The 57,671-nt window shown below is 42.6% G+C and carries 51 protein-coding genes, 2 tRNA genes and 1 riboswitch (2 of these 54 only partly in view); of the genes, 18 read left to right on the top strand and 35 right to left on the bottom strand.

From position 1 onward, the window contains the following. Nucleotides 1–213, bottom strand: the 5' end (the start) of a protein-coding gene (locus HMPREF9064_RS03225; protein WP_006718857.1) for a Dps family protein. 270 nt of this gene lie to the left of the window's left edge; the window shows 213 of its 483 coding nt (coding positions 1–213); it begins with the start codon at nucleotides 211–213; the stop codon falls past the left edge of the window. 190 nt (nucleotides 214–403) lie between these two features. Between HMPREF9064_RS03225 and HMPREF9064_RS03220 the strand changes: the two genes are divergently transcribed. The 5 genes from HMPREF9064_RS03220 (at nucleotide 404) to HMPREF9064_RS03200 (ending at nucleotide 6,110) form a co-directional block, all read left to right on the top strand. Then, a complete protein-coding gene (locus HMPREF9064_RS03220) occupies nucleotides 404–1,564 on the top strand; it encodes an EmrA/EmrK family multidrug efflux transporter periplasmic adaptor subunit (protein WP_006718859.1) in 1,161 nt (386 codons plus the stop codon). A 9-nt stretch (nucleotides 1,565–1,573) separates the two neighbouring features. Beyond that, on the top strand, nucleotides 1,574–3,091 hold the full coding sequence (locus HMPREF9064_RS03215) for a DHA2 family efflux MFS transporter permease subunit (protein WP_032998176.1): 1,518 nt from the start codon (nucleotides 1,574–1,576) through the stop codon (nucleotides 3,089–3,091). 67 nt (nucleotides 3,092–3,158) lie between these two features. Then, nucleotides 3,159–3,261: riboswitch (TPP riboswitch) on the top strand. 82 nt (nucleotides 3,262–3,343) lie between these two features. After that, nucleotides 3,344–4,399 (top strand): ABC transporter substrate-binding protein, encoded by a 1,056-nt coding sequence (locus HMPREF9064_RS03210; protein ID WP_006718863.1) that lies wholly within the window; start codon nucleotides 3,344–3,346, stop codon nucleotides 4,397–4,399. Between the two features lie 152 nt (nucleotides 4,400–4,551). Continuing rightward, nucleotides 4,552–4,830: a helix-turn-helix domain-containing protein gene (locus HMPREF9064_RS03205; protein WP_006718865.1), complete on the top strand. Its 279-nt coding sequence runs from the start codon at nucleotides 4,552–4,554 to the stop codon at nucleotides 4,828–4,830. Further along, the gene (locus tag HMPREF9064_RS03200; protein WP_081456144.1) at nucleotides 4,830–6,110 is read left to right on the top strand and encodes a type II toxin-antitoxin system HipA family toxin; all 1,281 of its coding nucleotides are present in this window, start codon (nucleotides 4,830–4,832) and stop codon (nucleotides 6,108–6,110) included. The genes HMPREF9064_RS03205 and HMPREF9064_RS03200 overlap by 1 nt, the downstream gene beginning before the upstream one ends. A 78-nt stretch (nucleotides 6,111–6,188) precedes the next feature. Here the strand turns inward: HMPREF9064_RS03200 and HMPREF9064_RS03195 are convergent, their stop codons facing one another. The 6 genes from HMPREF9064_RS03195 to HMPREF9064_RS03170 all read right to left on the bottom strand — a co-directional run bounded on the left by HMPREF9064_RS03195 (nucleotide 6,189) and on the right by HMPREF9064_RS03170 (nucleotide 11,855). Beyond that, nucleotides 6,189–6,584, bottom strand: coding sequence for an HNH endonuclease (locus HMPREF9064_RS03195; protein ID WP_006718869.1), 396 nt, complete (start codon nucleotides 6,582–6,584; stop codon nucleotides 6,189–6,191). After that, complete coding sequence (locus HMPREF9064_RS03190) at nucleotides 6,571–6,978, bottom strand: (deoxy)nucleoside triphosphate pyrophosphohydrolase (RefSeq protein ID WP_006718872.1); 408 nt, start codon at nucleotides 6,976–6,978, stop codon at nucleotides 6,571–6,573. Before HMPREF9064_RS03190 ends, HMPREF9064_RS03195 begins: the two co-directional genes overlap by 14 nt. A gap of 47 nt (nucleotides 6,979–7,025) precedes the next feature. Continuing rightward, nucleotides 7,026–9,935, bottom strand: coding sequence for a valine--tRNA ligase (locus tag HMPREF9064_RS03185; RefSeq protein ID WP_407641381.1), 2,910 nt, complete (start codon nucleotides 9,933–9,935; stop codon nucleotides 7,026–7,028). 74 nt (nucleotides 9,936–10,009) lie between these two features. Beyond that, nucleotides 10,010–10,927, bottom strand: coding sequence for a restriction endonuclease (locus HMPREF9064_RS03180; RefSeq protein ID WP_006718876.1), 918 nt, complete (start codon nucleotides 10,925–10,927; stop codon nucleotides 10,010–10,012). Continuing rightward, nucleotides 10,911–11,240, bottom strand: coding sequence for a N(4)-acetylcytidine aminohydrolase (gene yqfB, locus HMPREF9064_RS03175; RefSeq protein WP_006718878.1), 330 nt, complete (start codon nucleotides 11,238–11,240; stop codon nucleotides 10,911–10,913). The genes HMPREF9064_RS03180 and yqfB overlap by 17 nt, the downstream gene beginning before the upstream one ends. Nucleotides 11,241–11,408: 168 nt before the next feature. Beyond that, a complete protein-coding gene (locus HMPREF9064_RS03170; RefSeq protein ID WP_006718880.1) occupies nucleotides 11,409–11,855 on the bottom strand; it encodes a DNA polymerase III subunit chi in 447 nt (148 codons plus the stop codon). A gap of 221 nt (nucleotides 11,856–12,076) precedes the next feature. Here HMPREF9064_RS03170 and fumC point away from each other — a divergent pair, with 221 nt between their 5' ends. Together fumC and HMPREF9064_RS03160 are read left to right on the top strand one after the other, a co-directional pair. Beyond that, nucleotides 12,077–13,471: a class II fumarate hydratase gene (gene fumC / locus HMPREF9064_RS03165; RefSeq protein WP_006718885.1), complete on the top strand. Its 1,395-nt coding sequence runs from the start codon at nucleotides 12,077–12,079 to the stop codon at nucleotides 13,469–13,471. 98 nt (nucleotides 13,472–13,569) lie between these two features. Continuing rightward, complete coding sequence (locus HMPREF9064_RS03160; protein WP_006718887.1) at nucleotides 13,570–14,175, top strand: hypothetical protein; 606 nt, start codon at nucleotides 13,570–13,572, stop codon at nucleotides 14,173–14,175. A 53-nt stretch (nucleotides 14,176–14,228) separates the two neighbouring features. On the opposite strand, the gene ycfP is transcribed toward HMPREF9064_RS03160, so the two are convergent. The 3 genes from ycfP to nfsA are packed head-to-tail and all read right to left on the bottom strand — an operon-like array spanning nucleotide 14,229 to nucleotide 16,423. Further along, nucleotides 14,229–14,768 (bottom strand): alpha/beta hydrolase YcfP, encoded by a 540-nt coding sequence (gene ycfP / locus HMPREF9064_RS03155; RefSeq protein ID WP_006718888.1) that lies wholly within the window; start codon nucleotides 14,766–14,768, stop codon nucleotides 14,229–14,231. Beyond that, the gene (locus HMPREF9064_RS03150; RefSeq protein WP_006718891.1) at nucleotides 14,765–15,682 is read right to left on the bottom strand and encodes an ATP-grasp domain-containing protein; all 918 of its coding nucleotides are present in this window, start codon (nucleotides 15,680–15,682) and stop codon (nucleotides 14,765–14,767) included. The genes ycfP and HMPREF9064_RS03150 overlap by 4 nt, the downstream gene beginning before the upstream one ends. A 6-nt stretch (nucleotides 15,683–15,688) precedes the next feature. Continuing rightward, nucleotides 15,689–16,423 (bottom strand): oxygen-insensitive NADPH nitroreductase, encoded by a 735-nt coding sequence (nfsA, locus tag HMPREF9064_RS03145; RefSeq protein WP_006718893.1) that lies wholly within the window; start codon nucleotides 16,421–16,423, stop codon nucleotides 15,689–15,691. A gap of 135 nt (nucleotides 16,424–16,558) precedes the next feature. Between nfsA and HMPREF9064_RS03140 the strand changes: the two genes are divergently transcribed. Beyond that, a complete protein-coding gene (locus tag HMPREF9064_RS03140) occupies nucleotides 16,559–16,819 on the top strand; it encodes a GrxA family glutaredoxin (RefSeq protein ID WP_006718895.1) in 261 nt (86 codons plus the stop codon). Nucleotides 16,820–16,895: 76 nt separating this feature from the next. On the opposite strand, the gene HMPREF9064_RS03135 is transcribed toward HMPREF9064_RS03140, so the two are convergent. The 15 genes from HMPREF9064_RS03135 to HMPREF9064_RS03070 form a co-directional block, all read right to left on the bottom strand. Beyond that, nucleotides 16,896–17,192, bottom strand: a complete 297-nt coding sequence (locus HMPREF9064_RS03135) for a hypothetical protein (protein WP_032997940.1) — start codon at nucleotides 17,190–17,192, stop codon at nucleotides 16,896–16,898. A gap of 6 nt (nucleotides 17,193–17,198) precedes the next feature. Beyond that, nucleotides 17,199–18,125: a hypothetical protein gene (locus HMPREF9064_RS09695; protein WP_006718899.1), complete on the bottom strand. Its 927-nt coding sequence runs from the start codon at nucleotides 18,123–18,125 to the stop codon at nucleotides 17,199–17,201. A gap of 50 nt (nucleotides 18,126–18,175) precedes the next feature. After that, nucleotides 18,176–19,675: a VWA domain-containing protein gene (locus HMPREF9064_RS03130; RefSeq protein ID WP_006718900.1), complete on the bottom strand. Its 1,500-nt coding sequence runs from the start codon at nucleotides 19,673–19,675 to the stop codon at nucleotides 18,176–18,178. A gap of 50 nt (nucleotides 19,676–19,725) precedes the next feature. Next, entirely contained in the window at nucleotides 19,726–21,222 is a 1,497-nt protein-coding gene (locus HMPREF9064_RS03125; RefSeq protein ID WP_006718901.1) for a VWA domain-containing protein, read from the bottom strand. Nucleotides 21,223–21,264: 42 nt separating this feature from the next. Further along, nucleotides 21,265–22,548 (bottom strand): vWA domain-containing protein, encoded by a 1,284-nt coding sequence (locus HMPREF9064_RS03120; protein ID WP_006718902.1) that lies wholly within the window; start codon nucleotides 22,546–22,548, stop codon nucleotides 21,265–21,267. A 100-nt stretch (nucleotides 22,549–22,648) separates the two neighbouring features. Then, nucleotides 22,649–23,134 (bottom strand): hypothetical protein, encoded by a 486-nt coding sequence (locus HMPREF9064_RS03115; protein WP_006718903.1) that lies wholly within the window; start codon nucleotides 23,132–23,134, stop codon nucleotides 22,649–22,651. Nucleotides 23,135–23,143: 9 nt separating this feature from the next. Then, nucleotides 23,144–23,857, bottom strand: a complete 714-nt coding sequence (locus HMPREF9064_RS03110; RefSeq protein ID WP_006718904.1) for a coiled-coil domain-containing protein — start codon at nucleotides 23,855–23,857, stop codon at nucleotides 23,144–23,146. A 33-nt stretch (nucleotides 23,858–23,890) separates the two neighbouring features. Further along, nucleotides 23,891–25,501 carry an SUMF1/EgtB/PvdO family nonheme iron enzyme gene (locus tag HMPREF9064_RS03105; RefSeq protein ID WP_006718905.1) on the bottom strand — a complete coding sequence of 537 codons (1,611 nt, stop codon included), beginning with the start codon at nucleotides 25,499–25,501 and terminating at the stop codon, nucleotides 23,891–23,893. After that, the gene (locus HMPREF9064_RS03100) at nucleotides 25,494–26,720 is read right to left on the bottom strand and encodes an ABC transporter permease (protein WP_006718906.1); all 1,227 of its coding nucleotides are present in this window, start codon (nucleotides 26,718–26,720) and stop codon (nucleotides 25,494–25,496) included. The genes HMPREF9064_RS03105 and HMPREF9064_RS03100 overlap by 8 nt, the downstream gene beginning before the upstream one ends. Beyond that, the gene (locus tag HMPREF9064_RS03095; RefSeq protein ID WP_006718907.1) at nucleotides 26,707–27,432 is read right to left on the bottom strand and encodes an ABC transporter ATP-binding protein; all 726 of its coding nucleotides are present in this window, start codon (nucleotides 27,430–27,432) and stop codon (nucleotides 26,707–26,709) included. The genes HMPREF9064_RS03100 and HMPREF9064_RS03095 overlap by 14 nt, the downstream gene beginning before the upstream one ends. A 30-nt stretch (nucleotides 27,433–27,462) precedes the next feature. Continuing rightward, nucleotides 27,463–29,397, bottom strand: coding sequence for a vWA domain-containing protein (locus tag HMPREF9064_RS03090; protein ID WP_375712769.1), 1,935 nt, complete (start codon nucleotides 29,395–29,397; stop codon nucleotides 27,463–27,465). Nucleotides 29,398–29,432: 35 nt separating this feature from the next. Further along, the gene (locus HMPREF9064_RS03085) at nucleotides 29,433–30,425 is read right to left on the bottom strand and encodes a hypothetical protein (protein ID WP_006718909.1); all 993 of its coding nucleotides are present in this window, start codon (nucleotides 30,423–30,425) and stop codon (nucleotides 29,433–29,435) included. A 15-nt stretch (nucleotides 30,426–30,440) separates the two neighbouring features. Beyond that, nucleotides 30,441–33,122: a putative virulence factor gene (locus HMPREF9064_RS03080; RefSeq protein WP_032998187.1), complete on the bottom strand. Its 2,682-nt coding sequence runs from the start codon at nucleotides 33,120–33,122 to the stop codon at nucleotides 30,441–30,443. Further along, entirely contained in the window at nucleotides 33,119–36,166 is a 3,048-nt protein-coding gene (locus HMPREF9064_RS03075) for a virulence factor SrfB (protein ID WP_006718913.1), read from the bottom strand. The genes HMPREF9064_RS03080 and HMPREF9064_RS03075 overlap by 4 nt, the downstream gene beginning before the upstream one ends. 29 nt (nucleotides 36,167–36,195) lie before the next feature. After that, on the bottom strand, nucleotides 36,196–37,845 hold the full coding sequence (locus HMPREF9064_RS03070) for an SrfA family protein (RefSeq protein WP_006718915.1): 1,650 nt from the start codon (nucleotides 37,843–37,845) through the stop codon (nucleotides 36,196–36,198). 882 nt (nucleotides 37,846–38,727) lie between these two features. Here HMPREF9064_RS03070 and HMPREF9064_RS03065 point away from each other — a divergent pair. After that, nucleotides 38,728–39,942 carry an aromatic amino acid transporter gene (locus tag HMPREF9064_RS03065; RefSeq protein ID WP_006718918.1) on the top strand — a complete coding sequence of 405 codons (1,215 nt, stop codon included), beginning with the start codon at nucleotides 38,728–38,730 and terminating at the stop codon, nucleotides 39,940–39,942. Nucleotides 39,943–40,074: 132 nt separating this feature from the next. On the opposite strand, the gene HMPREF9064_RS03060 is transcribed toward HMPREF9064_RS03065, so the two are convergent. After that, nucleotides 40,075–40,410, bottom strand: a complete 336-nt coding sequence (locus HMPREF9064_RS03060; RefSeq protein WP_006718920.1) for a DUF496 family protein — start codon at nucleotides 40,408–40,410, stop codon at nucleotides 40,075–40,077. 197 nt (nucleotides 40,411–40,607) lie between these two features. On the opposite strand from HMPREF9064_RS03060, the gene serC reads away from it, so the two are divergent. The 3 genes from serC (at nucleotide 40,608) to aroA (ending at nucleotide 44,189) form a co-directional block, all read left to right on the top strand. Then, entirely contained in the window at nucleotides 40,608–41,690 is a 1,083-nt protein-coding gene (gene serC / locus HMPREF9064_RS03055; protein ID WP_006718923.1) for a 3-phosphoserine/phosphohydroxythreonine transaminase, read from the top strand. Between the two features lie 80 nt (nucleotides 41,691–41,770). Further along, complete coding sequence (gene hisC, locus HMPREF9064_RS03050; protein ID WP_006718924.1) at nucleotides 41,771–42,868, top strand: histidinol-phosphate transaminase; 1,098 nt, start codon at nucleotides 41,771–41,773, stop codon at nucleotides 42,866–42,868. 10 nt (nucleotides 42,869–42,878) lie between these two features. After that, nucleotides 42,879–44,189, top strand: coding sequence for a 3-phosphoshikimate 1-carboxyvinyltransferase (gene aroA / locus HMPREF9064_RS03045; protein ID WP_006718926.1), 1,311 nt, complete (start codon nucleotides 42,879–42,881; stop codon nucleotides 44,187–44,189). A gap of 95 nt (nucleotides 44,190–44,284) precedes the next feature. Here aroA and rnhA read toward each other — a convergent pair whose 3' ends face one another. After that, nucleotides 44,285–44,752 carry a ribonuclease HI gene (gene rnhA / locus HMPREF9064_RS03040; RefSeq protein ID WP_006718927.1) on the bottom strand — a complete coding sequence of 156 codons (468 nt, stop codon included), beginning with the start codon at nucleotides 44,750–44,752 and terminating at the stop codon, nucleotides 44,285–44,287. 67 nt (nucleotides 44,753–44,819) lie between these two features. Here rnhA and dnaQ point away from each other — a divergent pair, with 67 nt between their 5' ends. From dnaQ to HMPREF9064_RS03025, 3 genes are all read left to right on the top strand, one after another. Continuing rightward, a complete protein-coding gene (gene dnaQ, locus HMPREF9064_RS03035; protein ID WP_006718929.1) occupies nucleotides 44,820–45,581 on the top strand; it encodes a DNA polymerase III subunit epsilon in 762 nt (253 codons plus the stop codon). Nucleotides 45,582–45,674: 93 nt separating this feature from the next. Next, a tRNA-Asp gene (locus HMPREF9064_RS03030) sits at nucleotides 45,675–45,751 on the top strand. Between the two features lie 19 nt (nucleotides 45,752–45,770). After that, nucleotides 45,771–45,847, top strand: a tRNA-Asp gene (locus tag HMPREF9064_RS03025). 264 nt (nucleotides 45,848–46,111) lie between these two features. Here HMPREF9064_RS03025 and HMPREF9064_RS03020 read toward each other — a convergent pair. The 3 genes from HMPREF9064_RS03020 to HMPREF9064_RS03010 form a co-directional block, all read right to left on the bottom strand. Continuing rightward, nucleotides 46,112–46,450 (bottom strand): cupin domain-containing protein, encoded by a 339-nt coding sequence (locus tag HMPREF9064_RS03020; RefSeq protein ID WP_006718932.1) that lies wholly within the window; start codon nucleotides 46,448–46,450, stop codon nucleotides 46,112–46,114. 103 nt (nucleotides 46,451–46,553) lie between these two features. Next, entirely contained in the window at nucleotides 46,554–46,853 is a 300-nt protein-coding gene (locus tag HMPREF9064_RS03015; RefSeq protein ID WP_032998189.1) for a chaperone modulator CbpM, read from the bottom strand. 22 nt (nucleotides 46,854–46,875) lie between these two features. Then, nucleotides 46,876–47,835 carry a DnaJ C-terminal domain-containing protein gene (locus tag HMPREF9064_RS03010; protein ID WP_006718935.1) on the bottom strand — a complete coding sequence of 320 codons (960 nt, stop codon included), beginning with the start codon at nucleotides 47,833–47,835 and terminating at the stop codon, nucleotides 46,876–46,878. Nucleotides 47,836–48,120: 285 nt separating this feature from the next. On the opposite strand from HMPREF9064_RS03010, the gene der reads away from it, so the two are divergent. Further along, entirely contained in the window at nucleotides 48,121–49,659 is a 1,539-nt protein-coding gene (der, locus tag HMPREF9064_RS03005) for a ribosome biogenesis GTPase Der (RefSeq protein ID WP_006718937.1), read from the top strand. Nucleotides 49,660–49,699: 40 nt separating this feature from the next. On the opposite strand, the gene HMPREF9064_RS03000 is transcribed toward der, so the two are convergent. The 5 genes from HMPREF9064_RS03000 to udk are packed head-to-tail and all read right to left on the bottom strand — an operon-like array spanning nucleotide 49,700 to nucleotide 55,220. Then, nucleotides 49,700–51,523: a DUF4153 domain-containing protein gene (locus tag HMPREF9064_RS03000; protein ID WP_006718939.1), complete on the bottom strand. Its 1,824-nt coding sequence runs from the start codon at nucleotides 51,521–51,523 to the stop codon at nucleotides 49,700–49,702. 56 nt (nucleotides 51,524–51,579) lie between these two features. After that, nucleotides 51,580–52,770, bottom strand: a complete 1,191-nt coding sequence (locus HMPREF9064_RS02995; protein ID WP_006718941.1) for a sugar transporter — start codon at nucleotides 52,768–52,770, stop codon at nucleotides 51,580–51,582. Between the two features lie 2 nt (nucleotides 52,771–52,772). After that, nucleotides 52,773–53,975 (bottom strand): AsmA-like C-terminal region-containing protein, encoded by a 1,203-nt coding sequence (locus HMPREF9064_RS02990; protein ID WP_006718943.1) that lies wholly within the window; start codon nucleotides 53,973–53,975, stop codon nucleotides 52,773–52,775. Continuing rightward, nucleotides 53,976–54,560 carry a dCTP deaminase gene (dcd, locus tag HMPREF9064_RS02985; protein ID WP_006718945.1) on the bottom strand — a complete coding sequence of 195 codons (585 nt, stop codon included), beginning with the start codon at nucleotides 54,558–54,560 and terminating at the stop codon, nucleotides 53,976–53,978. Nucleotides 54,561–54,569: 9 nt separating this feature from the next. Continuing rightward, nucleotides 54,570–55,220 carry a uridine kinase gene (udk, locus tag HMPREF9064_RS02980; protein ID WP_006718946.1) on the bottom strand — a complete coding sequence of 217 codons (651 nt, stop codon included), beginning with the start codon at nucleotides 55,218–55,220 and terminating at the stop codon, nucleotides 54,570–54,572. 263 nt (nucleotides 55,221–55,483) lie between these two features. Between udk and HMPREF9064_RS02975 the strand changes: the two genes are divergently transcribed. Both HMPREF9064_RS02975 and HMPREF9064_RS02970 read left to right on the top strand, forming a co-directional pair. Continuing rightward, complete coding sequence (locus HMPREF9064_RS02975) at nucleotides 55,484–56,524, top strand: ABC transporter substrate-binding protein (protein ID WP_006718948.1); 1,041 nt, start codon at nucleotides 55,484–55,486, stop codon at nucleotides 56,522–56,524. A 155-nt stretch (nucleotides 56,525–56,679) separates the two neighbouring features. Next, nucleotides 56,680–57,671 carry the 5' portion of an ABC transporter substrate-binding protein gene (locus HMPREF9064_RS02970; RefSeq protein ID WP_006718951.1) on the top strand. The gene runs 43 nt beyond the window's last position, so 992 of the gene's 1,035 nt are visible here — the first part of the coding sequence; it begins with the start codon at nucleotides 56,680–56,682; the stop codon falls past the right edge of the window.

Consider the following 57,671-nt stretch of genomic DNA (forward strand, 5'->3'; position numbering starts at 1 on the left):
AATACGTTCTGCGACTTCATCCACTTTTTCCACAAGATCAGTATAAATTTCTTCAAATTTTGCATGTAATTCAAAGAAATTCACGTCTTTGATATTCCAGTGATATCCACGTACGTTGGTATAAAACACTTGGTAAGTGGCCAATAATTCATTTAATTTTGTCGCTAAGACTTCAGATTTTGCAGTATCTAAACCAATCATTGTTTTTGACATAATGTGTTCTCCTATACTTTGTTAATTTATAAAAGATGAACGATTTAAACCTCAAACCGTTCGTTTTTGTTGGCGTAAGTATAGAAAAAAGCACATAATAGCGCCAATTGTTACACCGAATAGAATTGATAGATAATAAAAATTAAAAAATCAAAAAACAATTTTTAAAAGCTATCAAAAAGGAATATAAATGACAGACACAACTCAAGAAACAATTTCCACGCAAAAAAACACACGGAAAAAAGCCCTAAGTATTTTCTTCGTTATCCTCATTCTTATCACCGTTCTCACCGGATTATATTGGTTCTTTTTTATTAAAAATTACCAAACCACCGAAGACGCTTACGTGAGTGGCAATCAAGTCATGATTTCCTCGCAAATTGCTGGAAATGTGCGACAAATTAATGCAGAAAACATGGATTTTGTGCACGCGGGAGATGTATTACTTGAGTTGGATGACACTGATTATCAACTGAGTTTCAATCAAGCGCAAAGTACCTTAGCAAGTGCAGTACGCCAAATTTCCCAGCTGGGCTATACCGTTAAACAACTGGAAGCAACGGTTCAAGCCAACCAAACGGCGTTGACGAAAGCACAAGGCGATTTAGCGCGCCGTGAACTGTTAGGGAAAAGCGGAGCGATTGATAAAGAATCGCTACAACACGCGAGAGAAGCAGTAATGACAGCGGAAGCTAACTTAAAAGCCGTGAAAAACCAACTTGCTGCCAATAAATCTTTATTAATGAATGTGCCGCTGAAAGAACAGCCGGAAATTCAAAAAGCCATCAGTTCGGTCAAACAGGCATGGCTCAATTTACAACGCACCAAAATCACCAGCCCGGTCGATGGCTATGTGGCGCGCCGAAGCGCGCAAGTGGGACAAAAAGTTGCCGTGGGTAGCGCGCTAATGGCGATTGTTTCCAACGAACAAATGTGGGTAGATGCCAATTTCAAGGAAACGCAATTAAAAGACATGCGCATCGGTCAACCGGTGAAATTATCCTTTGATTTATACGGTCATGACGTGAAATTTGACGGCAAAGTAGAAGGTATCGAAATGGGTACCGGCAGCGCATTTTCTTTGCTCCCTGCCCAAAATGCCACCGGTAACTGGATCAAAGTGGTGCAACGCGTGCCAGTTCGTATTAGCCTAGATGCACAACAAATTGCTAACTACCCTTTGCGTATGGGCTTATCTACCTTGGTTGAAGTGAATATTTCAGATACCCGTGGTGAAATGTTGTCGCAACAAAAACGTACTGCGCCGCTCTATTCCACCAATACGTTGAATTATGATCAAAGTGCGGTGGAAAATCTCATCGAAAAAATTATTCGCGATAACACAAACTAAGGCTTGCCCATCATGCAAAAACCCATTGAAGGTGCTGCCCTTGGCATCATTACGTTAGCGCTGTCTCTTGCCACGTTCATGCAAGTATTGGATTCCACCATTGCAAACGTGGCGATCCCCACGATTTCGGGCGATCTCGGCTCATCGTTCAGCCAAGGCACTTGGGTGATTACCTCTTTCGGCGTCGCCAATGCCATTTCTATTCCCATTACCGGCTGGCTTGCCAAACGTTTCGGGGAAGTAAAATTATTCCTCATTTCCACCGCACTTTTTGTTTTAGCCTCTTGGCTATGCGGCATTTCTCATAGTTTGGAAATGTTAATTTTATGCCGTATTTTCCAAGGCTTGGCGGCAGGTCCGATTATTCCGCTGTCTCAGAGTTTGCTACTCAATAACTATCCTCTGGAAAAACGGGGCATGGCATTGGCATTTTGGGCAATGACCATAGTAGTTGCACCGATTTTCGGTCCCATTCTCGGCGGTTGGATCAGTGATAATTTACATTGGGGGTGGATCTTCTTTATTAATGTGCCCGTTGGACTGTTCATTATCAGTACCAGTTGGAAAATATTAATGCCACGAGAAAGTAAAATTCAGCACCAACCGATTGATACGGTGGGATTAGTCTTATTGGTTTTGGGTGTAGGCTGCTTGCAATTAATGCTAGATCAAGGGCGTGAGCAGGATTGGTTCAACTCCACTGAAATCATCATTCTTGCCGTTATTTCCGCGGTAACCTTAACCGCACTTGTCATTTGGGAACTGACGGATGACAACCCGGTAGTAGATATTTCCCTATTCAAGCAACGCAATTTCACTGTGGGCTGTTTGTCCACCAGCTTGGCATTTTTAATTTACCTCGGCTCAGTGGTGTTAATTCCCTTGTTGCTGCAACAGGTTTTTGGCTACACCGCCACTTGGGCAGGTTTAGCATCCGCCCCCGTAGGACTATTCCCGATTTTGTTATCCCCTCTTATCGGTAAGTTTGGACATAAAATCGATATGCGTATTTTGGTCACCGTCAGCTTTGTGGTCTATGCCATTACCTTTTATTGGCGTGCCGTTACCTTTGAGCCGGGAATGAGTTTTGCCGATGTAGCACTGCCGCAAATGGTGCAAGGGTTAGCCGTCGCCTGTTTTTTCATGCCACTTACGACTATTACGCTGTCCGATTTACCGGCACACAAAATGGCATCCGCCTCAAGCTTGTTTAACTTTTTGCGTACCCTTGCCGGATCCATCGGTACTTCCCTTACTACATTCTTGTGGTATAACCGTGAAGCCGTTCACCACTCACAGCTGACTGAAGCCATTACGCCGTATAACCCTACTGCACAACAGTATTACCAGATGATGGAGCGTTTCGGTCTGGGTGAAGAACAAACTTCTTCCCTGCTTGCCCGCAACATTACATCGCAAGGTTTTATCATCGGCGCCAACGAGATTTTTTGGTTATCCGCCGTGCTGTTTTTGGCATTATTTATTTTGGTCTGGTTTGCCAAACCGCCTTTTGGGAGCCGCCGCTAAAGTGCGGTCCAAAAAAGAAATATTTTTCACTTTTATTTACAAATCAATAACAAACACCTATAGTAATGCGCGTTAGTCGGGGTGCTCCGTTGGCTTAAATAACGGAGCTGAGAAATACCCGTGAACCTGATACAGTTAGCACTGACGTAGGAAACTAATGCACTTCACTCTGCTTCCATGGCTTCTTTCAGCCTATTTCCCCGTTTAGTTGTTAGCTGGTTTTGTTTTTCAATCTCACCAAGGATTAAATCAATGACCAAGCTTTCTAAAAATTATTCACCACTAAAAACATCCTTAAAAACAACCGCACTTTGCTTACTTCCAATGCTGTTTTATACACAAAACGCCCAAGCGGAAGGCAAACTGACCATTTATTGCAGCGTACAAAATGTCACCTGCGAAAAAGTTACGAAACGCTTTGCCGAAAAATACAACGTCGATGCCCAATTTGTACGAAACAGTACTGGCACCGTACTCGGTAAAATCAAAGCAGAAAAAGAAAATCCACAAGCAGATGTGTGGTTTGGTGGCACATTTGAACCGCACTTACAAGCCGCCGATCAAGGTTTGCTCGCGACATACCGCTCACCATTACAAAAAAATATCATGCCGCAATTTAAGAAATTAATGGATGAACGAGGTGATTACACATCGATCATTTATTTAATGGAAGTCGCCATTGGCGTGAATACGGAAAAATTAAAACAGCTCAATATTCCGGAACCAAAATGCTTTGCCGATTTGCTCAAACCGGAATTCAAAAATCAAATTCAATATGCCGATCCCCGCGTATCCGGCACGGGCTATTCTTTTCTGACGACATTAGTGCAGCTTTGGGGCGAAGAAAAAGCATTTGATTACTTGAAAAAACTCAATGCGAACGTGGCGCAATATTCCAAAAGCGGCTTAGCCACCGGCAACTTAGCCACCGGCGAAGTGGGCGTTGATATTGCCTTTATGCACGGCTATGTGCGTGAAAAAGACAAAGGCGCACCGGTAAAAGGCATTTTACCTTGTGAAGGCGTGGGCTACACGTTAGGGTCGGTAAGCATCATCAAAGGCGCACGTAATCTAGAAAATGCCAAACACTTCGTGGACTTCGTTCTCGACACCGAAGCGCAAGAAATCCCATGGCGTGAGTCCGACTCTTACCAAATCCCCGCCAACATCCATGCGAAAGCGTCCCCAAAAGCCAGCGATCCAAGCAAATTAAAATTATTGGATATTGACTTCATCCGCTTTGGCGCCGACGCAGAAAGCAAACGCTTAATTGAGCGTTGGGTTGAAACAGTCAAAGGAGAAAAATAGCTGAGAAAAAAGTGCGGTGGAAATTTTAATCGTTTACAGATTATATCGCATAGGATATAAAACATAAATTATACTTTACAAGATATAAAAAAGCTTTATACTTCATAGCGTATAAAATAATTTCTATACGCTATAGCGTATGAGGAGTCACAATGGTTATCACCACCGCAAAAATGCTTTCTCATGTAATTCGGGAATTTCGCTATCAAGGCGATCTGTCACAAACTGATGTTGCTAAACTCGCCGGAACGACCCAAGCCCGAATTTCAGCGTTTGAGAATGAGCCGGAGCGTACTAAATTAGAAACGCTATTTAAAATTCTGGCAGGACTAGAACTAGAGCTTATTGTGCAACCACGCAAAAAGTCATCTAATACCGCTCTCTCAATTAAGGAGCCAACAGCAACATACGATGACGATGAGGCATGGTGATGAGTAACTCGATTCTAAACGTCGCCATGAATGGCTTGTTAGTCGGTGAATGGCGAAAACTCACCAGTGGCGCAACCGAATTTCAGTATGCGGAAAAATGGCTTGAATCTGTTCGCTCGCGCCCTATTTCATTGTCACTGCCCTTGTCGCACAAAATTTATCGAGGAGATTCCGTTTACAATTTCTTCGATAATCTCCTCCCGGACAATGAGCAGATCCGTTCACGCATTCAGCAACGTTTTCAAACCTCAACAAAATCCCCATTTGATTTACTTTCGGCGATTGGACAGGATTGTATCGGCGCAATTCAGCTTTATCAGGGTGAGAACCGGTCGGTACGTCAAATTTATGCAGAACCGTTAAATGACAAAGAGGTGGAAAACGTGCTGAAAAACTACCGCACTTTTCCTCTTGGTATGGAAGAAAGCGAGGATTTCCGAATTTCTTTAGCCGGCGCTCAGGAAAAAACAGCGCTGCTTTATTATCAAAATCAATGGCAGCGCCCTTTGCATTCCACCGCGACCAGCCATATTTTTAAACTCCCGATTGGTATGGTGGCACAAGGGCAACTTGATCTTTCCGGTAGCTGTGAAAATGAATGGCTTTGCTTGAATATTATGAAAGCCTTCGGTTTGCCGGTTCCTCGAAGCCAAATTCAGTATTTCGGTGAAATGAAAGTGCTGATTGTGGAGCGCTTCGATCGCCGTTGGTCTGAAAATAGAAGTTGGCTAATTCGTTTACCACAGGAGGATATGTGCCAAGCACTCAACATTGCCCCTGCGCGAAAATATGAAAATGACGGCGGGCCGAGCATTCTTCAAATTATGTCGCTTCTCAAGGGTTCATCCAACGCCCAAGCAGATCGCAAGCAGTTTTTTAAAGCGCAAATTATTTTCTGGCTGCTTTGTGCCATTGACGGCCATGGCAAAAATTTCAGTCTATTTTTGGAACAAGAGAATCGCTATCGTCTAACGCCTTTTTATGACGTGATGTCCGCCTATCCGCTCATCAACCACAACGGACTACAAAAACAAAAAGTCAAAATGGCAATGGCGTGGCACGGCAAAAATAAACATTATTTATGGGATAAAATACAACCCCGCCACATTTTCAACACCGCTAAACTCGCAGGCTTGTCAAAGGAAACAGTTGAAGACGTTTTGCATGAGATCAGTGCGCTATATCGAAGAGTCAGTGAAATAAATACCCATGGATTGCCTGATGAAATTGTGGAGCCAATTTTAATGGGATTGGAAATGCAGATGAAAAAGATAAGTTAAAAAAGTGCGGTGGAAATTCACCGCACTTTTACTATAAATAACCAAAACCTCATTATAAAAACTGTAATAAAACAATTTTTACTTTCTTTTTAATGGAAAAATCCAAACATTTCGCAACAATCCATTCTTATCTTTTTGTTTTTCTTGGTAAGGTTCATCTGCCAAATAAACTTCACCAATATAGCTATATTTTTTAGGCTCAAATACCTCAAAAAGGTGGACCTTAACTCCATTTGTTCTTGATTCTACTAGAGTTTTATTTTGTTGAAAATCAAGCTGTTGTTCACCTTCCGCTCCCATTCCTGTATAATGTAACGTATCACCTTTCCATACGTCGTCATAAAGGTGTTTAGTATGATCAAAAATAAGAACTAAAGAATTAGTTTTCTTAGAACGACGCATTCCACCAGCATTCCCACATTTAAATACATCCATTAACTCTTGATTTGTTAATACAGTATCAATTCTTAGCATTTTTAAAATCCTCAATAATTTTCTTTGCTATTGGAATATCAGCTGGCAATAGCTGATAACTTAATAACTCATTATATTTTACCCATTTCAGACCATTATGAACTATTAAATTAGGTTCACCAGAAACAATACGGCAATAAAAAGCAGTTAAATTAACAGATATATTAGGATAATGATGTATAGCATCTAAACAGTAAGATTCAACTTTAACAAGAACATTTAACTCTTCTTTTAATTCTCTGATAAGAGCCTGTTCGGCATTTTCATCTTTTTCTAACTTTCCACCCGGAAATTCCCATCCTGAAAAAATCTTATCTGTTGATATTCTTTCAGTTAGAAGAATTTCTTTTCTATCATTCAAAATAATTCCAGCAGAAACACTAATTATGTTCATATTTTTCCTGAAAAAAAGTAGGCATGATGCCTACTTTTTATGTTTTGTTACAACGCCTCAATCGCCTTATACTGCTCACGAATTTTTTCTAATCCGGATTGGTATTCGGCTTGTTTTTCGCGTTCTTTGGCGATAACCGCTTCTGGGGCTTTGGCGACGAAAGCTTCGTTGCTGAGTTTGCTTTCGATGCGTTTAACTTCGTTTTGATATTTTTCAATCTCTTTAGTTAAACGAGCAAGCTCGGCTTCTTTATTGATGAAACCTGCCATCGGCACGAGGATTTCGGTGTTGCCGACTAACTTCGCCACAGCTAACGGCGCTTGTTCACCCTCTTTAAGCACGCTGACGCTATCTAATTTCGCCATGGCTTGTAAAAGTGCGGTCTGTTTTTCCAGTATTTTTTGCTCATCGGCTGGAATATTACGGAATAACAGATCGAGGCCTTTACTTGGTGCGATGTTGCTCTCGGCACGGATGTTACGCACGGCAACAATCACCTCTTTGAGCCAGTTGATCTCTGTTTCAGCCTCAGTATCAAAAGCGCTCTCTTCCACTCGTGGGAAAGGTTGCAACATGATGCTGTCGGCGGTGATACCCATGAATCCTTTCACTTTTTGCCAAATTTCTTCAGTAATAAATGGCATGAGCGGGTGTGCTAAACGCAACAATTTTTCCAACACATGAACCAAAGTTTGGCTTGCTGCACGAATTTGCGCTGCGTTGCCGTTGGCAAATACCGGTTTGGTGAGTTCCAAATACCAGTCGCAGAATTGGTTCCAAGTGAATTCATAAATCGCATTGGCACAAAGGTCGAAACGATATTGGCTTAATGCGCTGCGGAACGTTTCTACTGTGCGATTGAATTCGGATTGAATCCAACGGTCTGCCACGGAGAATTCAATTTCGCCTTGGCTTAAATCTAATTTGTCATTGGTGAGAACGAAGCGGCTTGCGTTCCACAATTTATTACAGAAGTTACGGTAGCCTTCTAGGCGTTTCATATCCCAGTTGATATCGCGACCATTTGAAGCCAACGCAGCTAATGTGAAACGCAATGCATCCGTACCGTGAGCGGCAATACCCTCAGCAAATTCTTTACGGGTCGCTTTGGCGATTTTCTCTGCCAATTGCGGCTGCATCATGTTGCCGGTGCGTTTTTCAAGTAAATCTTCAAGGCTGATGCCATCAATCATATCGATTGGATCGAGCACGTTACCTTTCGATTTCGACATTTTTTGACCTTGTTCATCACGGATCAAGCCTGTTACGTAAACCGTTTTAAACGGCACTTGTGGTTTGCCATTTTCATCTTTTATGAAGTGCATCGTAAACATAATCATACGCGCAACCCAGAAGAAGATGATGTCGAAGCCGGTGATTAACACATCCGTAGGGTGGAACATTTTGAGTTCTTTGGTTTGCTCCGGCCAACCTAAGGTAGAGAACGTCCACAAGCCTGATGAGAACCACGTGTCTAATACGTCTTCATCTTGTTTGAGTTCAACCGCAGAATCTAAGTTATATTTTGACCGCACTTCAGCTTCGTTGCGCGCGACATACACGTTGCCTTCCGCGTCATACCACGCTGGAATACGGTGTCCCCACCAAAGTTGGCGAGAGATACACCAATCTTGAATATCGCGCATCCAAGAGAAATAAAGGTTTTCGTATTGTTTCGGTACGAATTGGATTTCGCCGTCTTCCACCGCTTTGATTGCTACATCAGCAAGCGGTTTCACGCTCACATACCATTGGTCGGTTAACATCGGCTCAATCGGCACGCCGCCACGGTCGCCATAAGGCACTTTTAAATCATGCGGTTTAATTTCATCTAATAAACCAAGCGCTTCAAAATCTGCCACGATTTTCTTACGTGCAGCGAAACGCTCTAAGCCACGATAATCGGCTGGCATAACATATCCTTCAGAGGAACTGACAGCGTAAAAACTTGGTGAACTATATATTTTTTCACCATTCGAATAAGTTACATTTTCTTTTGGTTTTTCTTGATAAGTTAAAACTTCTGCCTCATTACGAATATGGGCATTTAGAGTAAAGATATTAACCATTGGCAATTTATGACGATCACCCACTTCATAGTCATTAAAGTCGTGCGCAGGGGTGATTTTCACTACACCGGTACCGAATTCACGATCCACATATTCATCGGCAATAATCGGAATTTCACGGTTAGCCAGTGGCAGAACGACCGTTTTACCAATTAGAGATTGATAACGCTCATCTTCCGGATGAACCGCAACCGCCGTATCGCCCAACATGGTTTCCGGACGCGTGGTTGCTACGACTAAATACTCTTTACCATCTGCCGTTTTCGCACCGTTGGCTAACGGATAACGGAAATGCCAAAGGGAACCTTTGCTCTCTTTGTTTTCCACTTCTAAATCAGAAATCGCGGTGTGAAGTTTTGGATCCCAGTTTACTAAGCGTTTGCCACGGTAAATCAAACCTTCTTCATGCAAGCGAACAAACACTTCTTTTACCGCATTGGATAAACCGTCGTCCATGGTGAAGCGCTCACGTTCCCAGTCGATGGAGTTACCTAAACGGCGCATTTGTTGGCTGATTGTGCCGCCTGAATAGGCTTTCCAATCCCAAATTTTGTTGATGAACGCTTCGCGGCCATAATCGTGGCGGGTTTTACCTTCTTCTGCGGCGATTTTACGCTCCACCACCATTTGGGTTGCGATACCCGCGTGGTCTGTCCCCGCTTGCCATAAGGTGTTATGCCCTTCCATACGGTTAAAACGGATTAAAGTATCCATTAAGGTTTGTTGGAAAGCGTGCCCCATGTGTAAAGAACCTGTGACGTTCGGTGGCGGAATCGCAATGCAATAGCTCGGCGCATTTTCATTTTCAGACGGTTTAAAATAACCGCTCTCTTCCCAATGTTGATAAAGGGCTTGTTCTACCGCAGACGGATTAAAACGGTCTGCCATTTCGAATTTTTGTGTCATTTATTTATTCTCTTTTAGTAAGATTCAACTTATTTATTGGACCATTTATAAAAATACTATGAAAAGCTTTCCCAAAAATCACTATCTAATTTCTTAATGCTAAAAATTTTTTGTGGCTGAACACCTAATTCATATTCATAAATATATTTAGCCAATAAATCTCCATTAATCAAAACAATTTTTGCTTTTGAAAAATTTTGAACATATTTTACAGCCTCATTTGAGAATTTTGCAGTAGTCACAAAAATACCTTTTGTTGCATTTCCTTGTAAACCAAGCAATGTTCCTATAAATCGTTGAATATCAGGTTGCCCTATTGATACATCTTTTTGATAACGTTTTGCTTGTACATAAATTTGTTCAAATCCTAGAACATCACTTTTTATAATCCCATCAATTCCACCATCTCGACTTAATTGTGTAATCTCACCATCCCCATACCCCATTTTTTGAAACAGTTCGATAACAATTTTTTCAAAAGCTACTGGAGATTTGCTTAAAAGCACTTCGAGAATCTCATTATAAATCTCTTTTCTAATAGCTAAATAAGACTTTTCTAACTGTTCAAGTGGATTCACCTCAAGCTCAACAATTTGTTGCGTAATTTCTTCTTTTTCTTGCTCCGATGAAGTATCAAACTTTCTTAAGTAGTTTTCTCTAATATATTTTAAAATATCATCACTAGAGGCATATAAAAGCTGAATACCTAAATCAGAGACAAAATATAATCTTTTATCTTTTACCTTCTCAAAAGATATCAAACCTGACTTATCTAAATCATTTAATTTCCACAAAACAGTATTTTCAAAAATCTTAGCATTACTTACTTCATATCTACGATTCAGGAAATCATTATCTAAATTAAAATATTCAGCTAATTTACTAATAATAGAAGATTTATCTAAATTTGGATTTGTTTTAAGTATATTTAAGATGGGATTTAATAAATCTTTTGTTTTATTGTAAGTTCTCATATTTCCCCTCTATCAAACCAAACGTAACTACATAAAGCAGCCCTTCACTCGGATAAATACTCCGAATCACTTCTTTCAACTCATCCAATCCCATATTCTCCTGCTTCGCATGTTGTTCTGTCAGTTCATCAAGGGTAATTGGCGACACACTTAACACTTCAACAGTGCAGAAATATTGATTATCTTCAAACCGCCCCACTCGCAGAATATCGCCCGCTTTAAAATGGCTTTCGGATTTATCACGAATGGTGATGGTTTTGCGCCCGGCGAGAATATCGGCTTCAAAGCGTTGGTAGAAAGTAATGTCGTTCATAAAAGTGCGGTCAGTTTTTTAAGTGTTTTTTGTAACCATCCCCCTCTTTGGCAAAGAGGGGTTAGGGGAGATTCGGCAGAAGTTATATCAACCTCATAAAGAAATTCACGCTTGTTATCAAATCTCCCCCAGTTCCTCTTTTCTAAAGAGGGGCGTTTTTTTATATCGTTATACCTGCTCCGTACTCAACGCCCAGCCTAACTGTCTCAGTTGTTTATAACGCTCACGCGCCAAGGCTTTTGGCTGCTCTTCCACAGGAACAAAGTCGATAATTTGGTTAAAGCTATTAATGTATTCCGGCAGTTGCGGTTGCAGATTAATCAGCAAATCACGGCTTTGTGCATTGCGTTTGCCCGTCCAACTAATTTCAATAGGCGTGGCATACGTGGTGGCTTCGCCGGAAAGGTTGTGCGGAACAAACTCGTCAGGTTCTCTTTGCCACAATGCCTCATCAATATTGAGCGCCTGAGCTTCACTTTCACACACCAATAAAACACGTTTTCCTAAACGCCAAGCGGATGCCGCTAAATCGCAAGCAAGGCTTTCCACTGCAGACAAATTTGACCGCGCAGAAGAGCTGTCGGAAAGCAGGTAAAATTGCGCGTTTTTCGGCATAAATAACACGTCCAAATTAGGAAAAATGAATTGCAAGATTTTAGCGGAAATCGGCTAAAATATAAAATGTTAATTTCCGAACCCTTTCGCCGCCAACGGACCGAACTTTATGATCTAAGTCACAAAACCGATTTTCTGTTTGTAATTTCAGTTCATAGATTGGCTTGCCGGTGTTAGAATCCAACAGACTTTTCATTAATAATCAATAAGAGGTAATTACAATGGCATTTCGTATTGAAAAAGACACCATGGGCGAAGTTCAAGTGCCGGCAGACAAATACTGGGCTGCTCAAACCGAACGTTCCCGCAACAATTTCAAAATCGGTCCTGCGGCATCTATGCCACATGAAGTCATCGAAGCCTTTGGTTATTTGAAAAAAGCGGCTGCATTCGCCAACCATGATTTAGGCGTGTTACCTGCTGAAAAACGTGATTTAATCGCACAAGCTTGCGATGAAATTTTAGCAAATAAATTAGACGATCAATTCCCGTTGGTGATTTGGCAAACCGGTTCCGGTACACAATCCAACATGAACGTGAACGAAGTGGTGGCAAACCGCGCTCACGTTTTACACGGTGGCAAATTGGGCGAAAAATCCATTATTCACCCGAATGATGATGTGAACAAATCCCAATCTTCCAACGATACCTTCCCAACCGCAATGCATATTGCCGCATACAAAAAAGTTGTCGAAATCACTATTCCTGCCGTAGAACGTTTACAAAAAACCTTTGCAGCAAAATCTGAAGCCTTTAAAGATGTAGTTAAAATCGGTCGTACGCACTTAATGGATGCCACACCGCTCACACTCGGTCAAGAATTCTCTGCCTATGCCGCGCAATTACACTTCGGTTTACTTGCATTGAAAAATACCCTACCGCACTTACGCCAATTAGCTCTTGGCGGCACGGCTGTGGGTACCGGTTTGAATACACCGAAAGGCTATGATGTGAAAGTGGCTGAATACATTGCTAAATTCACCGGTCTTCCGTTCATCACCGCAGAAAACAAATTTGAAGCCTTGGCAGCACATGATGCTATCGTGGAAACTCACGGTGCATTACGTCAACTTGCTATGAGCTTGTTCAAAATTGCTAACGACATCCGTTTATTGGCGTCCGGCCCGCGCTCCGGTATCGGTGAAATCTTAATTCCGGAAAATGAACCGGGTTCTTCCATCATGCCGGGTAAAGTCAACCCAACCCAATGTGAAGCCATGACCATGGTATGCGCACAAGTGTTTGGTAACGACACCACTATCGCGTTCGTCGGCTCTCAAGGTCACTTCCAATTGAACGTGTTCAATCCGGTAATGATTGCGAACTTCTTACAATCCGCCCAATTGTTGGCAGATGCCTGTGTTTCTTTAGATGAACACTGCGCGACCGGTATCGAACCGAACTTCCCTCGCATTAAACAACAACTTGAAAATTCATTGATGTTGGTCACAGCACTTAATACCCATATCGGTTATGAAAATGCGGCGAAAATTGCGAAAACCGCACACAAAAACGGTACCACCTTACGCGAAGAAGCCATTAATCTTGGCTTAGTTTCTGCGGAAGATTTCGACAAATGGGTGCGTCCGGAAGATATGGTAGGCAGCTTAAAATAACGTGATGCGTTAAATTAAGTTATGAGTAAAGAAGACGGGATCAATTTCCCGTCTTTTTTGCTATAATCGCCCACATAAATTTTTATGACGGATTGTTTATGAAATTAAAATCGCTGCTGTTTATTTTAAGCTTATTTCCTACCGCACTTTCTGCCCATTGGGTCAATGTGGGCACTGCCGACTATAATTGGGGGCCGTTCTTGGTTTATTCCATTGATTTGGCGACCGAAGACGGTGCATATCAGGAAAATCAATTACCTATCATGCTTTCTTTCAAATATGAAAAACCCGTTGAAGGCAAGAATTTTGCGATTAGCTTAATTAAAGAAATGGAATTTCTAAAAGCGGATAAAGCGAAAAGTGACGCATGGCTAAAAGACATGCAGGCTATTTTCCCGGATTTCTCACCAAACGATGTATTACGTTACATTGCGTTGCCCGATAGAGGTTATTTCATGTTAAACGACTCAATCTTGGATCATGAATTTGAGCCGGAATTTAGCCGCTTATTTGCCGGCATTTGGTTATCGCCAAACAGTAATTTTATAAAATTACAGCCGCAATTATTAGGCAAAGAAAAAAATGCCACTCCGGCAGAAGAATTTAAAACACAGCCGGAAATAGCCCCGTTGAGTGAAGAAGATGCCAGTCCGCAATTACCGCCAAATTTCCCGTTAAATAACAAGAATCCGGAATTCGGCTAGAATACAAAAAACAAAGGGTAGCGAAATGCTACCCTTCTTTTTTCCTCAAAACCTTACGCGTCTTTAAATGCTTTGATTTGCTGTAAATGATGAGAAATTTGCTTGAATTTATGGCTTTCATTTTCATCCCACACAATATCGTAATACGGAGACAAAACATCTGCGCTACGTTTGGAATCCAACACGCCGTCCTCAATCGATAAAAAAACCAGACAGCGACCTTTATTCTTCATACGGAAATTTTCCACGCATTTGGTGGCGATGTCTTCGTATTCTTCTGGGCGGTCAATCTTACCTGTCATATTTTCTTGTGGAAATAAATTCGGGTTGAAAATCGCCTGTTTAATGCCGCACAAGAAGCCGATACGCTCCGCCCAGTAGCCACCCAACCCAACGCCGCAAATCAACGGGTTCTCATCTTTCGATTCAGACACCAGTTTATGCACCTCATTCAGCAAGAAAGTCATGTCATGACGCGGGTGCAACGTACTGTAATTAATAAAACGTACGTCACCATCAATAAATTTTAACTGCATGACTTTTTCATAATTACCGGGGCTGCTGGAATCAAAACCATGTAAATAAATAATCATTTTATTACTCCAACTTGATTACGGGTTTTCTGTTCTAAATATAAAATCATTTGCAAGGCGATATTAATGCCGCTGGTCTTCTCAATCATTTCAAGCCCCGGGCTAGCATTCACTTCCAGCACCAACGGACCATTCACAGAACGAATTAAATCCACGCCGGCAACATCCAAGCCCAACGCTTTCGTGGCATTTAAAGCAATTTGCTTTTCCTGTTCGGTCAGTATCACTTTTTCCGCAGTGGCGCCACGGTGACAATTTGCGCGAAATTCTCCGTTCTGCCCGACACGTTGCATAGCGGCAACCACGCGTCCACCAATCACAAAACAGCGTAAATCGGTGCCGTTGGACTCCGCCACAAATTCTTGTAACAACACGGGCACATCCGATTGCTTTAATGTGTCCAAAATACTGACCGCACTTTGTGCCCGCTCTGCCAAAATCACGCCAATGCCTTGCGATCCGGTTAGGGTTTTCAAAATTGTTGGTGCGCCGATGTGTTGCACCGCATGATTAGCATCCACTTCCATGCCTGCCAATAAAGAATCCGGTACAGCGATGCCATGTTGTAACAACATCTGCAGGCTCAACCATTTATCTCGAGCATTACGAAATGCATCCACATGATTCAAGCAAGGAATACCCAACGCCTGAAAATAGTGCAACACGCGACAGCCCATGAGCATACTGGTTGTGCCAAAACGAGGCAATACCGCATCATATTGCGGCAATAATTGTGCTTCACTTTCAGGCTCTGCCTGATAATACAATGCAAAGTGCGGTGGATTTTTACGGAGTTTTATCAAGCAACGATTCGGATCCAAAATATCCATTTGATGCCCGTTGTCTTCCGCCGCACGTTTTAGCCGCTGACAACTATACAAGCGCGGCTCACGACACAACATTAACAATTTCATACAAAATTACTTTTTAATGAAACCTTGTTGTTGCAAATAAGCCAACACTTTCGGGCGAATCGGTTTATCCAAACTCTTAATCACATTACGTGACCAATCCATGTCAATGTTGCTACGCTGACGATAATATTCAGCAACGGTAGCGTTATATTCGTCAAGTTTAGTGGTATCCAACGGCTGATAGGCGTTTTCAAAGAACAAGGTTTCTTTCGGCAGGCGTGGTTTGGTCGGCGGATCCTGATCGGGATACCCCAAACACATCCCCACCATCGGTAAACAATGTTCCGGTAGATTTAACAATTTGCCAACCGCTTCCATTTCATTACGCAAAGAACCAATATACACACCGCCAAGCCCTAGGCTTTCCGCCGCCAACAATACATTTTGCGACATGATACCGGTATCAACTGCGCCGATGAGCAAGACTTCTGCATAATCTAACTGCGCTGTTGGACAAATTTGTTTATGTTTATGGAAATCAACACAGAACACCCAAAACTCCGGTGCGGATTTCACATATTCCTGATTAGAACTGTATGCCATCATTTGATCACGAATCGCCGGATCAGTGATACGCACAATAGAAACACATTGCAAATGGTTAGATGTAGAGGCAAAACGCGCCGCATTTACAAGCTGTTCAATCACCTTGTCAGATACGGGTTCATCCGTAAAACGACGAATTGAACGATGGGCTAAAATACAATCTAAAGTCGAAGAAGTGAGTTTTTTCTCAGACATAAACCTTCCTTACTGTAACAAACATCAAATTTGCACCTATCTTACACTAATTACACGCCCTCCCCAAAACCCCTTTATTCTTTTTTAGAGAGGTCGTAGAATCACACTACTGATTCATCACAACAAGGAAAAATTATGTTTGTTACTATTTATGGACGTTTAAGTTGCCCGTATTGCGTACGCGCTAAAAACTTAGCCGAAAAATTGAAAAATACCGTGGAAAATTTTGATTATCGTTACATCGATATCATTGAACAGGGCATGACAAAAGAAGACATTGCGAAAATCATCGGCAAACCGGTACAAACTGTACCGCAAATTTTAATTGATGAAAAACACATTGGCGGGTGTACCGACTTCCAAGCTTTCGTGCATGAACAATTTGGTATTGACTAATTTCTCTCTGTGATAAAACAAAAAGTGCGGTGAAAAAACAAATAAATTTTTAACCGCACTTTTTTATTTCCCCTATTTATCCGTTAGGCACGATCACATCAGCAATCAATTTCAAATCCGGATTCACATAAACTACACGGAAATCATCACCTTTTTTTATCACTTCCAGCATTTTGATTTTGCGTTGGCAATCCCGGATCGGCTTACGATAAGCATAGGTTCGCATTCGGTCATTGAGCTTAATTTGTAGCTCAAATCCATAGCCGCTATCAAGCATTTTACACATATAACCGCCCGGAACTTGGTGCGCACCAAATTGTTCTACGGTAAAAACATAACTACCGTTTGGCATTTGGTTACGATGCTTTGCCACAATATTTTACACCGGTGAGGTAAAATTCCGCTTGTTGCTACCGCAACCCACGCCATTCATATCCACGTCAAGCACAGCATAACCGTTAGAACATTTATTGGCGTGAGCGTTTAACGTATTTAATTGTAAATCCAAGTCTTCACCGTTATGCCATACCAAAGAAGCACGGAAATCACCGTTTGGATTACCGCCGGAGGCTCTAACTTTTTCCGCTATACTATTATCAATTATTGGTTTAGGCGTTTTTTTCTCTTCTTCTATTTTTTCCTTTACAGGTTCGGTCTGTGGCTCTTCTTTTACTGGCTCGTTTTTTGGTTCTTCTTTCAGCGATTCCGGTTTTTGCTCCGGTTTGGCAATTTCAATTTTTACCGGCGCCACCGCTTCGGCCTTAATAGGCGCCGGATAGAAATAGAACCACCATGCTAATCCACCTAACAGCAATAATAGTAACAACCACAGCCACCAACGAGACTTTTTCACCTTTGGCGTAGATGATACCGCCGGCATTGGCTTTTTACCTAAGCCCCAACCGGTAATCACCGGTTGCTTGTTCACAACATAAATTTGGACAGAATCATGTTGCACGGCCTTGACCAAGCTTTCCAATAAAGCCGATTGTTCGAAAGTAATCGTGCCTTTTTGTAGCAAATCCACACGTAATTTATCTACCGCCTCCAAACGTTGAGAAATCAATGTTTCCGCATTTTTGCGAGCTACTTGTTCCCATTCAGTATGGCCTAACAAATAGGGTTGTCCTTGCAAATCGGAATACCATTCCACCACATTGCCATTAACTTCAGGACGTGCAAATATAAACGCAGTACTAGGCGGTAAATACCGATTTAACAGACTGACAATTTCATCATAATGGCTAAATAACTCTACAGCAGCCAGATTTTGCTGTTCCAAATTGACTCGCGCAAGACGTTGCATAATCTCTCCGACGTCAAAAATGCGGTAAAAAACGACCGCACTTTATCACATTATTTACACTCTTCTTTTTCCACCATCGGCTTAATAGCTTGGTTGATCATGCTGGTAACTTGCGCCTTGCTGTTAGCAGTAAACACTTTACCTTTAGTCGCTGTGGCCAAACAATTTGCAGCTTTTGTTCCCCCAATATCCACTACGTTGATTTTCAGCTTTGGTTTATTTTTTGCAATTTGACGGCCAAGACCACATACGTCATGTTTTATTCCGTTACAAAAATCATCACCATCACTTAACACTAAAATAAACGCCTCACGTTTAATACCATCAACCATTGATGCTGCTTGTTGTAAACCACTATAGAGTGCCGTGCCGGTGCCCTGATCACTGTCTTTCGGTTGCAGTGCATTGATTTGGGCTTTTAAAGCTTTCCGTTTATCGGGCCCAAACATGCCATGATTTCGAGCCCCAGGACACATTTTTAAGCTTACCAAGCCAATATCAATATTGGGGTCAATCTTATCAATAATTGCAGCAGCAGATTTCTTCGCCGTACTAATACGATTTGGCTCACGACGCATATAATCAAACTCTGCGTCTGTGGGAAACGGCGAATTAATAAAACGTTGAATAGACGCCGGACTTTCCAACAATGAAAACAACATCGACAAGGAATCATCAAATACAATCACCATTTGCGGACGTTGAGCCGGGGGGATGGTTTTAGTGCAATATTTCGGTTTTTCCGGTTTAGGTGGCTCCTCCACTTTCAACGGCTCCTCAACCTTCGGTGGTTCTTCGACTTTTGGCGGTTCTTCCACTTTTGGAGGTTCCTCTACTTTTGGCGGTTCCTCTACTTTTGGCTCTTCCGGCTCCGGAATAAACTCAAGCCGCTGTGGCTCGGGCTTCGGTTCCTCTTTTGGCGGTTCCGGTTTCGGTTCTTCTTTTGGTGGCTCCGGTTTGGAAATTTCAACTTTCACAGGCTCCATTGGTTGAGATTGAACCGGCTCAGGGCGGAAGAACAACCACCACGCCAAACCACCTAGTAATAGCAATAATAATGGTAACAACCACAGCCACCCGAGGGATTTACTTGGTACAGGCACAACTGGTGGTGGGACTGGAATCGGCTTTTTACCCAAGCCCCAACCGGTAATCACGGGTTGTTTGTTGACGATATAAATTTGGATGGAATCATGCTGTGCCGCATCAACCATGCGCTCCAATAAAGTCGCTTGTTCTGCACTGATGCTGCCCTTTTGCAACAACTCCGCACGCAGTTTATCTACCGTAGCCAAACGCTGTGAAATCAAGCCCTCAGCCTGTTTTCTAGCCTGCTGTTCCCGTTCGGAGTTACCTAACAAATATGGTTGTCCTTGTAACTCGGAATACCACTCCACTACATCGCCATGCACGTCAGGTCGCGCCAACATAGTGGCTGTGCTTGGTGGAAGATGACGAAGTAAAATTGTCGTGACCTCATCATAATGGCCAAACAACTCCACGGCTGCGCTATTTTGTTGATCTAAATTAACTCTTGCTAAGCGTTGCATAATCTCTCCAACCTCAAAAATACGATGAAATATGACCGCACCTTATCACATTATTTACACTCTTCTTTTTCCACCATTGGTTTAATGGCTTGGTTAATCATATTAGTAACTTGTGCTTTACTGTTAGCGGTAAACACTTTGCCTTTGGTCTCCGTTGCCAAACAGTTTGCGGCTTTCGCACCACCAATATCGACGACATTAATTTTCAGTTTTGGTTTTTGTTTGGCTAATTCTTGTGCTATAGCACACACATTAGTATTACCTTTATCACAACTTTCCTCACCATCGCTCAACACTAAAATAAAAGCATCACGTTTAACGCCATCTACCATGGCTGCGGCTTGTCGCAAACCGCTATGAAGCGCCGTACCTATATTCTCCTCGCCCTCTTTCGGAAACAATCCTCTAATTTGAGCTTTTAGTGCTTTACGCTTACTCGGACCGAACATACCATGATTTCTGGCTCCAGGGCATCTTCTTAAACTTACCAATCCAATATCAATATTAGGATCAATCTTATCAATAATATCTGTAGCCGCTTTTTTTGCTGTAGTAAGACGACGTGGTTCACGGAACATATGTACTTTTTCCTCTTCCGAGATTATCTCATTATTATTCCAACGATCCCAAAATGCGTTAATTACTGCACTGCTTTCATTTAAACTAGCCAACATAGATAAGGAATCATCAAATACAATTACCATTTGCGGACGTTGAGCCGGCGTAATAGTTTTAGTGCAATATTTTGGTTTTTCCTGTTTAGGAGGTTCTTCCACTTTCGGAGGATCCTCAACCTTTGGAGGTTCCTCCACTTTTGGTGGTTCCTCCACTTTCGGTGGTTCTTCTACTTTCGATGGTTCTTCCGGCTCAGGAATAAACTCAAGCCGCTGTGGCTCGGGCTTCAGTTCCTCTTTTGGCGGTTCCGGTTTCGGTTCTTCTTTTGGTGGCTCCGGTTTGGAAATTTCAACTTTCACAGGCTCCATTGGTTGAGATTGAACCGGCTCAGGGCGGAAGAACAACCACCACGCCAAACCACCTAGTAATAGCAATAATAATGGTAACAACCACAGCCACCCGAGGGATTTACTTGGTGCAGGCACAACAGGTGGCGGAACAGGAATCGGCTTTTCCCCCAAGCCCCAACCGGTCATCACGGGCTGTTTGTTAACGATATAAATTTGAATGGAATCATGCTGCGCTGCGTCAACCACCCGCTCCAATAAAGTCGCTTGCTCTGCGTTAATACTTCCCTTTTGCACCAACTCCGCACGCAGTTTATCGACCGTAGCCAGACGATGTGAAATAAAGGTCTCAGCCTGTTTTCGAGCCTGTTGATCCCGTTCGGAATTACCTAACAAATATGGTTGTCCTTGCAACTCGGAATACCACTCCACTACCTCGCCATGCACCTCAGGACGCGCCAACATACTGGCTGTGCTCGGCGGCAAATGACGAAGCAAAATTGCCGTGATCTCGTTGTAATGCCCAAACAACTCCACGGCTGCGCTATTTTGTTGATCTAAATTTACTCTTGCTAAGCGTTGCATAATCTCTCCAACTTCAAAAACGCGGCGAAAAACGACCGCACTTTATTCGCAAATTTCTTGTTGTACCGGCTTCATGGCTTGTTTAATCGCATCGGTTAATTTTTCTTGGCTGGTCATGTCATGGTCAAAAATCTGCCCGCCTGTAGCCTTTGCCAAGCAGTCTGTGGCATTCCAAGGGGAATTGATACTCACAATATTCACTTTCAATTTTGGCCGCTCTTTTGCCACATTTTCCATTAATGCGCAGATTTTTCGCTCAGTGCAATCACCGTTACCTTCAGTAATCAACACAATCAAGGCTTCGCGTTTTTTACCATCAAGCAATGTTAAGGCTTTTTCAATACCCTCATAAATGGGTGTACCCGGCACTCGATGCTCACGCACCGTCATATTTTGTACTTTATTTTTTAATTCCGTACGTTGTGTACCAGTAAAAATGCCATGATTAATCGCAGCCGATACATCAGCCGATTTACTGACACAACTTTGTAGTTCAATCAAACCGATATCTACGGCATTCGGAACGTCATTAATCAAATGCGTCACTGCCTCCTTGGCGGCTACAGAGCGATTCGGTTGACGATCCATATAATCAATGTCGGCTTGCGGCAGGATTTGTTGTTGTAATTTTTCATCAAATGCATTGATTGCCTCTTTACTTTCCAACAGAGTATATTTCATGCCGGTAGCGTTATTAAAAATAATCGCTAACTGTGGAATATCGGCTGGCTCCTCCACTTTTCGGCAATTTTTCGGCACAATTGGCTCAATTTTTACAGTTTCAGGAACAGATGGCGTTAAAAACAACCATCCCAGGAGTCCTAAAATAGCAAAGGTGAAAAGTAGCAGTGGCAATAACCAACGACGGGGTGTTTTTACTTCTGTCACTGGCGGTGTCTGCTCAGCAGTGACATCTTTTTTCAGTCCCCAGCCGGTGATCACAGGTTGTTGGTTGATACTATAAATTTGAATATCGTGCTGTTTTACGATATGAGTGAATTGTTTTAAATACGCGGCAATAGCAGGTTCAATCGCCTCTTTTTGCAATAACTCGAACACTAAGGCATCAATGGAAGCTAAGCGTTGCACAACAAGCGCGTTGGCTTCTGCATAGTGGCTTGAATGGACGTCTAATAATTGTGGTTGCCCTTGCAATTCGGAATACCATTCCACCATATTGTCCTTCACTTCAGGGCGCGCCAATATGTTTGCCGTGCTAGGTGGCAAATAGCGATTTAATACCGCTACGATGTCATCGTAATGGTGAAATAACTCGATCGCTTCCCGGTTGTATTGATCCAAACCAACTCGTGCCAGACGTTGCATAGTATTCCTTAAAAAACATCCCCAAAAATCACCGCACTTTGAGGATCACAAAAAGTAAAAAGAGGGCCACCAACATCGTTGGTAGCCCTCAGTATTCGCATTATAAGCCTAATGCTTTTTGTAGATTAGATAACTTGCGTTGTAATTGTTCTAATTCCGCTTGTTTTTCCATTTCAGAACCGCCGCTGTTATTGACGGCTTTCATTTGTTTCTCTACTTCGGCAATTTCCGCCTGCAAATCTTGTCTGCCTTTGGCTTTTTGTTTTAACTCGGCTGTGAGTTTGCCCACAGACTGATCGAGTTTAGCCTGTTGCGCTTTTTTCTGTGCAATAGATTGGTTAACAGATTTTTGTTGCGCTTTAATATCGGCATAAATTTTATTAAATTTGGCATTTTCTGTCTTCGCGTCTAACACCAATTTTTCTTTTTGTTCAATACGCTTGTCATAACTTCCGGAAAACTGGCAGGCCGCTTTGCTGAACATATTGAGTTCAACACTCGGATCGCACTCTTCCGGCGTGTTGGTGCAGGCAGAAAGCAACACAGCAGCACCTAAAAGTGCGGTGGTTTTTAACAATGTTTTCATAGAATCTCCTTAACCAACATTTAACGCATTACGTTGCTGCGATACAACAGCGATCTGTTTTTCCAAGGCTGCAATTTGTTTTTGATATTGGGCGATTTGAGAATCTAATTTTGCTACATTCATACCGCTACCACGCTCTTTTTGCGCTACATCTTTCCAATCTCTCTCGCTTTCTTTCATTTTTTTCAATTTGTCATTTAAGTAAGCAATGTTACTATCAATCTCTTTCAACTGACGTTTGGCTTCATCTTTTTGAATGCTGTTATCCTTTAATTTACGATTCAAATTAGCCAACGTTTTTTGGTTTTGGGTCAACACGGTTTTCGCTGAATTTGCCAGAGTTCTGGCTTCTTGAGTGTTTTTATTTAAATCTTTTAAATAAGCATTTAAACGCTCTTCTTTATTAGCATAATTGGTACGCTGTTGTTCCAAATAATAGTTACCGCCCATGAGGATACCACAACCAGCTACTGCAGCTACCGCAGAACATAGTGCTGCATTATTGGTTCCGCTTAATAAACAAGCCCCAACACCTGCCGCCGCACCGGCTGCACAGGCAGTTAATCCCGATTTACTAAAAAACTCAGCTTGATTGCCTGAGGTTAAACGGCTGTCTACATTAGAAGAACCGGAGTTGGACATACTTTCACAACCGGCCAAAGCCAATGTTGTGGATAAAGTCAAAACACCAACAATAGATTTTTTAGATTGAAAATTAAACATAGGGGCTTCCTTTTTTTACTTTGGTAAGGTGGGTCATTTTACTTGACGGCAGCGTTTTAACCAAGTATCACGGTCAACTTTTCCGTCTTTATTATATTGGGATAATTGTTCCCAATAAGATTGAATAAACTGTGCAGCATTATTTTTTTCACGATTTTGTAAACGTTGTTTGGTCACCTCTACTTGTTTCTCGATCATTGCCACATTATATAAAGTTGCATTATCAACTAAGGTATCGGCGTAATATTTTAAGGTAAACTTCAACGCATTCTCTGCTTTTAATTTTTTCTCACTGAGATTATTGATTTGCTCTTCGGTACACAAGCCTTCTTTCGGCGCACCATCACAGGTTTGTTTAATATTTTCTACCAAATTCAACGCATTTTGGTAGGTATTATCCAAATCAACCATATTACTACACAAGAAACCGCCCAAACGCAATGAAGCTTGAATAGCTGAATCTCGCTGTTCGTCACGAGCTTGGTTGGCTTGACGCAAAGTATCATTCAATTTTTTCAGTTCTTTTTCCAACTGTTCCTTGGCAATAGTTTGATTTTGCACATCTTGTGCCAATTTTTCCAATTGCCCAACCACATTAGAACCTGCGCCGTGTTTATCATCTTTGTTATCATCACGGCCTAGCTTAGCCCATTCTTCTTTCAAGTCTTTAATTCGTTGTGCAGAGGTCAGTACCGGCGCCACCATCGCCACACGAAAACCGATATCTTTGGCTTTATCCACATTACTGTTATTATATAAAGAACGCTCAATGCGATAAGCATTGGTTAAACTTTCTGCTGAATTTAAATAACTGCCACCACGTACGGTGACACCACCACTTTGCCCATGGTAATGATCTAAACGATTGAGTTTGAAAGCATCAAACATCATTTCTGCCGCATTACCCAAAGTGTCAAATAGGCCTAACGGATTGCCTTCCAACTGTCCAGTAAGCTGAATCTTACCATTCGCATTTTTGTTGCTCCACACATATTTCTCCGCACCATCTTTCATTGGAAAAAGCGGTTCACGAAATTCGGAGGAAGACACCGCAGCACCACCGCGCGCCGCATACTCCCATTCGGCATTAGTCGGCAAACGAACAAACCCTTTTGTGCCGTCCTCAGTTGGTAATTTATCTGCCGCATTTTTTAGCAACCATTCATTATATTTGCGGGTAAATTCCAGAGCATCAAACCAACTTACTTCTGTTATTGGTAAACGTCCTTTCATGTTGACTGATGGGCATTGTTCGTTCATTACCGATTGATATTGCAACTGTGACACTTCATATTTAGCCATTAAAAAATATCGCCCCTGAGACTTGTCGTCAAAACTGCCGGCAATAGCATTTGGGGTTGAATGTTCAGCAATTTGGTCGGCAGAATTGTCACTGCCCAGAAGGATGCTTTTTTCTTCCAAAGGTGAATGAGTTTCCGTTTTTACCATTCGAAAAACCATATTACCATCACAAGGCATGGGTAAAATTACATCCCCTTCCAAAGGTTTCGGATTATAGAATTTCTCTTCCCATGGAGTGCCATAAGCAGACTGCGCCACTAATTCCGTCAAAAGTGCGGTAACAAAAATAGCTATTTTTGTCCTACGCCGTGATTGTTGCATTTTTGGGGTTGTTCTAGACATCTCGTAAACTCTCTGCCGGTTGAATTTTCACCGCTTGTCGCGCGCCGATTCCGGCCACAATAGCAGCAAGGCATAACGCGATCGCAAAAGCGATGAATAAATGAATAAAATTCAAGCTACTGATAAAAATATCGTTGGATAAATTCTGACCTAATACGAAATTAAATACCTGACTGCCCGATAAGAACAAGAAATATGACAATACAAAAGCGAAACAGCTCAAACACAGAGCCTGCATAATTAAATATAACATCACCGCGCCGCTTTGAAAACCGAATAGACGTAGCAGTGCAATTTCTTTCCGCTTACGATCGATATTGGCTAAGAACGCACCTATCAGCGATAATACACAACCCAACACCGCTGTCGCTGCAATGACCATAAAAATCACGTTGAGCACACCGTCAATGGCTTTGACGTTTTCAATAGCTTTGGCTTCTGTTGAGGTTTCAATATTTTTCTGCCGTAATTTTAACGCCAAAGGCGCTACATCATCTAAGCTATTAGCATAAATGCGGGCGCGGGCGAAGTGTTCCCGCTGTTGCGGACGGTCAGGATCCTGTTGATTGGCAAAAATAGCGGTTTGGTAACCATCCCGAAAATCCTCCATTGCCAATAAGGTGTCCAACTGCACAAAGGCACCCGAACGGGCAAAACGGGTTTCAGGCACAATACCTTCCACCACCAATTCGCTAATGGCTTTTTCCACCTGATTATTTTGCGAACGTGTGACCACCAAATTGATTTTATCGCCTTGTTTTACATTTAATTTCTCTGCGGTTAAGGTACTTAATAGCACACCATTGGGTTTACTTAGTGCTTGTTCCGTTAAAGGATCGTTAACGGCTGTCGGAATCACTTCCACATCCTGTACAAATTTCTTACCACCATTTTGATTGGCAGACAAATCGGCAATAGTATTTAAAGAACGGGTCAACGGCGCCACAAAACGGGTTTCCGGCTGTTGTTGTAACCAATCAAACCAGTTCTTATCTAAATTGAGATTGCCGATAATTTTAATTTCAAGATTGCGCGGGTCATTAATTAACTGATGGCGTAACTGGGAAACTACGCCGAATTTCAAGCTGAAAAGCAACAATAACGGCGCAATTACCGCAATAAGAGACGCAATGATGCAAAAAGACACTTTGCGATCGTAATACAAATCCCGCAACGCTAATTTGCCTAGGAACATATAAGACAGATTAACTTGCTGCATGATGCGTTTCCTTCGGTAAAAACACCGCTTGCGCCGGTGTGGATAAATCTGCATACAGACTTGGCAAATGATTATTTTCCACCAAATCCCAATCATGGGTAACTAAAAGCGCCGTAATTTTTTGCTCTTCCGCCAATTTAATCATTAATGAAAATAAGGTTTGTGCATTATTCGGATCAAGCGCGGCGGTAGGCTCATCAGCCAATAACAGGCTTGGTTTGTGAATCACCGAACGAATAAAAGAAACCCGCTGCCGCTCTCCAATAGAAAGCAGACGCGGGTATTTAGTAAGCAACGATTGAATATTTAAGGCATCCGTTAAATACAAAAACCAGTCTTTATCCATGGCGCTATTTAACATTGAACAAGGCAATTCAATATTCTGTTGTACCGACAGAAAAGGCAACAAGCCTCCCGTTTGCAACATGAAACCTAACTTTCCTGCCCGTAGCTTAGAAAGTGCGGTCTGATTTTTTTGTAAAATTAACGGTTGCAAATCCATTACATCACCGGCATCACCTAATTGATAGCGAACCAAACGATCGGGCTGCAAAATTAACCCGATCATTTCCAATAAGGTACTTTTGCCACAACCACTGGCACCTTGAATGGCTAAAATCTCGCCATCTTGCAATTCAAGTTTAGGCAGCAACACATTGAATTGTTGGCTACCTTGGCCACGCCGAATCGCCATTTCTTCAATAAATAACACCGCACTTTTCCTGTTATGTAAATGAATAAATTATGGTAACGCCTCAAGCGGTACAGGATAAACGTAATCGCGCGGATCGCTGCCTTCCGATAAAGAAATCCAGCGGGATTGGTCCTCGTTAAACACGCGGTAATGACGTAACTTGCTGTTTAAGTCACGAATAAATTTTTCTTGCTCTAAGGCACTCATGCCTTTCCAAATTTGTTCGTCCAATCCGGTGACTTGGCTTTTATACGGAATGCCATCCAAATACTCCCCTAACAAGCCTAACTCGCCCAGTTTGGTGGAGTTTTCTTGTTTTAATTTATTCGGGTCTTGTCCCATTGCCGCGGCAACAGAACGTAATTGGGCAAACATCGAATCCGGTGAAATTAACCCTTCATTCGCGGCATCGGCAATTTTTTTCACCACATCACTTAAATCGCTTAATTGCGCTTTAGTCATCAATACGCGGGCTTCTGCCGTCGGAATGGTTGGTTTAAGGAAATCTTTATCGCTAATCCAGGCTTTAAATACCGGTGGGGCTTTGGCACCATTTTTATCACCTAAATAAGCCAACTGCATTGCTTTGCCCAATAATTCCGCATCCTGTTCAATTTCAGTTTTGGCTTTTTCTTGCTTAGGCTCATCAACGATCGTACCTGCAGCATTTTCCCCTTGGTATGCCAATTTCACTTGCGATGTCAAGGCACGAGCCAAAGCACCGACTTTTTCACCAAACTCATTCACATCACCGGCATTCACCGCATAATACAAGGGCTTGTTCAAGTAGTTATTGAAAGATAAATCGCTGTATTGGGTTTTCGCCTGTTCGTGATTTTTTACCCCAGCCGGAGTTTTTAAGTGCAAGGTATAAATCGCCACGCCACGATGTTGTGCTTCTAAGCGCAATTGTTTTGCATCCATTCCGGTGGAGGATAATGGATTATTACCGTCTAATGCCCCCGCATCGGTCACCAACACAATGTAGCGACCACCAAAATTGTTCCAGTTAATTTCATTTAATGCTTGTGAAATACCGGCAAATGAATCTTCGCTAAACTCTTTACTGGATACTTTCGCCTGTTTTAATTCAACCGCTTTTTGCAAGAAATCTTGCGTATCTTTCACCGTACTTGGGTCAACAAACATTTTAGAGACGTATTCCAATCCCGGTACTGCCTTGGTACTGGAACGGAACCCGACCAAACCAAATTTAACCTGTTTGCCTAAATTCTCTTTTTCAATTTGTTCGGAAACTTGTTTAATTACATCACGGGTACGATTGATATAAGGGTCCATGGAAATACTGGCATCCACCACAAACACCACAGCAGCACTAAATCCGGTCAACACTTGTGGATCAGATTTATTGGCGTTTGGATCTATTTTTGATTGTGTTTTCTGTTGAATCACCGGAGCCGTTTTACTCACAGACGCCACTTCCAAAATACGTTCATAGAAACCTTGTGAGTTCATGACTTCTTCACCTTGTAGAATTGGAAGAAGATAGAAATTCTTTTGAAAATCAATAAACTCTTTTGGCTCTTGCGCAACAATTTGTGGTGGTGTTTTATTATTGGCTAAGTCTGCACGAATTGGCTCCAAAATTTTCTTCGCATCATCGGCATTCACCACGGTTTCAATGTCCTCCTTGCTCTTAAAGAACAATAAAGGCTGGCGTTCAATCGGGTTGGTAAAAGCCAAAGTCATCTGCATATTCCATGCAACTGTACAATCCGCATCTAACCAACCGATGGTTTTACCAAAGCTGTCCGGCCCTACTTTTAACCATTCTTTACCATTCGCAGTTTGGCGCTGATACACATAAAAACGGGAAAAAGCAGGCTGTTTTTTACCTGCCGTTGCACCCGCGTTATCGACCAATTGGCAACTTGGCGTACTTAACACCCGTTGATAAAGTGTTTTCTTACCTTCCTGTTTTAACGGCTCATCCGCCAATGCGGCATTTGCCATAAATCCCATTAATAAAACAATTGAGGTGACTTTAAAAGACTTCATCATTTTTTCAATTCCGCTAAACGTTGTTTGGCCTCGGCTAAATTCGGGTTAGCCTCCAATGCGGTTTCATACCAATAAATGGCCGTGCCTTTGTCGGCTTTGAAACAACTGCTGTTGGCATTTTCTTCATATTCTTTCGCGTATGCCAAAGCAATGTCGGCATTTCCGCTCTGAGCCTGATTCGCATATAAACGCTGTGCGATAGCACATTTGTTTTCTGCTTTGGCCTGATTAATCACGGCCAAAATGCGCTGGCTGTCAGGTTTGGTTTTTAGACAATTTTGAATAAAGGCTAATTCATCATTTTTATTTTGACTTAAACTACATTCATCGGCGGACTGCGCTTTTTCTTCCGTTTTATTTTTATTCAAGAAGTAATAAGCTGCTACACCGGCAATGCCCAATAAAAGAAGCAATAAAATAATCAAACCAAGTTTGCTTTTCTTTTTCGGAGCCGGTTGAGGCGGAGGCACAACCTTCAGTTCTTCCACCACCGGTTCAATAATAATTTCTTCCTCCGGCGGCAATCTGATCTCGTCAATAATCGGTTCAGGCTCAGGATCGGGAATATTCACCAAAACTTGGTCATCTACATGATTCACGGTGTTATCAATAGAGCGCACATCATCTGCACGTGCTGTATTGCCGCTGGCAGAAGACGCTAACACGTCATTGGAAAGTTTTAACACACCCATATCTTTTGTATTGGCATCGCGTACCATCATACGATATTGCATGGTGCTGCTTTGTTGTACCAAGGCATCAATTAACCAAGGGCCAAGTATGCCGCTTAGCACGTTATCTTGTAAGGTTAATTGCTCACTGACTTTCAACCAAACGGGTTCAATATTCCAATGCTGTCCTTCGGCAAAATAGTAGGAGTCCTGACTCCTTTGCACACTGATTTCAATATTTTCAACGCCACCTTTCCAGTTACCTGCGATGAATTCCGCATATCCGGGACGTACAGCTTTCAATTCAATTCTTAACATAACTTATCCTTCGGTTTATTCCGCCACCGCTGAGTTTCTAAAGACATTTAAAATTTCACCTAAACGCGCATTTTGTACTGCGTCAATTTCACGTCCGGCACTGTGCCCTGCATTACTTTGAGCGAATTCCATAAAGGCAATAAACCAGTCAGCGAGATAATTTTTGGTGTAATCTCCGGTGTAATTACTCAATTTTGGTAAATTATTGATTTTTTCCACTTCAGCGATTTCAAAAATCTGCCCATCACGCACATGACTTGCCGGGCGCTCCGCCACAGGCATTTGATCAAATCCAAGCCAAGCAAGGAAATCGGCAATTTCAGTGGTCACGGAGAATACTTGACGTTCCACGATTTGATCACGCTTACTGGCGCCCACTTCGTTACGATTAATCACTTTGGTTAAGCGATTTAATAAATTAAGACGGTTTGCACCGGTAATCAATTCGCCCACAATGCCTTCAATACATTGTGCCGAGAACGGATAAAATCGTGTATTGCGCGGATCCATAGAAATACCCCGTAAATGTTCAATCCACGCTTTAAACACCGCTTGGGCAAAACGGGATTCCGGCAATTTCTCTTCCGAAACGTTGGGATTTTTGACCGCACTTTGTGGCTCATCAAACAAATCAAAGCCGTCATCGAAGCCAAAACCGGAAGCGAATGCATTGGATTTATTTGCCTCATCGGAATCTTTGGCAGAAGGCGATAACAAATCATCGTCATTGTCGGCAAAATATAAAGAATGAATGGTTTCTTCCGGTAATTGAAGGCTACGTAAAAACTCACCCACAATTAATGCGCTTTTTTGTAATTCGCCAATGACCAATTTAGCTAACTGTTGTTTACGCTGCACTTCTTCCGCACCATCGCTTTGATACCAACTGGCAAAACGGTTTTCGATGATATGTTGAATCGCATGATTTAACTGTTCTGCAATACGCTTTTGCTTCACTTGCGGCATCGCCACTGTTTTTAAATAATCGCTGATCCGTTGCATCCCGCCGTCATTTAATAACATCATGCCGTCCCAAGCCTCTTGAGGATTGGCAATGTGTTTTTGAATATCCGGATCGTCGGCAAATGTGCGACGTAACAAATCCAATTGCGCACTTTCATTTGGACGCACACGCAATTCCTGCCCGTCTTCCACATCTAGGAAAGAGACTTTAAAGCCCGGTTTACGCACTAAGAAGGTATTGTTAAACGGTCTGCCGTTCGACCAATCATTTAACCATGGATAATTACCAAAACGCTCCAAAATAGTTTGTTTCAACAACCCGCCGGACCCCCAACTGATTTTCAACATATTTTCATCTTTGGACAGATCAGCGCTAATTCGTTTATCAAACATGGTAATCGCCCATAACAAACCCGGTTTCCGTTGTGAGCGGGCCTCCGGCGTATCACCTTGAGTTTTATTAATCCAGCGTTCAAGCACAGGGCCTACGCTGTTAACATCGGATTGTTTATCGGATGGCGTACACACGATCAATAAATTCATTTCCTGGCTGTCAGTGTAACGCTCAAACAAATACGCCACTTTGCCGCGCAAAATTAACTGGGAAACCGGATTGCCTTCCTGAATTTCTTTAAGGCTTGAAATCGCCAAACGGCCGCGATAGCCCGGGAAGTCTAATAAATCCACACTTTCCACTGCCGGCACGCGGGTTGGGTTCATCAGCGGAAACACAAGTTCAGCCGTAAGTGCGGTCAATTGTGCGAGAGAAATTTTTACCGGTTCGCCAATATTGTCTTCCGAAAAATAAGGGCGCACCTCAAGTAATTCGTCTTTATCCGTATTCAATCGCTCTAACATATCCACGTTCATAATACTATCCGCTTGGGATAGCTCGCCGTTAACTTCTTTTACCACAGCACTTAGCGGCGCATAAACACGATCTGCATTGCCTAAAGCAGCCAAAGTTTGTGCAAATTGAACATAAATCGCACTTAAATCCGCTTCTTCTCCCCATAAAATAGAGAACAACTGGGCGCGATCATTAATGCTCAAATAAGGGGCAATTAAAGTAGCCTTCGCCCAATACCCCCCTTGCAACATGGCTAAGGATTTTCCGAAGCTTTCCGTGGCGTAATCTTGCAAATCCACCACATCATCTTCCGTTACACCGGCCACACGCTGCGCTGACATTTTTGCCGTCATACGTCTTAATAATGCATTGACGTTTTGTTGATCCAGTTTGTAATCAACTTTTTCCTTATCAAAATCGTTAAAGTAAGAATTTACCAACAGCTTGGCAATTTCAATTTCATGGAACAATCGAAGTTCAAGCGGATAGCCTTGAATACCACCTTTTGCCGTACGACTAAAACGGGTCACCAAACCAGTGGCTTCTTTACCGCCACCCGGTGGGTTAACGTGCTTAATAAAGTCTAATTTACGACCATCAAAAAGCGTTTCTAAATTGCCGTTAGCATCAGCCGCCAACGCTGAAATTAAAAAGGATTTACCTGCTTGGGATAGCCCAAAAAAGCCTGTTGTCATCGGACGCTCGGACACTGCACCAAGACGTTTTGCGGTATTACGCAAGCGGCGTAATTCCAAAATGAGTCCATCGGCTTCATTATTTAAACGGGCGACATTCGGGCGAACTTGACTAACCCAATCAATCGCTTGTTGGGAACCATCAAAAATATTTTGCCATGCTTGCGCTAATTGATTTTCTACACTCATCTTTTCACACATCCACTATCTAACCAATATTGAGTTTCGCCTAAACCCGCATCAACCATTGTATTTAAGGTCAATTTAATATCTTCATTACGGCGGCAGGAACGTCCATCAGAGGCGGAAACAGATTTAATGTAAAAATTCTCCGCACTTTCTTGGCTATTGCTTAAACTGCTCTTGTTTTTCACGCCAAGCACCACTTTTAAAACCGTACCATCAATGGCTAAACGTCGCTTAATTTCATCGTTTTCAATGGTCAACAAATAAATCGGTGACGCTACCCAACGTTCTACGTTTAGCTGACGGAAACCGATACGCATTGCACCACGTACTTCAAATTCCGTATCCGGGAAATCATAATCTTCATTATCTAAATCAATTTCAGAATAATATAAGTTACTGTCTTTAATCACATTGTTGTTATCCAACAAACCGATATAGCGAATAGTAGAATAAGAATGCATGGATGCCGCACGGAAATAGAAATTCGGCAAACGCATATTATTACTTAAGAAACACAGCATAGCGCCTACTGCCGCTGTAGTTTTTGGATCATCAATGCGTCCTTGTTTATGGAACGGGTACCAGTTACCGGTGCGATAATGATGCAACGGCATAATTCGTCCCACAGGCAATGGCAAGCGGCTACGAAAGAAACTTTGCACCCCTGGAAGACGGGAAGGACGGCCGGTTAACAATAACACGTCACATTGGTATAAATTGATAATTTCACATAAGGCATTAAAGGTTTTACAAATATCAAAATACCCACGAATGAATAACTTATGAATAGCGCCTAAATCCACATGAATCGGCAGGTCTAAGATATTGAAGTCTGGATTACCTAATTCACGGGCAATTGGTGTATTAATATAATTCAACACACTTTCTGTCGGCTCATCTACTTGAGCCAGTAGACTACGGAAAGTTGCACCGGCTAAGCTATTTTCTGTGCTAAACGGATCAAATTCTTCATATTCTTTTAAAATACGCAAACCGATCGGACTAAACACTTGCAAGGTCAGTTGTTGACGTAATAATGCATCTTGCACTTTTAAGGTTTGGGAGCCGATATATTGTGCCAAAATAGGTTCAGGATCGCGTAAACCCTCTTGTTTTAGGCCATTACTGAGCGCAGGAACAACAATATTGCGAATAATGTCCAACAAAATGTCATCCCCGGCCACCTTGAAACCATCTCGGAACAGTTGTTCCGGCTCGATATAAGCATTACTGCTATTGGTATTGCTGTTTTCGCCGTAATCCATTTTATATTTATTGATCACCAAATCCGTGGTGCCGCCGCCAATATCGACACTGGCAATAGTGATGGCGTTTTCTTTACCGTTTTTGTCGGGGCGCGCCAAGGCGGCGAAAAATTCTTCCGGGCGTCCGCCGTAATTGTTTTGCGTTTCGTTAAATAAATACACGATTTGCCCGCAAGTGGCTTCGTCCCATTGGATATGCACTTCCGGCAACATCGGCCAGTATTTTTCACGCCCTTCTTCGGTAGAGAAATCAACGTTATCGTCCGATTTATCCCATCCCAAGCTCTTCCAAACCAAGCCAATAGCTTGATACATAGCATTTTTAAAAATTTCCCGTTCAGGTTTCGGCATTGCAGGTGGAATGGTCAGAATAATAGAACGTAAGAAGCGCGGCGTACGGGAATGCTCTAATTTAGCACGTTGTGCCGGACTGTTAATTTGCATTAATGCGTGCATTAGCACCTCTGACAACATAAATGTCATCAAAGAACTACGGGAATATTTCGGTTGGAACACCGGCATTTTACGCTCGAATTCTTCTTCAACATCATCACGCAAAATATGTAAGGCTTCGCCGTATTCGTTGATTAATCCGGAAAGTGGCTCGGCAGTGGCGTAAGGCTCGTGATCAGTTTTTACATAAGCAGAATTGAAACGCCACATTTGTTCGTATTTGTCCAAATCCCACAAATAGCGTTTCGGGCTTGATAACCCGGTAGAACCTTCATTACCGTTACGACGACTTGCCAAACGCCCTGCTTCTTTACCTACACGTGCAATGGTTGGCCATTGGAAAGCATCACGACGTCCACTTTGTAGCGACCAATGATCTTTGCCAAAAAAGGCCTGCGCAAATTCAACACGACTTTCAAACGGCTCAGTGTAAACACGTTCCGGATTGGTTAAATCGCGCAACTCCAATTCATAACGTTTTTTCAGGCCGTCTTTTTCCTGCACGTGATCTTCGATCAAAATACCGCACGTGCGTGAATTGCCCACATCTAACACCATGTCCACCGGAATCGCTTTCACGATGTCATCGGTTTTATTGGAAACCACTTTAATTCTCGGCAACGCCACTTCGGCGCCCAAGATCGCCAAAATATTCAAATAATGCCCTTGATGCGCTTTGCGTTCCACTTCCTGTAGCAAATCTTCCGGGTGAATTTTCAGGCGTTTCGGCTCCGGCGCGAGTTCTTTAAATAATTCCAACAACCAGTTATTAACCCAGTTAAAATCCAAGAACCACGACATTTGATCCGATTGATGCGCCAAGCCGAATAACACGCCGGAACGCACGTCTTCACTGGTCGGCGCCAAATACGCGGTGTCTTGGCTGTTAGGGAAAATTTTGGTATCAAAGGCAAACGTCACGCGGTGGGTGTGCCCTTCCGGATCGGCGCCTTCCGCCAATTCGACGATTCGCACCCGCGCCCAGTTATACGGGCCTTCGTCAAAACGATCCGGCGGCACGGTTCTTAACACAGGAATCGGCAACCACACGCCGTCAAACAGTTTAAAGGATTGTTCGACGCTGATTTCCTGCTCGGTACGCACTAAAATGCCGGGACGGCTCGGATCGCAAAACCCCTCGCCGTTTTTATCGGCGATTAAACGGCGTAACGGCCCGTTCACCGCAGAAGAAACAAAATTGCCGTTGCCTTTCTCGCGCCATTCTTTGTCTTTCCAATTAATCGTCAAGGCAAAATCAATGAATTGCACGCCGCTATTCATGACTAACGAAAGTTCTTTACCAAAATTATGTAACTCGGGAAACATGTGCTATCTCTCTTTCATCTCGTTAAAACTTATTTCTTAATGGTAATCGGGAAGCGGTTATCGCCGTAAGAACCGTTACAATCCGCCGACGCGCTATTCGGTTTACAGTTGATTTCCGGCAGTTGATAAGTGGTGCCGTCGCTACAGCTCGCCACGTTTTTGTTGGAGATGGTTAACCCGCCGCCGCTTACGTTAGCGTTCACATCGCCCACACATTTCACGCCGTCGCCACGTTGCAACGTGACTTGACCTTTACCTTTGTCGTCAAAGTTATAGCTCAAGCGCATCGGTTTACCGGTGGTTTTATCTTGAATACCGCCGCCCGCATTCCACGCGCCGTTTAAGAAATCCACTTTGCCTTCTTGTAGGCTTTTTTCCGGAATTTGCAGTTTTTGCTGCGTGGTAGTATTGGCCGTCGGGTCATTGGCTTTCGGATCGCTCGCTTTTGGATCATTGGCTTTCGGGTCGTTAGCCTTTGGATCATTGGCTTTCGGATCATTCGGATTGACTTTGTTATCTTTATCGGCCGGCTGATTCGGCTCAACGCCGTTTTTGTCTTTGCCGTTCAAATTCGGATCGACCGGCGGCAATGCCTGCTCATTCGGATTCATCTCGTTTTTCGCTGCCTCGTCTTTGCCTAAGGCATTCGGATCCTGCGGGTTGGTTAACGCCGTTTTATTATCCACGTTAGCGTCGGTTTGCAAAGCGGTGTTGTCGGTTGCCGTGATGTTGTCGGTCGCATTTACTTCGGCGGCTTGCTCTAATTTGCTCACCAAACCGTTATCAGAAACCACCGCGCCGTTTGAATCAATCCATTGGCCATTTACATAGCGATACGATGCGCCATTGACATTAAAAATTCGCTCTTTTTTATCATCAACTACCGGGGCTTTTTTCTCTTCCAGTTTTTTATCTTCTGAAAGTGCGGTGGATTTTTTCTCTGTTTTTTGTACTTCATGCTTCGCTAGTGGATCTAATTCAATCTTCTTGCTAGAGGAATTAAAATAACCTAACCAATAACACAATAACAACGCAAGCAACAATAACAACGGCAGCAACCACCACAACCACGATAATTTTTTCTTCGGTGCAGCAGGCGCGGCTTCAGGAATCGGTGCGGCGGCCACCAACGGCGCGGCAGGTTTTAAACTTAAGAAAGGATCGCCGTGTAAATTAGTGTTCTTTTCAATAAAGCCCCAAAAGGTAATGACCGGGCGATTATTCACCAAATAGACGTGTTCGGGATTCGGAAAGCGCAAGGCTTTGAGGTTTTCGGCAGAATCGGGATTGTTCGGTTCCGCCCATAATAAGCGGGAAAATAGCAGTTGGTCGCCTTTTAAGTTGGCTTGTTTACTCATTTCCAAGCCTAAATCCGCCATGTTGCGTTCAAACACTTTTAATTCGCTCAAGGCTTGTTGGCGTTCTTGTTCCGTGGCGGACGACCAAGGAATGATCATATATTTACCGTCGGCGCGTTCCGATTCGAAAGGCACATACCAATCGATTTTGCTGCCTTGGTCATTGCGCTGCGGAATCGCCAAATAATCGGAAAACACGCGTCCGCGCTTTAACCGAATCGTATCGCGCAGTTGCGACGCCACGGAATAGACGGCCTGCCCGTCTTGCCCTAGCGCGGTGTAATCTTTAATATCGCCGGTTCTTAAAAGAGTGCTTAACATACACTTGTCCTCAAGTTGAAAATCGCTAAATTATCAAAGTGTTAACTATGCTGAATTTTACCCCAAAAATATATAAAAGCCTATTAACCAAGTAAAAATATCGGATATTAACTAGAAAACACCTAACGATCCGGATGGATTACAAGCAAAAAATACAACAAAAAATACTATTTCATAAATCTCATCCCCAAAGGGCGAAAGCCTATGTTACTCATTTTGCAATCAATGTACAGTATTATTGCTACCTCTTTCTATCAAGCCAAATTAATATTTCTTGGTATCTAATTCTTCTTACGTATCAAATAATGAATTGAGGTTGAGCGGTGCATCGCTTTGCACCAAAAAACAGGTAAATACCTCACTATTATGAACATCCTGACTTCGAAATAACTGCTACTTTCTTGCAGTTCAACTGTAAACAATTTATTACAAAACTCCTAATCTGCAAGAGTTTTCTTATAACACATAAAACAAACCAAAAGAAAAAGGACATATTGTGGTGTTGTTCGCATATCTGTTATATGGCACATTGCCGGCAATCAACCGGCAAATAACAACAAATCGGGAAATATTGAAACAACCTGCCATTCAATCTAAGCCAATAAAAAATTCGCGTGTTTTTACCGCACCTTAAAGAGCGATATAAATAGTAAAACGCCATGATGTTGTAGCGTGATGTTAACGTATGAGTATAAAGAGTTTGAAAATAAACATAAAACACCTTAAAGCAACAAATCATCAGAAGGTAAATATACTCAATCCTCCCCATAAATTTCAGAGAAAATTAACATTTTGTGAGTCATATCACATTCTTTATTTTACACAATGTAAAATTTACAATACAATCAGTGTAAATTTTTAAATACATAATAAGGAACATCTATGAATAAAACAGTGGGAAGTACGCTGCTTGTGGCTGGTACCATGATTGGCGCAGGCATGTTAGCCATGCCGTTAACCTCCGCCGGCATTGGCTTTGGCGCTACCTTATTTCTTCTGCTCGGGCTTTGGGCGCTTTTAACCTTCAGTGCGTTGCTGTTCGTTGAGCTTTACCAAACCGCACCAAGTGACGCCGGCATCGGCACGCTGGCAGAGCAATATTTCGGTCACGCGGGACGGATTGTTTCCACCGCCGTATTAATTGTCTTTTTGTACGCACTCATTGCCGCCTACATCAGCGGTGGCGGTTCTTTGTTGACCGATACGCTACCAATCATCGTTAATCGTGATACCACCGGCAAAGTCGCCGTATTGATTTTCACCCTTTTCTTTGGCGCGTTTATCATTATCGGTACGCACAGCGTAGATAAAATTAACCGTGTGTTGTTCTTTGTGATGATTGCCACATTCGTGATGGTGTTAAGTTTGATGTTGCCGGAAATTAAACTCGACAACTTGATGGCGATGCCCATTGATAATGCGCTGATCATTTCCGCCAGCCCGGTATTTTTCACCGCGTTTGGTTTCCACGGATCTATTCCAAGCTTAAACAAATACCTCGGCGGCAACGTCAAAGCCTTGCGTATATCCATTTTAGTGGGTTCCGGTATCACCTTATTCGCCTACATTTTATGGCAACTCTCCACCCATGGTTTGCTCACACAAAATGAGTTTCTACAAATCTTGCAACAAGATGCCACGCTGAACGGCTTAGTGACTGCCACGTTAACCATTACACAAAGCAGTATGATGGCAAATGCCGTAAAAATTTTCTCCACCTTGGCGTTAATCACCTCATTCTTGGGTGTAGGGCTTGGCTTACTAGAATGTATTGAAGACTTATTAAAACGTTCTTTTAATATTAATGCTGGGCGTTTTTCCTTGGGATTAATGACGTTCATCCCACCAATCGTCTTCGCCTTATTCTACCCACAAGGCTTCATTTTAGCGTTAGGCTATGCCGGTCAAATGTTTGCGTTCTACGCCGTCGTTCTTCCGGTTTCGCTGGTATGGAAAGCGCGCCGCATTCACCCGAATTTGCCATATAAGGTGTGGGGCGGTAAAGCCACGCTACTCATTGTTTTAGTCCTTGGCGTGGTCATTACCTCTATCCCATTCGCTATCCGCGCCGGCTATCTGCCGTTTGTCGTGGGTTAAAAACACCTAAAAAAAAGACCGCACTTTAACTTTTGAAATTAAAGTGCGGTCTGTTTTTTATCTTGTTTTCTCGATAAAACCAACAAAAAACGCTGAACTCAGTCAGCGTTTCTTTGAATTAAATAGTAAGGTTTACGATTTTTTAGCAAATTCACAGGGAGGATTAATTTGATTTTTCATTTTGCTACTGATTTCGCGGCGTTGTTTAGATAATTCGGCGTTGCGAATAATGTAGTCGTCAACACGATTTTCGTAATCATCCCGCATGCTTTCAATAATAGTACGTACATCTCGAATCGACATATCATCACGAATATATTGATCTAAGTTTTCTAGCAACAGCACCCGTTTTTGATTATCACGAATCTTACGATTGTTATCGTCCATATCGCGTAATAGTTTATTTTTCAAGCGATACATACGCACATACTCCAAAACATCCTGAAAAGACTTGTTGACGTTTTCCATTGATTTGCTCCCTTATAGTAAAAATGAATTGGCGATAATGTAGCCTTTTTTGTGGATTTCGTCAAAAAATTCCCCGTTTTAAAAGGGGATTATTTCCCCTCCCGATAAATTCAAAAAATTTCCGTAAAAATCATTGATTAGAAAACGGTGAGGTGATAAAACTGAAGTAAATTTTTCACTAAATCAGAGGAAATCCCATGGCAAACGTATTTAATTTCAGTGCCGGTCCGGCAATGATGCCTAAAGCAGTTTTAGAACAAGCACAACAAGAATTATTAAATTGGCAAGGCCAAGGCACCTCCGTCATGGAAGTGAGCCACCGCGGCAAATTGTTCATGGAATTAATCGCCCAATCCCAAGCGGATTTTCGTAAACTCTATAACATTCCTGAAAACTACCAAGTACTATTTTTACAAGGCGGCGCGCGCGGTCAATTTGCCGCCATTCCAATGAATTTATTGCGTGAAAACGGCAAAGCGTTGTATTTAAACAGCGGACACTGGTCTGCTACCGCAGCGAAAGAAGCCCGTTCTTTCGGTGAAATTGATGAAATCAACATTTTAGAAGCAGGCGATGAACTCAAAGTCAAATCTCTCGATTTTAGCGATATTGCCGAACAATACGATTACGTTCACTACTGCCCGAACGAAACCATTAGTGGCGTGGAAATTTTTGATGTGCCGAACGTCGGCAACGCCGTATTAGTGGGCGACTTATCCTCTACCATTCTTTCCCGCAAAATAGATATCAGCAAATTCGGTTTAATTTACGCCGGCGCGCAAAAAAACCTTGGCCCGGCAGGGATCACCATTGTTATCGTGCGTGATGATTTAATTGGCAAAGCACGCAAAGCCACACCATCGATTTGGAATTATGAAACACAGAAAAACAGCGATTCCATGATCAATACGCCACCAACGTTCGCGTGGTATTTATGTGCTTTAGTGTTCAAACATTTATTGTCTATCGGTGGTTTGCCGGAAATCGAACAACGTAACCTTGCCAAAGCTAAATTGCTTTACGATTATTTAGACGGTAGCGATTTCTACCAAAATAACGTGGCAAAAGCCAACCGCTCTTTAATGAACGTGACCTTCACCACGGGCAATGACGAATTGAATGCAAAATTCGTTGCAGAAGCCACCGCAGCAGGATTACAAGCGTTAAAAGGACACAAAGTGTTAGGCGGTATGCGCGCGTCTATTTATAACGCCATGCCGATTGAAGGGGTACAAGCATTGATCCAATTCATGCAAAAATTTGCCAAAGAAAACGCATAGCCCTCTTAAAAGTGCGGTCGAAACTTATCGTAAAAATCTACCGCACTTTTCTTTCCTTTCATTCTTACTCGGAGCATCTTATGCAATATCTTGATCGTGCCAATGCGGGCGTAAAAGCACTTTCACCTTACCAAGCCGGCAAGCCCATTGAAGAATTAGAACGTGAATTAGGCATTAAAAATATCATCAAACTCGCTTCGAACGAAAATCCGTTCGGTTTACCGCCCAGTGCTAAAAAAGCGATTCAGGCACAATTAGACAATCTTCATCTTTACCCTGATTCCAACGGATTTTATTTCAAACAAGCGGTAGCCAAAAAATTCGGCTTACAGCCTGAACAAATCACGCTTGGTAACGGCTCCAACGATTTAATCGAACTCATTGCGCATACTTTTGCTTCTGAGCAAGACGAAGTGATTTATTCCCAATATGGCTTCATTGTTTACCCATTAATTAGTCAAGCCTTGAATGCCAGACGGGTAGAAATTCCGGCGAAAAATTATGGCAACGATTTGCCTGCTTTTCTGAAAGCGATCACGCCCAACACCAAATTAATCTACATCGCTAATCCCAATAACCCAACGGGTAGTTTCTCAAGTGCGGTGGAAATTGCCGACTTTTTAGCCCAAGTGCCACCGCAAGTGATTGTCGCGTTGGATGAAGCCTATGTGGAATTTACCGAACCGAATGAACGCGTGGATTCTTTCGGCTTGTTGGCAAAATATCCGAACCTGATCGTGTGCCGCACCCTATCCAAAGCCTACGGCTTAGCCGGTTTGCGCATCGGTTACGCCATTTCCTCAACAGAAATTGCGGGCTTGTTAAATCGTGTACGCCAACCCTTTAACTGCAACAGTCTTGCCCTTGCCGCAGCAACTGCTGCCATTCAAGACGATGAATTTGTCGCCAAAGTGGCGGAAAATAATCGAATCGGCTTGCAATTATTGCAAAACTTCTTTGATGAAAAAGGCTTGCGTTATGTGCCGTCCAAGGGCAACTTCGTGATGTTGGATTTGCAGCAACCTGCCGCACCGATTTATCAAGCACTGTTACGCAAAGGCGTCATCGTACGTCCGCTTGCCGGTTACGGATTGCCGAACCATTTGCGTATCAGCATCGGCTTGCCGGAAGAAAATCAGCGTTTTTTAACCGAACTTAGCGACATTTTGGGCTTATAACGGACGATTTATGCAACACGCCACTTCCATTACCCTTAACCCTATCCACCATGTGGAAGGCACGATCAACCTACCCGGTTCGAAAAGCCTGTCCAACCGCGCCTTATTGTTGGCAGCATTAGCGCACGGCACGACTAACGTCACTAATTTGCTAGACAGCGACGATATCCGCCACATGCTTAACGCCTTAAAACACCTCGGCGTGCAATATTCGCTATCTGACGATAAATCCATCTGCGAGGTACAGGGCTTAGGTGGCGCCTTTCAATGGCATGACGGCTTAGCGTTATTTTTAGGCAATGCCGGCACCGCCATGCGTCCGTTGGCAGCAGCACTTTGTTTAGCGCGTGAAGGCGCTTCCCCACAAAATGAAGTGATATTAACCGGCGAACCGCGCATGAAAGAGCGCCCGATTCAGCACTTAGTAGATGCATTGTTGCAGGCAGGCGCAGACATTCGTTATTTAGAAAACGAGGGCTATCCGCCAATTGCCATTCGTAACACCGGTTTGCGTGGTGGCACGATTAAAATCGACGGCTCCATTTCATCACAATTTTTGACCGCACTTTTAATGGCAGCCCCCCTTGCAGAAGGCGACAGTGAAATTGAAATTATTGGTGAATTAGTTTCCAAACCCTACATCGACATCACCCTTAACATGATGAAAATCTTCGGCGTGGAAGTTGAAAATCAAAACTATCAACGTTTTCTCGTGAAAGGCAAACAATCTTACCAATCCCCCGGCACCTTTTTGGTGGAAGGTGATGCCTCCTCGGCGTCCTATTTCTTGGCGGCAGGTGCCATTAAAGGCAAAGTGAAAGTCACGGGCATCGGCAAAAACAGTATCCAAGGCGACCGTTTATTTGCGGATGTGTTAGAAAAAATGGGGGCAAAAATCACCTGGGGCGAGGATTTCATTGAAGCGGAACAAGCTCCGTTACACGGCGTGGATATGGACATGAACCATATTCCTGATGCGGCCATGACCATTGCCACGACCGCGTTGTTTGCCGAAGGGGAAACCGTGATTCGTAACATTTATAACTGGCGAGTGAAAGAAACCGATCGCCTAACCGCCATGGCAACCGAACTACGCAAAGTGGGCGCTGACGTGGAAGAAGGCGAGGATTTTATTCGTATTCAACCCTTAAAATTAACAGATTTTAAGGCCGCAGAAATCGAAACCTATAACGATCACCGCATAGCAATGTGTTTCGCCTTGGTGGCGTTATCCGACACGCCCATCACCATTTTGGATCCGGACTGTACGGCAAAAACGTTCCCAACGTTTTTTGAGGAATTTTTAGCCATCGCACACTAATTTCGCGGTAATAACAACAAAAAATGAAAAACGCATAAAAAACAAACCGCACTTTATATTTCATCGTATAAAGTGCGGTCTATTTTTAAGAAGATTTACGCTTCCGGCTGATAGCCCTCATCATTAAATGTCGGATTTTCGGCGCCTTGCTTTGCCAGTTGATCGCAAATTTCATTTTCACGATGTCCCGCGTGCCCTTTTACCCAGCGCCAATCCACATGATGCCGGGCAATAGCCTGATCTAACGCGATCCATAAGTCTTGATTTTTGACCGGTTTGCCACTACTCGCCTTCCAATTGTTTTTCTTCCAATTGAATATCCATTGTGTAATGCCATTTTTCATGTATTGACTATCGCTATATAAATGGATGTCGCAAGGTTCTTTCAAGCTATTTAACGCTTCCACCACAGCCAACAATTCCATGCGATTATTGGTCGTTAACAAGAAACCTTTGGACAACTGTTTTTCATGTTGTTTATAACGTAATAGGATGCCAATGCCACCCGGGCCGGGATTGCCAAGGCAAGATCCATCGGTAAAAATTTCAATTTGTTTGCGCATATTGACTACTAATTTATTTTAAATGGGGCGATAATACCCGAAATTTTTGCGGATAAAAAGTCAAGTTATGAGTATTCAAATTAATCCAAATCGCCAGATTGTACTGGATACGGAAACCACCGGTATGAACCAGCTGGGCGCCCATTATGAAGGTCATTGCATTATTGAAATCGGTGCGGTGGAAATGATCAATCGTCGCTACACCGGCAATAATTTTCACATTTACATCAAACCCAATCGCCCCGTTGACCCTGAAGCAATTAAAGTACACGGCATCACCGATGAAATGCTTGCGGATAAACCGGATTTCAGTCAAATTGCCAATGAATTTATTGAGTATATTAAAGGTGCAGAGTTGTTAATTCACAACGCCCCCTTCGACGTGGGATTCATGGATTATGAATTTGCCAAACTCAACTTACCGATAAAAACCAACGATATTTGCCAAGTGACTGATACGCTCACGATGGCGCGTCAAATGTATCCGGGCAAAAAAAATAACTTGGATGCACTATGTAGCCGTTTAGGCATTGATAACAGTAAACGAACCTTGCACGGCGCGTTACTGGATGCGGAAATTCTAGCAGACGTTTACCTTGCCATGACCGGCGGGCAAACCAGCCTTTTTGATGAAAACGAATCGGAGATTATTCAACAGGTTAACGAACAGCAAATACAAAGTGCGGTGGCTTTTTCACACAATTTACGCTTACTTACCCCCACTGAAGAGGAGCTGCAAGCGCATTTGGAATACCTCAAATTAATCAATAAAAAAAGCAAAGATAATTGCTTGTGGACGCGCCAATCTCAAGAAGAAACCTTGCACTAAACAAATCGTTCACCGATTAAACAAGTGAGCCCAAAAGAGAAAAAAAAAGTTGACGGAATGCTCCGTCGCCATTATTATGCACCTCACCTGTGCGGAGTGGTAGTTCAGCTGGTTAGAATACCTGCCTGTCACGCAGGGGGTCGCGGGTTCGAGTCCCGTCCATTCCGCCAATTTTATCTATTCTAATTCGGAGCGGTAGTTCAGCTGGTTAGAATACCTGCCTGTCACGCAGGGGGTCGCGGGTTCGAGTCCCGTCCGTTCCGCCACTTCTTTGAAGTTCATCAGTTACATTATTCCTCTCGTACTCATCTTTAAAAGTACATTCTCTTCGTCATATAAAGAATAAAATGATGCCAGAAATTTATTTTTTATTGTTCCTCACTACTTTTTGTCATGTGTAACGAGTTTCTATATCGCATAAGTAATGAACACTTTTTCACTAAACTACCTTTCTTAATTCTAGCAAATGCGCAACTATTCAAAACATAAAAATAAAGGCGCTTTCCCCAAGCGCCTCCTTTCTCTTCTAACTATCTTCCTTCTTTCGGAAATACCACAGTCAAAAACATTTTAAAATTTTCCAATGCATATAGCGCATGAGGAATGTCCGCCGGAAGGACAATACTTTCGCCGGCATTGACATCATAATCAGTGGTGTCAATCGTAATTCGGGCCTTGCCTTCCAGTATAGTAACTAAAGCATCACCACGTGATTTATGCGCACTGATTTCTTCGCCTTTCGGTAAACAAAACATAGTCAATCCCACCGCCGGATTTTGCGAGAAGGTTTTACTGATGACCTGTCCGTCCTGATATGTCAATAGATCATTAAGTTTTAGTACTGTGGCTTTTTCAATGTTTTTTAACATAGCATTTCTCCTTTTCAAGTTTCTAACAATAAAATCTACACATCACATACGGGTAAATTATTTCATTAACAACATAAAGATATCATCAAAAATGGCTGCACTTTTAGCCTATTTTCACCTCATCCAGTAAGGAAAAAGGACGATTCTGTTTACGTAATTCTTCTACTTCGTCCAATAGACGCATAATCAAACTTAGCGCAGGTACACTGGCATCAAAATCATGCCGCAAACGGCAAGCCTGACGCACGCGGGCCATTTGGAAACCGCTGAAAATCGCCTGCTCGGGTCGCCCATCCACTGAAATCACGCCTTCTTCAATCAGTTCCAGTAACCACTGACGATCATCAGAACAGACTTTCAACATTTCATTAAAGCTCAATTTGATATCAATATCTTGATTCATCATTTCAATTCCTTGTTCTATTTTATGCCTGTTTGCTGGCGAAATGTGTAGCAATTTGCTCCCATGCGGCACGGCCGGCGTCATCCTCAACCGGTGGCACCAAAATGCGAATATTCAAATATAAATCACCCGGTTCTTTAGCCGGAATACCTTTGCCTTTCAAACGAATGCTTTTGCCATTTTGGCTGTTAGCCGGCAAGTTGAGTTGCAGACGTCCGCCAAGGGTTACAACCTGAATTTTGCCACCCAATGCCGCCAGCCATGGGAATACATCGATAGTTTGACAAACGTCTTTTTTATTTTTCACATAAAGATCGGGGCGTTCATGGAAGCGAATTTTCAAATATAAATCACCGTTTTCTCCTCCATTAATGCCCGGCAAACCTTGGCGCGCCAAACGGATTTGTTGTCCTTCCGTAATACCTTTCGGAATTTTTACGTTTAATGTTTTGTTTTGTTGAGTAATTCTGCCATATTCATCAATAGTCGGCACATTTAGAGTCACAGAACGCTCAGTGCCGTCATAAGCGGCGGCAATATCAATACTGAGCTCAGCATGCTGATCTTCGCCTTTCATTGGCCCTGTTTGGCGAGTATGTGATTGTTGTCCTCGACGCCCAAAGGCAGAGAATAAATCTTCGAAATGAAAATCTCCTTGCCCGAATGGCTCATCATCACCGGAATGGAATTCATAATGACGGAAACCATTGGTGTCGCCGTAAGCCCCCTCAAATGGGTTGCCTCGCGTTTGGCTTGTACCGTCAAATGGATTAGCCAACATTTCATCATATTCTGTCCGTTTTTGTGTGTCTTTCAGTGTTTCATAAGCTTCATTCACTTCGGCAGTTTTCTGCACCGCATCAGGTTCTTTGCTAACATCCGGGTGATATTTGCGCACCAATTTGCGGTACGCTTTTTTTATTGTGTCGAGATCGGCGTTTTTATCTACGCCCAATATCTCGTAATAATTTCTTTTTGCCATAGTTATCCTTATTTCTTTAATTTTTAAATCATATTATTCGGTTTAATTTTTCGCTAAATTCTGAGCAGCTTAGGGTAACTTGATGAATCGTGAAGATGAACAGTACAAATTTTCGTCTATTTTAATATAATACCAACGCAAAAATTTTAAAGTGATTTTTAGAAATAAATTGTTTCGTCCAACCCTTGTCATTTCTCATCACTGCCAAAATCCGCTATAATGCCAGCCATTTTTCAAGTGCCGATATCAATGATCCCGTGGCACATTCATTTATAAGAGGTTTTTATGACAACTCCCGTAGTTGCCTTGGTGGGTCGTCCAAACGTGGGCAAATCCACCTTATTCAATCGCCTAACCCGTACCCGTGATGCTTTAGTCGCTGATTTTCCTGGTCTGACGCGCGACCGTAAATATGGCCAAGCGCATCTTGCCGGATATGATTTTATTGTCATTGACACCGGCGGTATCGACGGCACGGAAGAAGGCGTAGAAGAAAAAATGGCGGAGCAATCGTTGCTTGCCATTGAAGAAGCAGACATCGTTTTATTCTTAGTAGATGCCCGTGCCGGCTTAACGTCAGCGGATATCGGCATTGCAAACTATTTGCGCCAACGTCAAAACAAAACCACCGTGGTGGTTGCCAACAAAGTGGACGGCATTGACGCTGACTCCCACTGTGCCGAGTTTTATCAATTAGGCTTAGGTGAAATCGCCCAAATTGCGGCTTCTCAAGGCCGTGGTATCGCCAGCTTAATGGAACAAGTGCTTACCCCATTAGCAGAACAAATGGCAGAAGCAGAAAAAACAGAAGAAAGTGCGGTCGAAATCACAGATGTTTCTTCCGAGGTCGCTGAATTTGACGAATGGGACGAAGATTTCGATTTTTCAAACGAAGAAGACACCGCACTTTTAGATGAAGAACTGGCGCAAGAACAAACGCCGGATAACCAAAACATTAAAATCGCCATTGTGGGTCGCCCGAACGTCGGCAAATCCACTTTGACTAACCGCATTTTAGGTGAAGATCGCGTGGTGGTTTACGATATGCCAGGCACCACCCGCGACAGTATTTACATTCCAATGGAACGCGATGGACAAAATTACACGTTAATCGACACGGCGGGAGTACGCAAACGCGGTAAAGTGCATTTAGCGGTAGAAAAATTCTCCGTCATCAAAACGCTACAAGCCATTCAAGACGCCAATGTGGTGTTGCTCACCATTGATGCCCGGGAAAATATTTCCGACCAAGATTTATCACTGCTTGGCTTTATCTTAAATTCCGGCCGTTCCTTGGTTATCGTGGTGAATAAATGGGACGGATTGAATCAAGAGGTGAAAGATCGCGTGAAATCGGAACTTGATCGCCGTTTGGATTTTATTGACTTTGCCCGCGTACATTTTATTTCAGCCTTGCATGGCAGCGGTGTCGGCAATTTATTTGAATCTGTCAAAGAAGCTTATGAATGCGCCACGCAGAAAATGACCACATCCATGCTTACCCGCATTCTGCAAATTGCAGTGGATGAGCATCAGCCACCGATGGTTAGCGGTCGCCGCGTGAAACTGAAATATGCCCACCCGGGTGGCTACAATCCGCCAATCATTGTGATTCATGGTAACCAAGTGGATAAACTACCGGATTCTTACAAACGTTATTTATCCAACCATTTCCGCCGTAGTCTGAAAATTATCGGCTCGCCGATTCGTCTGCAATTCCAAGAGGGGAACAACCCATTTGCCGGCAAACGAAATAAACTCACGCCGAATCAATTACGTAAACGTAAACGTTTGATGAAGTTTATTAAGAAAGCAAAACGATAAACAAAAAGTGCGGTGAAAAATCACCGCACTTTTTTATCTTCTATTTATAGAATACGCCGTTAATGGATAGCCGTTGTGCGGCATAACCTTTGTAGTCACCTCTTTCGTCATATTCAATAGTTAAATAATCAAAAAAGACCACTACGTCACCTAGCACCACATAAGGTTTGGCGTCTTTTGTTAAGATGGCCAACTCATTTTTAGTGTATTTTTTGTGAATATCCAAATTGTGTCGGGCAAACAAATCACGCAAATAGGCATCAAGATTCCATGTAACGTATTCTCCACCCTCTTTTCGTTGTATTTTTAACAAAAAATCCGGCGGGTTATTGTTGCGCAAGAAATCTCCGCATTTGACATAAGCACCATTTAATTTGCCGTGCGAATCTAAAACCGCTTCCAATCCAATCTGACAATCCTCTTCTTTTGAATTAAGCTCACTAATGGTAAATCGACGATCTGCTACTTCGCCATTAAGCCACAGGAAACGGTTGTAATTCTGAATATCCATAAACTGCTCTTGTTTATTTTCAATCTCAAAATAAGGCACTAATTCCTCTTGATAACCATTTGATTCAGGCAACCATTCATAAAGCGATTTTTCTTTCGGTATACCATAATGCTGTTTAAATTCCTCAACCCATTGTTTATCTGCCCCTAATAACACAGCATAGGTTCTATTGCTAAATTCGTCAGACAATTTAGCATCATTTCCTCGAGTCGCTGTCCATTGTTTAATGTGCTCTTCAGTTAATTTGCCATTGCTATCTAATAATTGTTGAGTTTTTACAAAATTATCAAAACGAGCCAATTGATCTTGGTAAGCGATTTGGTTTGCGTCAATCACAAAAACATTACTTAATAACGCTAGCAACAGCACGCCGGCAAGAAGACGATATTGTCTGATTTTCGGCACGAGCAAAATGAAGTTCCATAATACAAGAATCATAGCCCCCATGAGTAAATACACGCGATCTTGGGTCAAGCCATAATACTGAATGCGAATAGACATGGCATACCACAACATCACCAACGGCAATAAATTGAGCCACGGCAACAGACGATAAAACTTCTGCCATTTTTCGTTATCCAACAGGATTTGCAAGGTATAAAGCACAATGCCAATCATCAAATAAGGAAATGCCACATTGGCGATCATGCCTTCCGGCATTTTACCTTGGATCAAAATCGACACTGCATAAGCGTAAATAATCAGAGTATAAATCACCAACGCAGGGGATAAAATCCAGTTTAGCAGAATCTTGCTTAATTCATTAAAACGCCCGCTAAAGAGATTTTCTCGTTGCGACAAACTTAAATATGCCAGTGGGAAAATCCACCACCACGTCACTAACCAAATCCGAGAATACATCGACAAGGCATACATATCCACATGGAATAATGCTTGAATGGCTGCTGCCAATCCGTTGCCTATTCCACCGATGATCAGCGCAAACAATGTGGCAATCACAGCATTGAGCATATTATTGAGCAAGATACTCATAAAAGTGCGGTTGTTTTTTGCCACGTTTTTACACAAGAAAATTACTAATACGGCAAGGTTTAAAATACCGAAACGCGCACTTTGTGTGAAATCGTTAAGATCAACCAATGTCGCCAACACTCCAAACGCGATAGGAATAAAAATACTCAAACGATAATATTTATTTCCATGGGTCAAATTAACCAACATAAACGCCATTGGCGCCCATAGCAAAAAGTCGGCATAACGCTCCATCATCGCCTTGGGTTCAGGGGCAAAAATCGGGATTGCACCACAAATTGCCACCAATAAAAGCTCAACCGGGTGTCGAACCAAGGCTTGTTTCGCAAGTTGAACAAATTGCAAGAGCCATTTTTTCATAAAATTTCCTTCTTTTTATTAGAGATTATTTCCGCTATTGGCTTTTCCATAGCGAATTAGAGATTATTTCCGCTATTGGCTTTTCCATAGCGAAAATGAATATAAATAAACAGCAGTAGCCCCATCGCTGCAAAGGCCGCTCCGGAAAAACCGATATTGGCTAAACCAAAATGTTGCATCACTTGATTACCAAACAACGCGCCTCCTCCTATACCAATATTGTATAGCCCCGAATAAATGGCCATGGCTACATCCGTCGCATCCGGTGCCAGTTGTAGTACTCGCACCTGCAAACTCAGTCCAATGCCCGAAATACCAACACCCCATACGAATGCCAGTAAATACATGGAAAATTCGCTATGACTGAATGGTAATAACAAAATCAAAGAAAATACTAAAATAGCCATAGACGTCAACAAGAATTTGGCCGGCGCAAAACGGTGAAAGCGGTTAAAGAGAAGGCTTGCGGTTACCCCTGACAACCCAAAAATCAATAAAATTGCGGTAGCCACACCATCACTCATTCCTCCAACGCGAATGATGAAGGGCTCAATATAACTATAAGCGGTAAAATGCGCTGAGATAATAAGTATAGTTAATGCATAGAATCCCACTAATAACGGGCGCTTAAATAAAGAAGGCACGCTACTTAGTGAACCGGCGTTGCGACTAGCCAAGTGCGGTAGGAATCGATAAAGCAATAAGAGGATACAAAACGCAAGAAAAGCAATAATGCCAAAGGCTTCTCGCCAACCTAAAAACTGTCCGATAACCCGTCCGAGCGGCAAACCTAACACCATCGCCAACGCACTGCCCATCGCCAATAGCCCGATGGCCTGTGCTTTTTTGTCTTTCGGCGCCACACGCACAGCCAAGGATGTGGTAATCGACCAGAAAATTGCGTGAGTAAACGCAATGCCGATACGGGAAAGCAACAACACCCAAAAATCCCACGCCAATACCGACAAAATATGGCTGGCAACAAAAATAATGAATAATTTAATTAACAGGCTACGCCGTTCTAATTTTGCCGTCATCAACATAAACGGCAACGACATGAGAGAGACAATCCAAGCATAAATGGTAATCATCAGCCCGGTTTGCGCCACGGGGATTTGAAAACTGTGAGCAATGTCTGAAAGTAAAGCCACCGGTAAAAACTCGGTGGTGTTAAATACAAAAGCGGCAAAAGCCAACAAAACGACGCGGAAAAATTTGAGGCGTCGAACAATTCTTAAAGCAACCATCGTTATTGTTTTAATTTACGTTTAATAAGATCTTTAATTTTACTGCGCAAGTTTTTATCAAATTGCACTTCATATTGCGGTGAATAGCAGCTATCAAAAAAACGAATTGGCAAAGTGAACTCCGCATATTTTTCATCAGTCGGATGCAGATTTAAATCAACGTTACATTGCATTGATTGCAAATCTACAACACCAGTTCCCTCTCCTAAAAGAGCGGTAGTTTTTAACGACATTTTTTCAATATCCAGTTGATGCCCATTGAGTCGGAAAAGGCTGGTTGCTTGGTCATATTTGGTGTTTAAGCTGACTTTCTCTTTAAGTTCTGCGTCATTCCAATTGATCGGTAAATACTGTCCTGCTAAGTCCAACAGATTCAAACCCAATAATTCGCCGTTTTTAGCATCGAAAAAGAATTCACCGTTAATGATTTGAGAATGGGCAAACTGCACGGCAATCTCTACATCGGCGGAACCGGTAATGGTTTTCGGGAAAGTCAGCCACGTCAACAAACGTTCAATAGGATAATTTTTAGCGGAAAAAGCGACCGCACTTTGTTCCGGCTCGCTTACATAATCCAAGTGCGCAGTACAAGGCAAATTCGGTAGGCAGCCGGAATCAATATCTGCAGTGAGATGTTTGGTGTATTGGGATAAATCCAACTCCGTTTTAACAAAGCCCACCTTCTCTTCATTTAAAACAACATGATCAAAATAGGCTGCAAGTTTTCTCTCATTACTGCGCTCAATTCCGCCTTTGATAAAGCGAAAATTAAAAATTCTATTGTTACCGTACAGTGGTTTTGCTAATTCCACCACAATCTGACTATCACCACTCAACGCGATATTGTCAGGAGTAATGTTATCAAGGGAAAAATCAGAGAAACGCATTTGAATATTTGCCGAGTTTTGCGCGTTTTCAGAGAGCTTAACATTTTGAATGTCGACTTCCTGCAATTTGACATCACCAAAAAACATTGCCGATAAGGGAAATTTGCCTGTCAGTTTTTCAATGCTAATTTGGTTGTGTTTAACACTTTCAAAAGCCAAATAAGGCTGCGGAAAAACGCCAATATTAAACTCTTGGAAAGTGGTTTCATGTTGCGCCAGTTTAGCGGTGACCTTGGTTTCCAACTTCTGAATTTGGACATAAAAAAATGCAAAGATCGCCAATATCACGACCAAAGTAATGATTGCGATCTTTTTCATTTATTTGTCCTCGTCAATACGGCTGGCAACAGCATTTTGCTGGTTTTTATATTTAGCATCTTTGCGACTGCTGTAAGGGCGTGCAGCTGGGCCACTTAACACTTCAAAACTCAATGCACCAATAATCATATTTGGGCGCAACGCCAACGGCAGCTTGCCGGAATTGTAAAATTCCAACACAATTTTGCCCTCCCAACCCGGGTCAATGCGATGTGCGGTCACATGCACCATTAAACCTAAACGCGCCAAAGAAGAACGTCCATCCAGCCAACCGATAATATTGGCCGGCAGTTTTACCGATTCCAAAGTGGTGGCAAGAGCAAGCACACCGGGGTGTAAAAAGAAGGCTTCATCATCACCGATAATAATTTCATCGCTCATCACCAATTCCAACTGCGCCGACACTTCTTCTTTCGGACCGCTTAAATCAATGTAAGGTGCGGAATGTTCACGGAACACACGGAAAGAATTACCCAAGCGGACATCAATAGTAGCGCCGTTAATCTTGTCATTTGACGGGCGCGGGTTAAGAGAAATCAAACCTTCGTCTAAATAACGTTCAATGTCAGTATCACACAATCTCATGATCCGTTCCTATTTTTTACTTAATAGCTGCATAATTTGGGCTTTTAACATATTGATGGCAATACGATTTTTACCACCACGCGGAATCACAATATCGGCGTGTTGTTTGGAAGGCTCGATAAATTGCAGGAACATCGGGCGCACGGTGGCACGATATTGATCAATGACGGATTGAAGGGTACGACCACGTTCTTCCATATCACGCTGTAAACGACGAATAAAGCAAATATCTAACGGCGTATCCACAAATACGGAAATATCTGCCAACTGGCGTACACGCTCGTCTGTGAGTAATAAAATCCCCTCTAAAATCACAATACGTTTTGGCGTGAAATGGGTCACCTCATCGGTTCGGGTATGCTCCACATAACTATACACGGGAATATCAACGGCGTTGCCGGCTTTTAAGGCTTTCAAATGGGCAATGAGCAAATCACGGTCCATAGAATTTGGGTGGTCATAATTGGTTTTGACCCGTTCAGACATCTCTAAGTGGCTTTGGTCTTTGTAATAACTATCTTCTGCAATAATACCGATTTCTTCACAGCCTAATTCATGACAAAGCTCTTTGTGCACCGTAGAGGCAATAGAACTTTTTCCTGAAGCCGAAGCGCCTGCAATGGCGATAATAATACAAGATGATGCTTGATGCTCTGACATACCGTTTCCCTTTCTCTCATTGAGTAAATAAATTAGCGAAATTATAAAGAAAAAAGCGTTTTTTTGACATAAATAGATCCATTTACAAACAATTTTTCTACAACTAATTTTTTACGCAACATATTCGCTCATAAAATTCTTCGTTTTGTGAGACTTCTCACATTAATTGAGGGGTATTTTATGTAACATGAAAATCTTGAAAGCACTTGCTTGAGCGCATTTCATATTACATTTTCATTTTATGAACAATAAAGAGGTACAACATGAAACTAAAATCACTTTCTCTTGCAATTTCAACCGCACTTTTAGCCGGTGGATTACTCGCATCACAAGCTGCAACGGCAAAAGGTCGTTTAGTCGTGTATTGTAGTGCGACGAACATTTTATGTGAAACCACCACCAAGGCATTCGGTGAAAAATATGATGTCAAAACCTCCTTTATTCGTAACGGCTCAGGCAGCACCTTTGCCAAAGTAGAAGCGGAAAAAAATAACCCGCAAGCAGACGTGTGGTTCGGCGGTACATTCGACCCACAAGCACAAGCGGCTGAATTAGGCTTAATCGAACCTTACAAATCTAAACACATTGATGAAATCGTAGAACGTTTCCGTGATCCGGCAAAAACCAAAGGCAACTATGTATCCGCCATTTACATGGGGATTTTAGGTTTCGGCGTGAACACAGAACGTCTGGAAAAATTAGGCATCAAAGAAGTGCCGAAATGCTGGAAAGACTTAACGGATCCACGTTTGAAAGGCGAAGTACAAATTGCTGACCCTCAAAGTGCCGGTACAGCCTATACTGCGCTTGCCACGTTCGTACAACTTTGGGGCGAAGACAAAGCCTTTGATTTCTTAAAAGCTTTACATCCAAACGTTTCCCAATACACCAAATCCGGCGTCACCCCATCCCGTAACGCGGCTCGCGGTGAAGCGGTTGTTGGTATCGGTTTCTTACACGATTACGCACTTGAAAAACGCAATGGCGCACCATTGGAACTCGTGGTGCCATGTGAAGGCACCGGCTATGAATTAGGTGGCGTGAGCATCTTAAAAGGTGCACGCAATATCGACAACGCGAAATTATTCGTGGATTGGGCGCTATCTAAAGAAGGTCAAGAATTGGCATGGAAACAAGGTGAATCTTTACAAATCTTAACTAACACAACGGCGGAACAATCTCCAACAGCATTTGATCCAAACAAATTGAACCTTATCAATTATGACTTTGAAAAATACGGCGCGGCCGAACAACGCAAAGCCTTAATTGAAAAATGGGTTCAAGACGTTAAATTAGCGAAATAACACGCTAAAGTGCGGTCGAAAATTCTTGTATTTTTCTCACCGCACTTTTCTTATATTGATGGCTCGTGTCATTACGACGCGAGCCTATCACTATCATCAGAACGCACATCAACAAAAGTGCGTTACCTCGAAATCAAAAACACAGGAGTGTTGAAATGAAACTCTCAAAAATTGCGTTAGCTCTTTCAGGCGTTGTACTCGGTGGGATGTTATTAAGTGGCAATGCTGCGGCAAAAGGTCGCTTGGTTATTTATTGCAGTGCGCAAAACACCATGTGCGAGCAAGAAGCCATGGCATTCGAGAAAAAATATGATGTAAAAACCAGTTTTATTCGTGGCGGCACGGGCACTATCTTAGCCAAAATCGATGCGGAAAAAGATAACCCTCAAGGTGACGTTTGGTATGGCGGTACAATGGATCCGCATTCCCAAGCGGGTGAAATGGGCTTGTTAGAACCGTATAAATCACCAAACCTGCCACAAATTGTTGAACAATTCCGTGATCCGGCTAAAACGAAAGGCAACTATTCCTCTGCTATCTATCTTGGTGTGTTAGGTTTTGGTGTGAACCCTGAACGTTTACAAAAACTCAATTTGCCAATACCAAAATGTTGGAAAGATTTAGCTGATCCTATGTATCGCAATGAAATTCAAGCGGCGGATCCGCAAAGTTCCGGTACAGGCTATACTCAATTAGCCACTTATATTCAGCTTTGGGGCGAAGAGGAAGCCTTCAAATACTTGAAAGCGTTAAACAAAAACGTTTCGCAATATACCAAATCCGGTAACACAGCAACTCGCAATACCGCCCGTGGCGAAACAGCAATCGGCATCGGCTTTTTACACGAATATTCGTTAGAAAAAGCCAAAGGTGCTCCGGTTGAATTAGTGGTACCTTGCGAAGGTACAGGCTATGAAATTGGTGGTGTCAGCGTGATCAAAGGCGCACGCAATCTTGAAAATGCCAAACTTTTCGTGGATTGGGCACTATCTAAAGAAGCGCAAGAATTAACATGGCAAAAAGGCGAAGCCTATTCCATTTTAACCAATACCACGGCACAACAATCGCCTTATGCGTTAGATTTTAAATCCGTTAACCTGATTAACTATGATTTTGACAAATACGGCGCCACCGATTTACGTAAACG

It is taken from the genome of Aggregatibacter segnis ATCC 33393 (genome assembly GCF_000185305.1).
Taxonomy (GTDB): domain Bacteria; phylum Pseudomonadota; class Gammaproteobacteria; order Enterobacterales; family Pasteurellaceae; genus Aggregatibacter; species Aggregatibacter segnis.

Excerpts from the sequence above, each read along its gene's own strand:
- HMPREF9064_RS03170 (WP_006718880.1), bottom strand. The coding sequence starts at position 11,855 with ATGCCGAAAAACGCGCAATTTTACCTGCTTTCCGACAGCTCTTCTGCG.
- aroA (WP_006718926.1), top strand. The coding sequence starts at position 42,879 with ATGCAACACGCCACTTCCATTACCCTTAACCCTATCCACCATGTGGAA.
- HMPREF9064_RS03115 (WP_006718903.1), bottom strand. The coding sequence starts at position 23,134 with ATGAAAACATTGTTAAAAACCACCGCACTTTTAGGTGCTGCTGTGTTG.
- HMPREF9064_RS02975 (WP_006718948.1), top strand. The coding sequence starts at position 55,484 with ATGAAACTAAAATCACTTTCTCTTGCAATTTCAACCGCACTTTTAGCC.
- HMPREF9064_RS03210 (WP_006718863.1), top strand. The coding sequence starts at position 3,344 with ATGACCAAGCTTTCTAAAAATTATTCACCACTAAAAACATCCTTAAAA.
- dcd (WP_006718945.1), bottom strand. The coding sequence starts at position 54,560 with ATGAGATTGTGTGATACTGACATTGAACGTTATTTAGACGAAGGTTTG.
- HMPREF9064_RS03160 (WP_006718887.1), top strand. The coding sequence starts at position 13,570 with ATGAAATTAAAATCGCTGCTGTTTATTTTAAGCTTATTTCCTACCGCA.
- HMPREF9064_RS03060 (WP_006718920.1), bottom strand. The coding sequence starts at position 40,410 with ATGGAAAACGTCAACAAGTCTTTTCAGGATGTTTTGGAGTATGTGCGT.
- HMPREF9064_RS03150 (WP_006718891.1), bottom strand. The coding sequence starts at position 15,682 with ATGAAATTGTTAATGTTGTGTCGTGAGCCGCGCTTGTATAGTTGTCAG.
- HMPREF9064_RS03100 (WP_006718906.1), bottom strand. The coding sequence starts at position 26,720 with ATGCAGCAAGTTAATCTGTCTTATATGTTCCTAGGCAAATTAGCGTTG.
- HMPREF9064_RS03010 (WP_006718935.1), bottom strand. The coding sequence starts at position 47,835 with ATGGCAAAAAGAAATTATTACGAGATATTGGGCGTAGATAAAAACGCC.
- HMPREF9064_RS03195 (WP_006718869.1), bottom strand. The coding sequence starts at position 6,584 with ATGCTAAGAATTGATACTGTATTAACAAATCAAGAGTTAATGGATGTA.
- HMPREF9064_RS03110 (WP_006718904.1), bottom strand. The coding sequence starts at position 23,857 with ATGTTTAATTTTCAATCTAAAAAATCTATTGTTGGTGTTTTGACTTTA.
- HMPREF9064_RS03105 (WP_006718905.1), bottom strand. The coding sequence starts at position 25,501 with ATGTCTAGAACAACCCCAAAAATGCAACAATCACGGCGTAGGACAAAA.
- HMPREF9064_RS03205 (WP_006718865.1), top strand. The coding sequence starts at position 4,552 with ATGGTTATCACCACCGCAAAAATGCTTTCTCATGTAATTCGGGAATTT.
- nfsA (WP_006718893.1), bottom strand. The coding sequence starts at position 16,423 with ATGTCTGAGAAAAAACTCACTTCTTCGACTTTAGATTGTATTTTAGCC.
- der (WP_006718937.1), top strand. The coding sequence starts at position 48,121 with ATGACAACTCCCGTAGTTGCCTTGGTGGGTCGTCCAAACGTGGGCAAA.
- serC (WP_006718923.1), top strand. The coding sequence starts at position 40,608 with ATGGCAAACGTATTTAATTTCAGTGCCGGTCCGGCAATGATGCCTAAA.
- rnhA (WP_006718927.1), bottom strand. The coding sequence starts at position 44,752 with ATGCGCAAACAAATTGAAATTTTTACCGATGGATCTTGCCTTGGCAAT.
- hisC (WP_006718924.1), top strand. The coding sequence starts at position 41,771 with ATGCAATATCTTGATCGTGCCAATGCGGGCGTAAAAGCACTTTCACCT.
- HMPREF9064_RS03085 (WP_006718909.1), bottom strand. The coding sequence starts at position 30,425 with ATGTTAAGAATTGAATTGAAAGCTGTACGTCCCGGATATGCGGAATTC.
- udk (WP_006718946.1), bottom strand. The coding sequence starts at position 55,220 with ATGTCAGAGCATCAAGCATCATCTTGTATTATTATCGCCATTGCAGGC.
- HMPREF9064_RS03075 (WP_006718913.1), bottom strand. The coding sequence starts at position 36,166 with ATGTTTCCCGAGTTACATAATTTTGGTAAAGAACTTTCGTTAGTCATG.
- HMPREF9064_RS03180 (WP_006718876.1), bottom strand. The coding sequence starts at position 10,927 with ATGAGAACTTACAATAAAACAAAAGATTTATTAAATCCCATCTTAAAT.
- HMPREF9064_RS03190 (WP_006718872.1), bottom strand. The coding sequence starts at position 6,978 with ATGAACATAATTAGTGTTTCTGCTGGAATTATTTTGAATGATAGAAAA.
- HMPREF9064_RS03140 (WP_006718895.1), top strand. The coding sequence starts at position 16,559 with ATGTTTGTTACTATTTATGGACGTTTAAGTTGCCCGTATTGCGTACGC.
- HMPREF9064_RS09695 (WP_006718899.1), bottom strand. The coding sequence starts at position 18,125 with ATGCAACGTCTTGCGCGAGTCAATTTGGAACAGCAAAATCTGGCTGCT.
- dnaQ (WP_006718929.1), top strand. The coding sequence starts at position 44,820 with ATGAGTATTCAAATTAATCCAAATCGCCAGATTGTACTGGATACGGAA.
- HMPREF9064_RS03120 (WP_006718902.1), bottom strand. The coding sequence starts at position 22,548 with ATGCAACGTCTGGCACGAGTTGGTTTGGATCAATACAACCGGGAAGCG.
- HMPREF9064_RS02990 (WP_006718943.1), bottom strand. The coding sequence starts at position 53,975 with ATGAAAAAGATCGCAATCATTACTTTGGTCGTGATATTGGCGATCTTT.
- yqfB (WP_006718878.1), bottom strand. The coding sequence starts at position 11,240 with ATGAACGACATTACTTTCTACCAACGCTTTGAAGCCGATATTCTCGCC.
- HMPREF9064_RS02995 (WP_006718941.1), bottom strand. The coding sequence starts at position 52,770 with ATGGTTGCTTTAAGAATTGTTCGACGCCTCAAATTTTTCCGCGTCGTT.
- fumC (WP_006718885.1), top strand. The coding sequence starts at position 12,077 with ATGGCATTTCGTATTGAAAAAGACACCATGGGCGAAGTTCAAGTGCCG.
- HMPREF9064_RS03130 (WP_006718900.1), bottom strand. The coding sequence starts at position 19,675 with ATGCAACGCTTAGCAAGAGTTAATTTAGATCAACAAAATAGCGCAGCC.
- HMPREF9064_RS03200 (WP_081456144.1), top strand. The coding sequence starts at position 4,830 with ATGAGTAACTCGATTCTAAACGTCGCCATGAATGGCTTGTTAGTCGGT.
- HMPREF9064_RS03015 (WP_032998189.1), bottom strand. The coding sequence starts at position 46,853 with ATGAATCAAGATATTGATATCAAATTGAGCTTTAATGAAATGTTGAAA.
- HMPREF9064_RS03065 (WP_006718918.1), top strand. The coding sequence starts at position 38,728 with ATGAATAAAACAGTGGGAAGTACGCTGCTTGTGGCTGGTACCATGATT.
- HMPREF9064_RS03220 (WP_006718859.1), top strand. The coding sequence starts at position 404 with ATGACAGACACAACTCAAGAAACAATTTCCACGCAAAAAAACACACGG.
- HMPREF9064_RS03125 (WP_006718901.1), bottom strand. The coding sequence starts at position 21,222 with ATGCAACGCTTAGCAAGAGTAAATTTAGATCAACAAAATAGCGCAGCC.
- HMPREF9064_RS03070 (WP_006718915.1), bottom strand. The coding sequence starts at position 37,845 with ATGTTAAGCACTCTTTTAAGAACCGGCGATATTAAAGATTACACCGCG.
- HMPREF9064_RS03090 (WP_375712769.1), bottom strand. The coding sequence starts at position 29,397 with ATGGGATTTATGGCAAATGCCGCATTGGCGGATGAGCCGTTAAAACAG.
- HMPREF9064_RS03020 (WP_006718932.1), bottom strand. The coding sequence starts at position 46,450 with ATGTTAAAAAACATTGAAAAAGCCACAGTACTAAAACTTAATGATCTA.
- HMPREF9064_RS03000 (WP_006718939.1), bottom strand. The coding sequence starts at position 51,523 with ATGAAAAAATGGCTCTTGCAATTTGTTCAACTTGCGAAACAAGCCTTG.
- HMPREF9064_RS03185 (WP_407641381.1), bottom strand. The coding sequence starts at position 9,935 with ATGGCAGACCGTTTTAATCCGTCTGCGGTAGAACAAGCCCTTTATCAA.
- HMPREF9064_RS03080 (WP_032998187.1), bottom strand. The coding sequence starts at position 33,122 with ATGAGTGTAGAAAATCAATTAGCGCAAGCATGGCAAAATATTTTTGAT.
- ycfP (WP_006718888.1), bottom strand. The coding sequence starts at position 14,768 with ATGATTATTTATTTACATGGTTTTGATTCCAGCAGCCCCGGTAATTAT.